The organism is Maribacter sp. MJ134, assembly GCF_003970695.1.
Taxonomy (GTDB): domain Bacteria; phylum Bacteroidota; class Bacteroidia; order Flavobacteriales; family Flavobacteriaceae; genus Maribacter.
In genome coordinates this window covers 403,700-461,370 of sequence record NZ_CP034570.1, presented here as the reverse complement: position 1 = coordinate 461,370, position 57,671 = coordinate 403,700, and the positions used below count along the sequence as shown (strand labels likewise).

The window sequence follows — 57,671 nt, the reverse complement described above, 5'->3', positions numbered from 1 at the left end:
GAAAGCACCCCTTGGTATTGGGCCTCAGCCGGAAAAACATTGACGTCCTTCACTACAGGCATAGCATTACAGGAAGGGTTTTTATCCTTGAACGATAAAACCGCCGATTATCTCGGAAAGGGTTGGACGAGCCTAACCAATGAGAAAGAAGAATTGATAACAATTTGGCATCAATTGACCATGACCTCTGGGATGGACGATACACAAGGGGATTGTAAAACGCCTGACTGTTTGACCTACGTTGCGGATGCAGGAACGCGCTGGTCCTATCACAATGCACCTTACACCCTAATTCAACAGGTAATTTCAAACGCTACGCAAATGGAATTTGAGGATTATTTTGCTTCCAAAGTCAAGGACCAAATTGGTATGGGAGGTTCATGGATTTCTACCAATGGTATTAATAATGTGTACTGGAGTACCGCTAGGAGCATGGCCCGTTTTGGTTTATTGAACCTGAATAAGGGAAACTGGAACGGAACCCCTATCCTTGAAAATACGGACTATATCACCTCCATGAGCACTACTTCTCAAGATTTAAACAAATCCTATGGGTATCTCTGGTGGTTAAATGGAAAAGAGAGTGCTATGGTGCCACAATCACAACTGGTATTCAATACAGAACTAATGCCCAATGCGCCGGATGACCTCTATGCCGGTTTGGGAAAAAATGACCAAAAGTTGTACATAGTTCCTAGTCAAAACCTGGTTGTTGTTCGTATGGGTGAGGATACGGGTTATCAAGCCCTGGGACCCTCTGGCTTTGACGATGAACTTTGGGCGCTACTGAACAAGGTGATGGATTAGGCGTAAACGGTTTGTTTATGGTGTCGTAGCTGTTCCGCAGACTAGCTATGCACTATATAACTTGTTAAGTACTTTTTTTATTTTAAGACGTGATTTAAATGGTCTTTAATATCGTAAAGGTTAATTCCAAAGTTTTCCGCGTCTTCAGGTCTAACTGTTATAATTAATTTTTCTGTGAACTTGTTGTTAATCGACTCTTTGACAAATGATTCTGCTATTAGTGCTATCGTTTTTTTTCTTGTAATCCTGATTCTTCCTCTTCCTGTCCCAATAACTGGAACCGCAAGCTCTTGAAGTTCACCATTATTTCTAACATATGTCCACAAACCGTCTAATGCTTTTTTTATATCTGTCACAGTAGAGGAAGCGTTTCCGTTTTCTCCAAGAACAGCCATAGCTGTAAAATAAAATGTCTTCCCATGAGTATGTATAGGTATTGTAGTTCCCATGGAATAAGGAGCGTCTCCATCAATTTCTTTCAGTTCTTCATTTATATCTTCCATAAGTTTGTTTTGATTACCGGTAAAATATTTTGCAGTAAATTGACCTTGGAGACTATTGACTGATATTTTCCCGCTAGCAACATCTGCCTCGAATACTGTATTTGAACTGATTACAGCCGCTCCACTTACATCAAATAAATCCGCAATACGAACTTCAAGGTTAAAGTCATGTCCCTTTAGTGGGATTAAAATTGACTTTATTGGCCTTTTGAGCAAAATTGAAATTAAAGTGGCAATGACAATAAAAATGAAGAAAGCATAATTGGCATATTGGTCTCTTGTGTATACGTTAAAAAAATCAAGTGATTCTATTATCAACCAAATAAAGCCATAAATAGCTAGTATTGATTTGATTCCATTAAGCGAAAAAATATATCGCCAATATGCCTTGCTGAGTATTGAGTTAAAGAAGTATTTCATCTGACTTTTCTAACATGGAAAAAAATAGTCGCTTGGTTTAGTCTTCGTCGAATAGCGAAAATCTGGGTCGCTTAAAGCAGCTCGGATTAATTCTTTTTTGTACGGAATATGTAAAACTGGAACTGCGTCTTTAGAGTTCTTGAACATTGGAAGCTGCCCCCACATATCGGTTATCTTTTTTTTGAGTGTTATGGACGTACAATTGATTATATCACTTTTTTCTTTGTAGTCTGTGTAGACCACAATCACAGGTAACCCATTAACATTTATAGCGTGATTAATTTCTTCTCTTACTGCTCTTGAATTTTTTGTGTCTTTACTCAAAAAGAAAATTAAGTTCTTAGACTTATTGATTCTATCTCTGAGTCTAGGTTTAAGTGTTTTTTCCCAATCACTGCTATCCCTAACATTATAATTCTTGTTGTGCGAGTCAATAAAAGGAAATGTCGAATCTTTTCCTTTCCATGCTCTGAGCATATTGTAATAAACAAAGTCCTTTACACCATGAGCTGCTAGGTTTGAGTCTGACCCAATGTGTGTCACGTAAAATGCACAATAGTTTCCTGTTTTATTTGCCATGTTTTATTCTTTTCCAATTGTACCTAACCATTCGGCTAAGCGTGGTGCGGAGACAAGGAGACATTTCGTTTCCGTCTGCCGACGTAGCTAAAGCTTATTATTTAGTTTTATTTTTTCCTTTCGAGAGCAATCCCGACGCTTCGGGGCAAAAGATTTTTGCGGACTTCATAAAAATACACAAACCTTTGGTAAAGCCCTAAGCCCGTATTGTTTATAGGTTTTGTTAGCACTAGTTTTTGTTCACGTTTTGTATTGAATCTGACTTAGGAAAGTTTAAATAGATTGATTTGTTTCCATCGAGTTTTATCAGTTTTCTTTCTTCTGAAATTATTTTTAGCACTTTTTCAAAACTTTTTATAACAGTACTCGCTAAAAAAATCCAGCTTTTAAATAATAATTTTTCGGTATCGCTTACATCATACAAAAGCAATTCCTTATCATTAATTTCTTCATCTTTTTTAAGCTTTGCAGCTTTTTCTCCACAAGCTTTTTCATCTGCTTTTTTGCTAGTATTGTATGCTTTTGTAATATAGTTCGCCTTACCTGTCAAAAATGATAAGCAGCTTTCAAATGATTTAGCTGAAGAATTATGCATAAATTGATTTCTAATTGACATGAAGGTTATTATATTTTCTCTATCATTTTTGTCAAAGAGTTTTGAGTCCAACATTAATTGAACCTTTTGATTCATTGATAGTGCCTTACTTGTATTTCCAAGAGACTCATTCTCTTCATCTAAATTTAGAATTATTCTTAAAGAACTGCTTGCAAAGTCTTCAAATGCCAAAGAATAGTGTAAAACCAATAACTTAATTCGAGCCTCATAAACCGAAAAAGGGGTATTTGTTATTATATTTTCCATTTTTTTAAGTTAGTGCTATCGGTTCGGCTAAGCGTAGTGCGGAGGCAAGGAAACTTTTCGTGTCCGTCTGCCGACGTAGCTAAAGCTTATTGTTTAGTTTTATTTTTTCTTGTCCAAAGCTAAATCCATAAGATTTAGCGACTTCATAAATATACACAGACCTTTAGATTTAGCCCCAAAGCCCGCATTACGTTTAGCCATTGTGCCTGTTGCACAAGTTAGGAAAAAAACGGGTCGTAATCATTGCCGATCGTGAGATGGATCGTAACTTTAGGTATGCAGGGAAAGAAGGACTACCAGGAAAAGCTGTTCGCGAGCTTCCAGCTCAGCGAACGTATACCAAAGGACAATTTTTATAGACGCTTAAGAGGTACAATCGATCTGGATTTCCTCTATCGGTTGACCAAGGGATATTATGGGGAGAGCGGCCAGAAGAGCATCGACCCGGTGGTTTTCTTCAAGCTGTGTTTGGTGGGCTATCTGGAGAACATCATCAGCGACCGCAAGCTTATCGACCATTGTTCTATGCGCTTGGACATCCTATTTTTCATTGGCTATGACATCGATGAGGAGCTGCCCTGGCACAGCACCATAAGCAGGACCCGTCAACTGTTCCCGGAGTCCGTTTTCGAGGAGGCGTTCACCAATATTCTGTCCATGTGCGTGGAGAGGGGTATGGTGAGCGGCCATACGCAGGCGATCGATTCGGCCCCTGTCAAGGCGAACGCAAGTATGGATACCTTGGAGCTGAAGGTGCCCGAAGAGGATTTGGAGGAGCATCTGAAAAAGATACGTGCGATCAGTTCAATGGACAGAGAAGGACCCCACCGTAAATCCAAGAACGATAAATCGGATGAAGGTCAACGGGGTATTACTGCGAGCAAGAGGGAACTTGACGCGATAAAGGGCCGTAACAAGAGATGGGCAAAAGACCAGGACCAACGTCCCGGTGCCGGGAACAAGGGGTCGAAATACACGAGCAACAAGACGCATTACAGTCCCACGGATCCCGATGCCAGGATAAGCGTAAAGCCCGGGAAGGCGCGCAAGCTGAACTACCTCTCCCAATTGAGCGTGGACACGGCGCACCACGTGATCACCGACATCAGGGCGTACCATGCCGACGGAAAGGACAATCAACAGCTACAGGATATCGTACCCCGCTTACAAAGAAGGTTATGGCAACAGGGTTTGGTGTTCGAGAACTGTGTGGCCGATACGGGTTATAGTAGCGGTGAGAACTATGCTTTTCTGGAGACCATGGGACTGAAGAGTTTCATTCCGCCCCACGGCACCTACAAGGGCGGTCCCGATGGGTTCGAGTACATCGGGGAACATGACCGTTATCTGTGTCCACAAGGAAAGGTGATCCCTTTCACCAAGGTTTTCAAGGACTACCGTACGGGAACGAAAAAGAAGGAATACAGGGCAAGGAAGCATGTCTGTACCGATTGTCCTATACGTAGCACGTGTCTGGGAAAGAGTGCACAGGAGAAGAAGTTCTCGGTGACCTATTACCGTGAAGAGTACGAACGTAATAACGAAAGGGTCAACAGTCCACAGGGGAGGTACATGAAGGGCAAGCGGCAAAGTACGGTCGAGCCCGTGTTCGGCACGCTCACACAGTTCATGGGGCTGAGGAAGGTAAATACCATCGGCCTTGCACAGGCCAACAAGGTGATGCACCTTTCGGCCATCGCCTACAATTTGAAGAAGTACCTGAAATTCGAACGAAAACGGGTAAAAAGCGGGGCGGGACGGCTTGCTTTGAAGGCATTGGCCAAAAGTGTGCTCCAAAACCTGTTTCAAGCTTCCATGACGCATCGGAATTTGGACTTCCGTTTCTGAGCCGACATGAAAAAAGCCCCTTAAAAAGGCTTAAACGGAGCTGTTTCATTTAGAATTTAAGCTTGTGCAACGGTCACCATTGTTAGCAATAGTTATTCTACGTACAGTTGAAATTTCCGCGCATCTCCATCTAGATTTTTCACAACAACCTCATATTCTCCTTTTCTTAAAGCAAGAAGGGCTAAATTAGTTTTGTTTTCAACTTCTACTATGTCCATTGGTACAGCTGTTAGAATATCTTCTCCTTTTTTGTAAACCAATACCATAATTGGAAATGAAATATCTATTTCTTTTAAACTTATTTGAGTTGGTTTATTTCCGTTATCAAATAACCAATTCGGTCTGCCATTTTCGTAAATAGTATTCGGGTGTAAAACTGCAATGTCGGAAAAGCTTTCTGCGTTTTCGTATTTCATGGGTTTATCGTTCGCATCTATTAGAACTGTCGATTCTGTTAAACCAAGTGCTTTTAATAGAGGATGATTGAATTCAGGTTTGCTTTTTTCCGAATAGTAAGCTTGATAGATGGTTAAAGGGTCAATTTCTGTGAATTCGGCTAGCCTACCTGCCATAGCCTTACCCCAAGCTGAATAGTTACCCTCAAGAGCATGACCAAATCCGCAATGTATTAGGAACTTTTCATTTGGTTTTTGTTCCATTACGTTTTGGATATTTCTTGCTTGTTCAATTTCTCTTTCTTTCCCATTTACGTCCGAAGTTTGTTCATATGAAAAGACATGATAACCAATTTCCAATGCGGTTCGTACCAAATCACCAAATTGTGGGTCTTTAATATAATATCCTGTTTTTTGGATAGGATATTTTCTGGAATTTAATGAGGAGTCTTGGTCTTCACCATTTGTTAAGGCTTCAAATCCAATGTTTTTATAACCATTGTCGTAGAGTCTTTGAAGCAATGACTTTGTAAAAACACGATGTCTAGAACTATGGTGTGCTTCATTTATTATCAGAACTTGATTTTGTTTAGCTTCTTCAATAATATAATCGTTAGCGTTTACTTTTTTGTAAATTCCATTTATTGAATCAATTTGAGATTGGGTGTAATTTTTTTCAGAAGTACCCATAGCCAAATCCCAAGTAGCCAAAGCTTTTTTGTAATTCCCTTTTGTAGCATAATCAGCCGCTCCGATTTGATACTTAAAACTGCTCCCAAATTTTGAATTTTCAATTGTATCTGATAAGATTTTGGTTTCGATTTCTGAATCAAACAGGTATTCTGTTTCAAAATCGATTTTTTCAAACTTTGCTTTGTCCTGTTTACATGAAACAACGACAGCAATCAATGTAAATGCTAAAATTCTTTTCATAATTATTGCTAACGACTAGATAGCATCATTGATGCTATCCCACTTGTAAGCTACTATTTTCTTTTAACAACTATTATTCATAGCCTTCCGGCATTTTCCTATTAGGGAATTCTTTTTCGTAGGCAGCGCCCAATCGCAATAAGGCTGCTTCCTTATAAGGCTTTCCTATAAATGTTAAGCTTATGGGCTCACCGGAGTTTTTGTATCCCATAGGAACTGTTAGCGCAGGATATTTTGCCACGGCCGCATAGCCCGCGTGATAGTTATTTATGGACAGAATAGCATCCAGATTGTGTTGTTCAAGGGCAGTATCAAAAAAAGTGCGTCCAGAATTTTCCAATCTTTTTTTTATGTCGGTTAAACCCTGTGCGGTGGTAGAATCGGTCAAAATTCCTTCGAACAAAGCCTGTCCGTAAGGTATTCTAGTCAAGGTATCTTCCTTATTAAAGGCAACGGCATCGGCAATGGATGCAATCTGTACGTGTTCGGAATTTGTGTGTTTTGCTAAATAGGCAGGCAAATCGTTCTTCATATCCAAATTCAGAATACTTAAAAAGCCATCCATGTTAACCTCCGGCGGAGTAAACGCAATGACCGTTGCTCCTAAAGTTCTTAATTTTTCAATGGTGGCACTGTACATAGAATCACTTTCCATTAGGGAAGAAAAAGCACCCAAGCGCATATTCTTAAAAGCGGTAGGATGTAGCCCTGCAGAAATAATTCCCGGATATTCCTCTTTAGTAGATTTTGGGTCGCCCTCGTCAAAACCGGTCATGGCGTCCAACAATATACCATTGTCTATGGTATTCTTAGTCATGGGACCGGGAGTATCCAAGGTGCTGGAGATAGGGACAATACCCGTTCTGCTTAACAGTCCTATAGTCGGTTTTAGCCCTACTACGGAATTCTGACTACTTGGAGATAATATCGAGCCCGAGGTCTCTGTTCCCACCGCAGCTACTGCATAATTCGCAGCTATCGCCGTACCACTTCCGGAACTGGAACCGCCTGTTTCAAAGATGCGCCTTCCATAGGGGTTTAACGTTTGACCCCCGACCGCACTATACCCTACCGGACAACCGGAACACAAAAAATAGGCCCACTCACTTAGGTTTACCTTTCCCAAAATCAACGCGCCGTTCTTTTTTAATTGCTGTACGATGAAAGCATCTTCCGTTTCATTATCCATCAAAGCAATAGCCCCAGCAGTGGTTCGCATACCTGCCGTATTTATATTGTCCTTCAACAAAATGGGCATACCGTAGATGGGGTGCCGCGCACCGGGAGCGGTACCTTTTGCCATCATTTCGTCCAATGCTCGTGCTTGCTTTATTACATCTTTGTTGAGCGCAATGACCGTATTCAAGGTCGTAGTATTATCCAACTCGTACTTGTAGATGCGATATAAATAAAATAATACCAACTTTTCGTAGGTGAGGAGATCACCTTCTATACTTTTCCGAATCGAAAAAATATTTTGCTCCAATATCAAGGGCTTCAGGAATTCATACTCCTTCTCGGTCATTTTGGAAACTTCATCATACAACGGAAGAAACACATCATTTTTATCCAAAACTTTGGACTGAATCAATTTATAACGCATTCTTCCCTTTTCGTGATCTGCATTGGACGCGACCTCAAGAGAATCGTTATAGGGTTCCCAAATACGTTGTTGCTTCTCATCAACCTTAGCGCTATCCTTACAAGAAAATAGTAGTCCAACAAGAAGTACTAGCAATGCCTTTTTCATGCTATCAGTTTTTTTGTTTTAGTTTTTCGTTCCAATCAATACTATTCTTCCGGTTCATACGAACGAACTCGTCTTTTCCTAAACTTTTAGCAATTTCGAGCGATTTTTCGGCTGATTGTATGGCCCCCTTGTAATCTCCCAATTTTGCTTGAACCAAAGATTTGACCCTATGAAAATAGTAGGTATCCCCACCAAGTTCAATTGCCTTGTTCAAATACGTTAATGCTTGTGGTAGGTTGCTATCCTGCTCTTGATAATACCTGGCAATTTCATAATAGGTCTGTGCGGTTGGACTGCCTTTCAATTTATCCTCTATCTGCGCTTCCATCAACCCTTGGGTATTGAAGGTCATTGGCAGACTTACTTCGGTGCCGGCCCAAAGTAGGTTTAGTGTAGCCGTATGGTGTGTAATGTCATCAAAGTATATCAAAAAATTCTCTTGATAATTCAAGGTTTGTTTGGGGTGTACTATGACCCTAAGGGCATCTTCCTCAGGATTGTAGGCTGTTCTACCGTCTCCCCAATGCGTTGTATTGTTATGAAAAACAAGCTGCCACTCGTTCGCCTCAGGAAATGCATAAAGGGCATACGTGCCTTTTGAAAGGGAATTCCCTAGAATATTCACATCTGAATCGAAGGTTATTTTGGTCGATTCGTTGGCGCCCACTCGCCAAATACGGCCATAAGGCACCAAAGCGGGTTGGCCATCTGCCCTATTTCCAAATATAGTTCTGCCGTGAGCAGCGGGCCTTGAATACGTTATGGTGATTTTAGAGAGTCCTACGGTCTGCTCTATTTTGGATAAGGGACTAGCCTTAGGATGGTTTATTTGGGAGAAACCGTGATAAAAACAAACAACTAGAATAAAAAAGGCTATTTTTTTCAATGCTTCATATTAAAAAAAGAATCTACGAATTCATGCTTATTGAAAACCTGAAGATCTTCAATTCCTTCTCCGACCCCTATATACCTCACGGGAATTTGGAATTGGTCGGAAATTCCAATGACTACACCTCCCTTTGCAGTACCGTCCAATTTTGTAACGGCCAGGGCAGTCACTTCCGTGGCTTTGGTAAACTGTTTGGCCTGTTCAAATGCATTTTGTCCTGTTGACCCATCTAAGACCAATAAAACTTCATGGGGCGTATTTTCCACAACTTTCTGCATTACTCGTTTCACCTTAGTGAGCTCATTCATAAGGTTCACCTTATTGTGCAATCTCCCGGCGGTATCAATGATAACCACGTCCGCATCTTGAGTAACGGCAGAGCTAAGGGTGTCAAAAGCAACGGAGGCCGGGTCGCTTCCCATTTGTTGCTTTACAATGGGTACGTCTACCCTATCTGCCCATACTTGTAGTTGGTCTATAGCTGCCGCCCTAAATGTGTCCGCAGCACCTAGAACTACTTTTAAACCTTGATTTTTAAATTGATGGGCCAATTTACCTATAGTAGTGGTTTTACCGACTCCATTAACACCGACCACCATAATCACGTAGGGTTTTTTATCCTTTGGAATATGGATTCCCGCATCTTCCACGGTATTTGTTTCGGATAATAGCCCTGCTATTTCTTCACGCAAAATATCATTGAGCTCATCCGTACCCATATATTTATCCTTAGCTACCCGCGCCTCAATGCGTTCAATAATCTTTAGCGTGGTGTCTACACCAACATCGGAGGAGACCAGGACTTCCTCTAAATTATCCAATACGTCATCATCTACTTTGGACTTGCCTGCAACCGCTTTTCCAAGCTTGGAAAAAAAACTTGTTTTCGTCTTTTCCAAACCCTTATCCAAGGTCTCTTTTTTATCTTTTGAAAATATCTTTTTAAATAAACTCATCGTATCAGCAATAGTTGGTCAAATATAAAAATTAAAAAGCCCCTTTCATCAGAAAGGGGCTCAATAACTTATAAAAGAAAGTTTCTTATTTTTTAGCAATCCACTCATTTACCATTTCTGGAGGCATGACCGATTCTACAAAAACGTAAGCACCAGTTTTTGGTGACTTTACCATTTTGATTGCTTTTGTTAGTCTTTTTGAGCTGGTCTGTAAACTTGCTACCGTCTTCTTTGCCATGGCTAAATGTATTTATATCAAATCCACCGAGTGGAATTCTTATTTAATTTCTTTATGAACTGTCATTCGCTTCAAGATAGGATTGAATTTTTTAATTTCCATCCTTTCTGGAGTATTCTTCTTATTCTTCGTAGTAATATATCTGGAAGTTCCAGGTTGTCCCGACTCTTTATGCTCGGTACATTCTAAAATTACTTGAATTCTGTTGCCTTTCTTTGCCATTGTAATCTATAATTTAAAGGTTACTTTACTAACCCTTTAGCTTTTGCTTCTTTCAACACAGCAGAGATTCCTTTCTTGTTGATACTTTTTAAAGCTCTTGCAGAGACTTTTAAAGTTATCCAACGGTCTTCCTCTGGAATGTAAAATCTCTTTTTAGAAAGATTTACGTCAAATCTTCTTCTTGTCTTATTGATAGAGAAGGATACGTTGTTACCGAACATCGCTCTTTTTCCCGTAATTTCACAAACTTTTGACATCGTGTCGAATTTTTCTTTTAAACAGGGTGCAAATTTATATCATTTTTATCTCACAGCCAACATTCTCCTTCACATTTTTAAAATTTCTTTTTGAAGCAACTCAAAGGCCTTATTTACAGACTTTTGCACGATACGCTCTCTATGGTTTCCCATGTTGAACTGCGTTGCAAAAACACCGTTCGGGGATGCGATGGCAATGAAGACCGTACCTATAGCTGCGGACGAGTCTCCCTTGGTGGGTCCGGCGTTGCCTGTTGTGGCAATGGCAAAATCTGTTTTCAACAAATCCTTAACTCCAATGGCCATAGCTTTAGCAACCTGGTCACTTACCACGGAGTATGCGGCAACATCCTCTTTTGATACCCCGAGCACATTAATTTTCGCTTCTGTGGCATAACTAACTATACTCCCTTTAAAATAGGCTGACGCACCGGGGATTGCCGTAATATGTTCGGCAATTTTACCTCCTGTAAAACTTTCTGCCGTAGCGAGTGTAAAATTCTTTGACGTTAGTAATTTGGCAACGAAGGCTTCTATACTTTCCTCATCTTCGGTACCGTAAAGAATATCGTCAATTAACGGGTACAATGTATTTGAGGCTGCGTCTATGGCATCCTGCAATTCTTTACGGACTTTTCCTTTTGCCGTTAACCTGAGGCGCACTTTACCGAGATTGGGCAAATACGCTAGTTTTACGAAATTAGGCAATGCCTCTTCCCATTCCTCTATCCTTTGGGCTATGGCACTTTCTCCCAAGCCATAGGTAATTATCGTCTTATGAATAATATGAGGTCTTTCATAAAAGCTTACCAATTTAGGGATAACAGCGTCCTTCATGATATTCTTCATCTCAAAAGGTACGCCCGGCATAGAAATAAATGCGGTGTTTTCTTCATAAAACCACATTCCGGGTGCTGTACCATAGCTGTTTTTAAGCACTTCCGACTTGCTGGGGACTAAGGCTTGTTTCCTGTTCAAATCTGAAATAGGAGTGCTGATGTGTTTTGCAAAAAGTTCTTCTACATGGGCCAATACCTCAGCGTTTTCTACCAAGGTATCATCAAAAAATTCACAAAAGGTATGTTTGGTAATATCGTCCTTAGTGGGTCCTAGACCACCAGTGACTATAACGATATCAGCGTGGGAACGGGCATCTGATAGTGATTGCAGGATATGCTCCCTATCATCTTGCACAGAGGTAATCTGATATACGGATATTCCTATTTTGTTTAGCTCCTTAGCTATGAACGCTGAATTGGTATCTACGATTTGACCAATGAGAATCTCATCCCCAATGGTGATAATTTCTGCAAGCATTACAAGTTAAAATCGGTTTTAAGCTCACCGATAACTTGATGAATATCTGCTTTGAGCGAAGGTAACAGCTTTTCAATATCCTCCATATTTGCTGCTTGTTTCCCCAAGGTCTCCATCTCCAATGCAGCAGCTCGGGTCTGCTCCATACCCAGTAAGTCTACATTTGGCTTTATCTTATGTGCCAGTTGATAAACGCTTTCATGATTTCGTTCTTTCAACGCTATTTCCAAAGCTTCCAAATCTACAGGAACCTCTTCAAGAAATACCGAAATGACCGAATTAATGAAGTCCTGGTCACCATCCGCCATTTCATTAAGCTTATCTAAATTATAAATCATTATTTTATTTTTACTGTGAAGAGTTCCTCGTTTTCCAAACTACCCGTAAGGTAATCATTTGCGTTTACTTTGCCAACACCGGCGGGTGTACCAGTGAAGATAACATCTCCCTTTTTGAGCATAAAGAACGTAGAAACATAGGCTATTATTTCATCAATCTTCCAAAGCATTAAATTGGTATTTCCGGACTGCACTACCTCCCCATTCTTTAAAAGTTTAAAATTGAGCTCGTTAAGGTCTTTGAATTTGGTTTTCGGAACCCAATTCCCTATTACGGCAGCCCCATCGAACCCTTTGGCCTTTTCCCATGGCAGTCCCTTCTCCTTTAATTTTGACTGTAAATCGCGCGCCGTAAAATCTATTCCCAGACCTATCTCATCATAGTAGGTATTCGCAAATTTCTCGTCGATATGCTTTCCTACTTTTTTAATCTTCACCAAAACCTCGACCTCGTAATGCACATCGTTCGAGAATTCCGGGATATAAAAATCCTGCTCTTTGGGCAAAACTGCAGAATCTGGCTTTATAAAGACCACTGGTTCCGATGGTCGTTCATTCTTTAACTCCTCTATATGATCAGTGTAATTACGGCCAATACATATTATCTTCATAACGGACGATTATTTTTCTTTTGAAAGTTTAAGGGTTATCGCAGGTATTAGATTTTGGTTATTGCCAGGAGCTTTAATACTAAAGTCCGACCATTCTCCCAACCCGTACACCATAGTTCTATAGTTCTGGTTTTTTTGATATACCGCAGCAAAGGTCGGTGCAAAACGGTCTTCTGTGATTTTCTTTTTTGATATGGGATGTTCAAAAGTATTGGCATACCAATTAAAAGGTAAAAAAAGCCACTCTAGCCCTATGTAAATGCCATCCTGAGGAACTTTAATGCCGATACTGGATAAATCTATTGACACGAAATCTTCAGATTCCGTTGATTCCAGAATAATACTTTTAAGCACCAAATCCCTATTAGGCTTCTTAGTCACTTCATCTACGTCATAGATACGTAGCCTAAATTTTGAAGAGGTTCTTTTAAACCTCGTTTCATTTTGCACGTGTATGGTAATCTTATCTATGTACTTCTTGGCAGCTCCAATATTCGGGAAATAGGTAGCCAAGACCCAAGGTGTAGCTGAAGAGGAAAAGCCGCTTTTGATATCATAAGAACTAACAGGGTTCAGGATGATAACGTCTCCAAGACTCTTAGAAACAACTACCTCGTCCAGTTCATAAGTATCTTCTTGCAGGAGTATTTTTTTATTGTCCAAAATAATTTTTGCAGGAAGAATAGTATCCTTATATCCCAAAGAAGATATATGTACTTTTTTCTCTACATAGGATTCGGGGACGTCAATGTAAAAATGACCTTTTTCATTGCTAGATGTTCCTTTCAGTGTATTTAGAAAACTAAGATTGGCGTACGGAATTGGGTTATTATTCTTTCCATCTAAAATATGGCCCTCTAACAGCACATCTTGAGCAAAACCAATATTAAAACATAATAATAACAGCAAGAGCACTCTCATCTAGCCCAGTTTATTATTGAATTTACTTAATTTGATTTGGGTAAGAATTTTTTTGGTGTAAAGCGGAAAATCAGCATTAAGAATCCAACCAAAATAACCAGGTTCCTTTTCCAGGACATCATGTACTTTTTTGCCTTTATGTTTACCGAACGAGAAAATCTCTTCTCCATCCTTATCCAAGGCAATAAAACCCGCAAAATCTACGGACTGTTTTCTTCTTGAGAACTCCGAGAGTTTTTTGATGTTGTTTTCCAATTCAGGATACCTATCCAATTGGGAAAGAAGCACTTCATAGGTAGCTTTGGTATCCGCTTCAGCGCTATGCGCATCCGTTAGGTCCTTATCGCAGTAGAATTTGTATGCCGCTTCCAAGGTTCGCTTTTCCATCTTGTGAAAGATTGTCTGCACATCTACCGAAACGGTATTTTTCATATCAAAATCGATATCGGCTCGGAGCATTTCCTCTGCCAACAAGGGAATATCAAAACGGTCCGAGTTAAACCCACCCAAATCGCAATCCTTTACCATGGCGTAAATATCTTTGGATAGTTCTTTAAAAGTAGGTTCATTAGCTACCTTCTCATTAGAAATACCATGTACTGCAACGACCTCCTCGGGAATGTGCATTTCAGGGTTAACCAACCAAGTCTTACTTTCTTTATTTCCGTTAGGAAAAACCTTAAGTATGGAAATCTCAACGATGCGGTCCTTTGCAACGTTTACTCCTGTGGTCTCTAAATCAAAAAAACAAATAGGTCTTGTGAGTTTCAACTCCATTTTCGGGACTTTTTACAAAGATAGGAAGAAACTTAGTGAACCGTGTTACCCTTAAATGATGAAACTAGGACTATTCTTATATTTCCCGGTTGATGTCCCAGGCTTCCAGGTAATCCGCAACCGCCTTTGCGAACATACTGCCCAAAGCACCATTTACCACTCTGTGGTCATAACTATGGGAAAGGTACATTTTACTTCGAATACCAATAAAATCGCCTTCACTGGTCTCAATGACAGCCGGAATCTTACGAATGGCCCCTAAGGCCATGATTCCTACCTGAGGCTGATTTATGATGGGAGTGCCGAATACACTGCCAAAGGTACCTACGTTGGTAACGGTGTAGGTACCGTCTTGAACTTCGTCTGGCTTAAGCTCATTATTTCTAGAACGATTAGCCAAATCATTGACCACTTTTGCCATACCCACCAAATTTAACTGGTCTGCGTTCTTAATCACTGGTACGATGAGGTTGCCGTCCGGAAGCGCCGCGGCCATTCCTATGTTTATATTTTTCTTTTTGATAACACTATCCCCGTCCACCGAGATGTTCATCATGGGGTATTTTTTTAACGCTTTGGCGATAGCTTCCATGAAGATAGGTGTGAAGGTCAGTTTCTCACCCTCTTGCTTCTCAAACGAAACTTTCATCTTGTTTCTCCAGTTGACAATATTGGTGACATCTACTTCTATAAAACTTTGCACATGGGCAGAAGTAGAAACACTATCTACCATATGTTTAGCGATGAGTTTACCCATTCTGGACATGGCTATAACCTCGTCCCCGCCTGAAACTTTGACAGGAGTCACTTTCTGTGCCGTTTCTTTGGGTGTATCCATGGCAACCGTCCGTACTTCTTGTTGAACAGGAGGTGTATCTGCCGGTACCGGCCCACTGGTGGTTACTTCCGGTTTTCCTTTCTGCTGCACGTAGGCTAGAATATCGTTCTTGGTAACCCTACCGTCCTTACCGGTACCGGATATAGACTCTAATTCCGAAAAAGATACCCCTTCTTCCTTCGCAATATTCTTTACTAAAGGCGAATAAAATCGCTCGGAACTAGCGTAATCTGGCGTGGGATTACCAACCGTGTCCTTGGCCGTGGACAAAGCTTGCTCAGCCGCGGCGACCATTTCTTCCTCCAAGGCCTCTTCCTCTTCCTCTTTTTCTGCTTCTGGAGCCTGTGGAGCCTCTGCACCATCGTTTAATTCTATTACAGCAACAGTATCACCCACCTTAATAACATCATCAACTTGAAACCGCTTTTCTACCAAAACTCCGTCTACTTCACTAGGGACTTCACTATCTACCTTATCCGTAGCAATCTCAAAAATTGCCTCATCCATTTCAATGGTATCCCCAACTTCCTTCAACCAAGATGTTAATGTCGCTTCCGCAACACTTTCTCCCATCCGTGGTAGTTTTAATTCAAATTTTGACATATCAATAATTTACTGCTGCTTTGAAGTACTTTTTTTGCAAAAATAATAAAAAATATAGCCTTTTATTACTGTTACGGCATTATAATATTTATTAATTGTTATTGAAGGAACCTTCGAAAGGCACCCTGTTGAGAATACTTCTTCCTAAGGTGACCTCATCTGCATATTCCAATTCGTCTCCCACCGCTATTCCTCTTGCAATAGTTGACGTCCTTATCTTGAATTCCTCTATTTGTCTAAAAATATAGAAATTGGTGGTGTCCCCTTCCATAGTAGAACTTAACGCAAATATCAATTCATTTATTTCACCTTTTCGTACTTTAGAAACAAGGGAAGCGATGGTCAGATCTTGAGGACCTATTCCTTCCATAGGGGAAATTTTTCCACCGAGTACGTGATACATTCCACGATATTGCCCTGTATTTTCTATGGCCATTACGTCTCTTATATCCTCAACAACACAGACCAAAGAAGCATCCCGTTTAGGGTTGGCGCAAATTTCACAGTGTTCGGTGTCCGAAATATTATGACAGTTTTTACAGAATCTTACCGTGCTTCGTAATTGAACCAATGCACTGGACAATTGTTCCGTTCGCTGCTCGGATTGTTTTAATAAATGGAGGACCAAACGAAGTGCCGTTCGCTTACCGATACCTGGTAGTTGCGACATTTCGTATACGGCATTTTCCAATAATTTTGAAGAAAATTCCATTCACTGAATTTTCTCGTAAAATTACGCACTATTTTTACTTTTTGTACTTTGCCCGTAAATTATTTCCAATGAACGCTTCCCATATATTGCTTTTAATCGGTGGTTATTTTATTCTATTACTTCTGATATCATATTTTACGGGAAAAAATGATTCCAACGAAGATTTTTTTAAAGCGGGAAAACAATCACCTTGGTATCTAGTCGCATTTGGAATGGTAGGTGCCTCCCTATCCGGTGTTACCTTTATCTCGGTTCCTGGTTGGGTAGATGCTTCACAATTTAGCTACATGCAGGTGGTCTTCGGATATTTCTTGGGCTACCTTATTACCGCATACGTGCTATTACCCATATATTACCGACAGAACGTTACCTCCATTTACGAATACTTGGACAACAGATTCGGTTTTGTGAGTTATAAAGTAGGTGCCATTTCATTCTTTATCTCCAGAGTTTTGGGAGCCGCATTTAGACTATTCCTAGTAGCAATCGTTTTACAGCAGTTCGTATTCGATTCGTGGAACGTTCCGTTTGAAATTACCGTAACACTTTCCATTCTTTTAATTTGGATATACACTTTTAAGGGTGGTATAAAAACTATAGTATGGACCGATACGTTGCAGACCTTGTTCATGCTTGTCTCGGTAGGGTTATCTATCTATTTTATCTTGAACAAATTAGAATGGAGTTTTTCAGATTTTCTGATGTCTCAAGAGTTATCTGCCTATAGTAAAACCATTTTTACGGATAATTTCTTTGCTAAAAACCATTTGATAAAATCATTTTTGGGAGGAATGTTCGTCACCATTTGTATGACAGGATTAGACCAAGATATGATGCAAAAGAACCTTACGTGTAAAAACCTAAAGGATGCACAGAAAAATATGGTTTCTTTTAGTGTAGTACTCGTTTTGGTAACCTTTGTTTTTATGTTGTTAGGTGCCCTATTGTTCATTTACGCCGAAAAATTTCAGATAGCAATTCCTTTAATGGACGGAGCCCCAAAGTCCGACTTACTCTTTCCGGAAATTGCCTTGAACAGTGGACTAGGAATAACCGTAGCCATAACATTTATGTTGGGTTTAATTGCAGCGGCATATAGCAGCGCCGATAGTGCCCTAACTTCACTGACCACTTCTTTCTGCGTAGATTTCTTAGGCACTGAAAAGAAATCTGAAAAGGAGGCTAAGGCCACGAGGAGAAAAACTCATGTTGGAATGAGCATACTGCTCATTTTGGTCGTCGTTTCCTTCAAATATATATTGGACCGAAACGTAATAGATGGTCTGCTTACAGTGGCTTCTTACACTTACGGGCCCTTATTGGGACTTTTTTCCTTTGGCATTTTTACGAATTACCAGGTTAAGGATAACTACGTCTGGTTGGTGGCCTTATTATCGGTCGTTGTTATAGTTATTCTTGGAAAAATTCCGGCAGAGAATTTGGGCGGTTATGTCTTTGGATACGAACTTTTGCCCATTAACGGTTTGCTTACATTTATTGGCCTATGGTTCATTCGGAAAAAAACAGCTGGAACAGCTTTGACTAATTCTTAGTATTGACCGGTGGCCAGCAAAACTAATGTACAGGCCACTTCTACCTCTATGTTACTTTCTTTCAATAGTTTATAAAATTCAGGGTTCTCCGTTCCAGGATTAAAAATTACGCGCTTGGGATGCAATGCCAGAATGTCCTTATAATATTGCTTTTGTCGCTGTGGATTCAAATACAACGTTATTGTATGAATATCTTGGAATTTATCTAAATTGGTATTAACTTGAACTCCCCCGATATTACCACTTCTTAAACCAAAAGCTTCGGTTTGGATTCCTTTATTTACCAATCTTTTTACAGCAATATTGCTGTAACGCTCTGATTTTAAAGAAGCTCCGAAAACGAGTGTTTGTTTCATATGTTATCAGCGTGTTAAACTTTGTGTAATTTGTAACTATTTACAAAAAATTTCGTCTCTTAGTAGACTATTAAAAGTAAGGAAAAGTAAAGTCTAAATAGTAAATAATTTAAAGATGTTGATAACGCTATATATTTATAGTTAATGGTTAGTGTTTAGTATAGCCTATCAGCGCAGAAACCCGAGCGGATGCTCGGGTTTCGTTTTTTAAAGCAGTATAAATTCTGGACGTTTCAGTTAAGTTTGCGTTAAAGCCAAACTGTAACGTAACATTTAAGCAAAATAAGAGTCTATTTAAATAAGATTGGTATTCTCTAAGCTTAGATTGGTTGGTTTTTAAGTGTAGAATTTCAATTTTAAGGAACCCGTGACAGTGTCACGGGTTTTTATTTACCATCTAATTATGGCGCTACCCCAAGTGAAACCGCTTCCAAAAGCGGCCAAGACCACAAGGTCACCAGAATTAACCTGCCCAGATTCCCAAGCCTCCGTAAGCGCTATAGGAATTGAGGCCGCTGTGGTATTACCGTACTTCATTATATTGTTGAATACTTGATCATCGGTAAGCCCAAACTTCTTTTGAATGAACTGCGAAATTCTCAAATTAGCTTGATGCGGCACCAGCAGATCAATATCCGTTGGCAATAATTCGTTTTTTCCTAATCCTTCCATAATAACTTCGCTAAAACGAACGACTGCATTCTTAAATACAAATTGGCCGTTCATATATGGAAAATAAGATTCGTCATTGGGGTCGTTTTCATCTATGATATCCGTGACCCATCTTTTACCCATTCCCGGAGCTATAAGACTAAGTTCTTCTGCATGTTGCCCCTCAGAATGTAAATGTGTGGATAAAATACCTTTGGTCGTATCTTCTTCTCTACTAAGCACGGCCGCTCCGGCACCATCACCAAAAATAACCGATACACCTCTACCTCTGGTTGACATATCTAAACCGTGGGAATGAAGTTCTGACCCAATAACCAGGATGTTCTTGTACATGCCACTTTTTATATACTGGTCCGCTACCGAGATACCATATATAAATCCGGAGCATTGATTGCGTACGTCCAAGGCGCCAACGGTATCGATGCCCAAATCTCTTTGAACCAAAACTCCAGGCCCAGGAAAATAATAATCTGGACTCAGTGTGGCAAAGACGATAAAATCAATATCGTTCTTATCTATTCCTGCCCGCTCTATAGCGATCTTTGCAGCTTTTACACCCATTGTCGTTGTGGTGTCTTCACTACCCTTTACAACGTGTCTTCTTTCTTTAATTCCCGTTCTTTCTTGAATCCATGCGTCATTGGTGTCCATTACTTTGGACAAGTCATCGTTTGTTACCACATTCTCCGGAACATAGTAGCCTAAACCTGTAATTTTAGAATTATACATAAGAAAGTTTTTTTAGTAATTGTTCTAAATCGTACTGCAATATAACCAACAATTCCCGAGCAGGGAGAATTTAACGCGTACGACGTTTCTTAAGAAAGGTACTGCTTATAGTTATTCACTTTAATGTTTGCCTTAAGGTCATGTAGTAAATTATAAAGGCCAAAAAACGTTCTGTTCATATAGAGGAAATGTTTAGAGCCTCTATTGCCATTCATTTTCCTAATCTCCTTATCGGAAGCGTAATGTTCGCTCAATGCTGCAATCTTGTTCCAGAAATCCCCATTACCAAAATCAAATGTTTCTTCGTGAAAGGGAGAAGTGAAAAGACTCAGCATTTCATGAAAAAGCTCTTTAAAAAATTTTATTTCTTCTCTGGTATCCGCAGGGATTAGAATTTCTAACTCGTATAATTTTTGCGTAAATACCGTATCATTGGAAATATTGTCCTTTTTAGCCAGTTCAAAATAGGGAACATAAAAAGAATCTGGCACCTCTTTAATACATCCGAAATCGATAGCTATTAATTCTTCCTCTTTATTTATCAAAAAATTTCCAGGATGTGGGTCCGCGTGCACTTTTCTGAGCCCATGGATTTGAAACATATAAAAATCCCAAAGTGTCTGCCCCAACTTATTACCCAGTTCCTGCGAAAAATCCGTTTTGGCAAATTCACTTAGGTGTACTCCGGTCATCCAATCCATAGTAATGATCCGCTCACTGGATAAATTTTCGTAATATTTAGGAAAACGTAGGCCCTTGATAGCGCTACAAGCTTCGGTAATTTCTTTACTTTGTTTGATTTCTAAAAGATAATTGGTTTCTTCTATTAACTTATCCTCGACTTCTCTAAAATACTTGTCGGAGTCTTTACCTTTCAGATTAAACATGCGTATGGCTATTGGTTTCACCAAAGCCAAGTCACTACTAATGCTTTTGGCAACCCCGGGATATTGAATTTTAACCGCCAACTCTTTCCCATCTTTGGTAGCTTTGTGCACTTGACCGATACTAGCAGCGTTAATAGAATTTTTTTCGAATGTGTCAAAAACCTCTTCGGGAAATTCCCCTTGGTAATTTTTAAACGTTTTCCTTACCAAAGGAGCAGATAATGGCGGTACGGAAAATTGCGAAAGCGAAAACTTCTCTACGTAGGCATTAGGTAGCAGATTCTTTTCCATACTAAGCATCTGCGCCACTTTTAGCGCACTACCCTTAAGACTCTTTAATCCGTCATAGATATCCTCCGCATTATCCTCGTTCAGTTCATCCTTGGTAGTTTCTGAATTGATAAGTTTTTTGCTGTAGTATTTGGCGTAGTTGCCGCCTATCTTAACACCCGTTTTAACAAGCTTACTGGCTCTTTCAATTTTCCCTGTAGGTATTTTATCAAGTGTCTTCAATAGTCTGTGTACTTTAAAGTTTAAGCAAAAGTTTCTTTGTAAAGAAATTTACCGAAGTCAACGATATTTTCTAACGGGGTGTTATCAAAAAGGTCAAAAATGGTATTGACGGATTTTTCAATGGCCATATCGGTTTTCTCAAATCTGGCCGAATCATCGTTCATCCAAAACTTTAATATAAATAGGAACTGCAACCACGCTCCTTCGGAGAATAATTGCGGGTTATGCTTCGTTATTTTAAAGTTTTTCTCGGCATTGCCATCTTCAATTAAATCTTTTGCAAAACCCTTTACATGCTTTCGAAGCCCTTTTAACCGTTCTAGGTTTTTCAAAGAATTTTTCTCTTGACCTAGCACAAAAAGAACATAACTTCTGTTCAGCGTCATCATTTCAAAAAAGGTATAGAAGAAAGTCAGCATTTTGTCCTTGTTACTGAATCCCTCGTATTCCTTATTCTTCTGCATAAGATTCATGGTATTGGTGAAGAACTTTTCCCATATCCCCTTTTGTAGTCTTTCCAAAGAACCAAAAAAGAGATAAAAATCTTCTTCCTTGATACCGTTGGCCTTACAGAATTTATAAATGGATTTAGGAGTCTTCTCGTGCTCCAGCACGTACTCCATATACTTGGTAATAATGATATCCTCGGTTATCTTTTTTGCTTTGGTAGCCATAGCTGTGTTTTTATTACTCAATTTACGACACCTGTCTTAAATAAAAACAGGTCTGATAAAGTTTAGGTATCATTTAACAAAAACGTGCTTTCACTGAAAGCACGTTTTCTAACAACCTAACCAATAAATAATCATAACGTGATTATACTTTTAGAATCTTTTTCATAGCAATTCTTTTCTAATCACATTACAAATATAGCATTGTTTAACTTTTATTAAAAAAAATTAAACAGAAAATTTTGTTAAACTTTTTACGCCATACTATGTCAGTTTGTCATCGTTCTGTAGTGTGGTATTTTTTTTGACAATAGGTAATGGTAAAATTTAAAATACAATTGAATTATGGCTACAGGTAAAATAAATGTTTCGGTAGACAACATATTTCCGCTTATTAAGAAATTCTTGTACAGCGATCATGAAATTTTTCTCAGGGAGTTAATATCCAATGCAACGGATGCAACCCTAAAACTTAAACACCTAACTTCTATTGGAGAGGCCAAAGTAGATTACGGCAACCCCATCATTGAGGTAAAGGTCGATAAGGAGGGCAAGAAACTTCATGTGATTGACCAAGGTCTTGGGATGACGGAAGAAGAAGTGAAGAAATACATTAACGAAGTTGCCTTTTCCGGAGCAGAGGAGTTTTTAAACAAGTATGAAGATTCTGCCAAAGATGCAGGCATTATAGGTCACTTTGGTCTAGGTTTTTACTCTGCCTTCATGGTAGCGGAGAAAGTTGAGATTATAACCAAAAGTTTTAAGGATGAACCGGCCGTTCACTGGACTTGTGACGGTTCTCCTAAATTCACGACCAAAAAATCGAAAAAAGAAACCAGGGGAACAGAAATCATCCTTCATATTGCCGAGGATTCTACCGAGTTTCTGGAGGAGCATCGCATTACGGAACTGTTGAAAAAATACAACAAGTTCATGCCAGTTCCCATTAAGTTCGGAATGAAAACCGAAACCTTGCCAAAACCAGAAGGTGCAAAAGAAGAAGACCCTGCTCCTACTAAAGAAGTGGATAATATTATCAACAATCCTAATCCGGCGTGGACCAAACAACCTGCGGATCTAAAGGAACAGGATTACAAGGATTTTTACAGGGAGATGTACCCCATGCAATTTGAGGAGCCTTTATTCAACATTCATCTAAATGTTGACTATCCATTTAACCTAACGGGGATTTTATATTTTCCAAAGCTCACCAATGACCTTAACGTTCAGAAAGATAGAATTCAACTCTATCAAAATCAGGTATTCGTTACCGACAACGTAGAAGGCATTGTACCAGAGTTTTTGACCATGCTGCGCGGTGTTATCGATTCTCCGGATATTCCTTTGAACGTATCTCGTTCTTATTTACAGGCAGACGGCGCCGTGAAAAAGATTTCATCTTACATTACACGTAAAGTTGCTGATAAGTTGAGCTCTTTGTTCAAAAACAATCGTGAGGATTTTGAGGCAAAATGGAACGATATTAAAATCGTAATCGAATACGGTATGCTATCAGAGGACAAGTTCTTTGAAAAAGCGGACAAATTTGCACTTTACCCCACCGTAGACGGTACTTTTTTCACTTTTGAAGAACTTCAGGAAAAAATTAAGGGGTCTCAGACAGATAAGGATGATAAGACCGTTATTCTTTACGCTTCGGATAAGGAAGCACAACATAGTTACATTGAAGCCGCCAAGGCTAAAGGTTACGAAGTTTTGTTGTTAGACTCCCCTATCATTGGTCACCTACTGCAAAAACTGGAAACCTCCAAAGAGAAAATTTCCTTTGCACGTGTGGATGCTGACCATATTGATAAACTCATTCAAAAAGAGGAAACACAGATCTCTAAATTATCCGACGAGGAGAAGGAGACGCTTAAAACCGAACTAGAAAAGGTTATTGGCGAGAAAAGTAGCTACACCGTGCAACTGGAAGCTATGGATAGCGACGCCTCTCCCTTTATTATCACTGAACCAGAGTTTATGCGCCGTATGAAAGAAATGCAGCAGACCGGTGGTGGTGGTATGTTCGGTATGGGCAATATGCCAGAAATGTACAACCTTATCGTTAACACCAATCATGAATTGGTGGGAGAAATACTAAGTACAAAAACCGCTAAGAAAAAAGAGCGTTTAATTAATCAGTCGCTGGATTTGGCAAGATTGTCAAAAGGACTTTTAAAGGGCGCCGAGCTTACCGAGTTTATAAAGCGCAGTTACGAGATGGTGAAGTAAAATCATTTTAAATTAGAGCATAACAGACCGCTTCAGTTACATGAAGCGGTTTTTTTATGTCTTTATATCGTATTGCATATTACACAATTTACCCATACTTTTCTTCTATCAATACATACCAACCAGATGCAGGACAAGAAAAGTGGAATTAAATACGAGGAGATATTAGATGAGCTGCAAGTACAAAGTTGGCAATTAGAACTGGTAATCTCCGGTTTTGCAATCTTTGGTCTATTCAGCGCTTTGGAACCTTTACGTGAATTTGCCGTTGCTAAAAGCTTTGAAGGAAGTAATTTTCAATCTATTTTCATTAAGACCATACACATCACCTGCATTCTTGCTATTTTCAACCTTATACTTCACGTTCTTTTGAGAGGATTGTGGATCGGTGCAGTTGGGATACGGTCTGTCTCTGGCGATATCGATTTTGACGAACTAAACATTGCCGATATATTTAAAAAACATCTGAAAAAGCGTATTGGCTCATTTGACAAATACATCATCAACTTGGAAAATTATTCCAGTATTCTTTTTGGGGTCACCTTTTTAATCGCTTTTATTACCATTGCCATATCACTTAACTTTCTCATATTTCTATTTTTCATGTTCTTTTTAGCAGAAAATGATTTTCTGCCGTTCGAGGTCAAGGCTATTCTTGGTTTTACCTTATTTCCGGCATTTATTATAGGACACCTTATTACCATAATAGATTTTATAGTTCCTGGTATCGTAAAGCGCTCTAGGGACGTGGCCAAAGTGTATATGCCCGTCTACAAGGTTTTTAGCGTACTTACCCTCTCTTTCATTTATAGGCCTATCCTATATAACTTGCTAGACAATAAATTCGGAAAGAAAATCATATATAGCTTAATACCAATCTATGGCGTTCTAGTATTGTTCTTTTCTTTAGAAATGAATCCGAGTAACTTTTTCGACGCAAATGAAAGCTCATCCACAGCATTTGCCAATAGACGCAATTACAAAGATGTGATCACGAAGAACAAAGAATTTTTGCGAAGTACAGCAATACAATCAAAGACCATTACCGATCCCTTTCTACACATTACCATTCCCTATCGTAAATTCATAGAAGATGATATTATTGTTTATGATTCCCTTTTAAAACCGGAAACGGATGAGAGAACATACAAGACAGGTATCGATTTCATAAAGTTTTCAAGGGAAAAAGACACTACCAAAATCAAAACGGAGACGTATCTAAAGACCATCAACGAAATGTTTCATTTTCAAATTGATAGCGCAACCGTAGCGAGTGATTTATTGCTGACAACCAATGACAATTCTAGATTAGACCTAGAAATGTTCATTGACCTCATAGGTTACAAAAGGGGCAAACACTTACTTTCGATTAAAACCAAAAAATTTAAGACCGATACCATTGCTTCAGAAGATTGGGTGTCAATTCCATTTTGGTATTTCCCTGAAGACAATAGAACTACCCTACCGGCCGATATACGAGTAGATTCGCTAAGTACTAAATAATCATCATAACTAATCAAATTATAATTTGAAACCCCCTTTGAAATAGAGGCTGGTTTTATATCTTCACGGTATGAAGGTCATTGCCACAAACATTGGAGAAGCGGTCACCGTTGAATGGAACGGTAAAAACGAACAGACCGGTATTTTTAAATACCCGACGGAAGCACCCCTGTATTTATCCAAGAACGATGTTAAGGGAGATACCGTAATAGACCGTGTTCATCATGCAGGAATCAATAAGGCCTGCTATCTTTTTTCGGCAGACTACTATCCTTACTGGAAAAATTTGTATCCTAAATTAAAATGGGACTGGGGCATGTTCGGAGAAAACCTTACCGTCCAAGGTCTAGATGAAGATGAGATAAGGATAGGGAATGTCTATCGTTTGGGTTCTGCTTTGGTACAAGTGTCCCAACCAAGAGAGCCCTGCTATAAATTGGGTATTCGCTTTGGCACACAAGAAATATTAAGGCAATTTATTGCGCATAACCATCCCGGCACCTACGTTAAGATTTTAGAAGAGGGAACGGTTACTGCGGGGGATTCCTTGGTCTTGGTAAAAGAATCTGAAAATACCTTAACCGTAAAGAATTTTTACGAGCTGCTGTTTACGAGACAAAAAGATAAGGAACTTTTGGCCCTGTTCATGGATAACGATGCGGTTCCCCAGTATAAAAAGGACCGATTTAAAAAATACATTTAATGCAAATATCTTTTCCATGGCATTTATATGTAATGGCCGCCCTCTATATATTTGCCGGTCTGATGCATTTTATTAAACCTAAAGTTTATTTGAGAATCATGCCCAGGTATTTACCGAATCATAGGGCCTTGGTACTATGGAGTGGAATAGCGGAAGTGTTCTTGGGTGCAGCCTTGTTGTTTAGACCCACTAAAAATTTTGCCATTTACGGTATTATAGCAATGCTCCTTATCTTTCTGCTTGTGCACGTTTATATGCTTACCGGTGAAAAACAGGCAGCAGGTATCCCTAGATGGATTTTAGTGCTCCGTATTCCCTTACAGTTCGCACTCATGTTTTGGGCTTTCTCTTATTTAAAATATTGATAAAACAAAGAGGGGACGCGCCCGTCCCCTCTTTTCCTTGAAATTTAACCTAACTTAATCAACTGTAAAATCTTCTGTATAGGTAGCTGTACTATCCGTAATTACTACTGTATAACTACCGGAAAAGGCATCTGAAAAATCAAACGCTTTTTCTACTATTAATTCTTCATTTCTAATTTCTGAAAAAACCAATCTATAATCCGCATCGTAAACCTTAATCTCTACAGGAGTTTTTTCCAAGTTTAGGAAGTTCATGTAAATCTTGTTCTTTGTCTTTCTAAAGTAAGGCTTTACACGCTCTTCCGTATCCAAAATTCTAAGAACATTATCCGCTATGACCATAGTGTACATGTAGTTCTTGAAATTATCCGACGTGTAAAAGTAATATGTTCCGTCGTTCAAGTTCCTTAAATCAAACTTTTTACTGATGGTGCTATTGGTAATAGTTTCAGCATATATAAGATTCATATCGGCATCTACTAAACGTACGGATAAATCCTCAGAACTGTTCTCTAATGTTAATAGTAAACTCTTAGCTTTAGTAAGCGCTACTAGATTTAATTTCGTTTCTTCTGCCAAGCCAACTACTGTAGAAAGCATTAAGGCAACAACTGTTGTAAGTTTTAAAATTGTTTTCATAATAATCTGTTTTTAAGATTAATAAATAGTTACAAGGCAAATTTAGGTCCGGTCCTAGCTTCTCACTACATGATATTTTCCCATTTTATGTTCTATTTTAACAACGATTACCCCTTCATTTATTTAGATGGTTAATATTGCACATATTATTGGTAATTTTGTAAATATTCTTAAAACCTTTGTTGACTAATTTTATATAAAAATTATCATTTGCTATGATTACTCAAAAACCTGCTTTTGAAGCCATAGAACCCACTTTTGGTCACTCTTTTACGTACCAGAAATTTGACCAATCTAAGTTGAACAAGAACTACGCCTGGCATTATCATCCAGAAATAGAGTTGGTGTATGTCAACGGTGGTTCCGGGAAAAGACAAATTGGAAGTCATGTATCCTATTACACTAACGGAGAACTTATTTTAATCGGTAGTAACTTACCACACTGTGGGTTAACGGATAGGCTCACAGGAAATACTAGCGAAACGGTAATTCAAATGAAGTTGGATTTTTTAGGGAACGATTTTTTCAATATCCCTGAAATGCAGAAAATACAGAAACTTTTTACCACTGCTAATGGTGGTATCACCTTCTCCGGTAAAACCAAACGTAAAATTGGAGAAAAGATGGAAGTATTGGAATACCAGACTGATTTTCAACGACTCCTGTCCATTCTCAACATTCTAAACGAATTGGCCAATTCTACCGAAATAAAACTTTTGAATGCCGAAGGCTTTTCCTTGGAGACAGATATAAAGGATAATGACCGTATTAATGTAGTATTCAATCACGTAAAGAACAACTTTAAGGAAGAAATTACTTTAGAGGAAATAGCTGGCATTACCAGCATGACCATACCCTCTTTCTGTAGGTATTTTAAAAAGATAACCAACAAGACCTTCATACAGTTCGTTAACGAATACAGACTGGTGCATGCATCCAAACTGTTAGCGGAAAAGCCCATGAGCATTACCGAGGTATGTTTTGAATGTGGATTTAATAACTTTTCTCATTTCAACAAATCCTTTAAGGCCTTTACGGGACAAAACCCTTCGGAATATAGAAATCAACTTAAAACGGTATTAAGTTAATGCAGGGCCTTTTTAATGAACCCATAGATTTAAATCTACCGGATAGCACCATACGCTATTATCCAAAATTCTTAGCACCAGAAAAGGCGACCGAATACTTTAACTCCCTTAAGGATAGGGTTGTCTGGCAACAAGATAATATAAAGGTATTTGGAAAGGTGCATGCGCAACCAAGACTTACCGCACTTTATGCCAACAATGAACTGCCCTACTCTTATTCCAATATTAAGATGACCCCGCATCAGTTTACAGAAGAACTTCTACGGCTTAAGAACAAGATTGAGGATATCGCCGATTGCGAGTTTACGACATGTCTGCTAAATTTATATAGAGACGGCAGGGATAGTAATGGATGGCATGCCGATAACGAAAAAGAATTGGGCAAAAACCCTATTATCGCCTCAATAAGTCTGGGAGCTGAACGCTTTTTTAATCTGAAGCACAATACAGACCCAGAATTAAAAACAAAAATCCTTTTAGAACACGGTAGCCTGCTACTAATGCAAGGAAAAACCCAGCATTTTTGGAAGCACCAGATACCTAAAACGGCCAAACCTATTGGAGAGCGCATTAACCTCACCTTTCGTATCATAGAATAAATAGTCTCAGGCCAAGCGCGGCAAGTGTTCGTAGGAAAACGAACTCTTTTTCTGAAGTAAGCCACGGAACATTTAACTCTCGATTATCGAGTAAAAAAACCGGCCGTGGGAACCGGTTTTTAAAGTCCGTTATTTTATGGGCAACTATCTTTAGTATAGGGACAAATTAAACCAATATTCGCGCTGCTCATAATTACATATCCTATTTCAAAGGTCGTGCCAAAGACCATTCTTTTTTGGTTCGTATATTTGTACTGCTATGAAAAAAGAATTTACAGAAATAGAATTGGACCGTATAATAGAAATGGCCTGGGAAGACCGTACACCTTTTGACGCCATAACTTTTCAGTTTGGAATATCCGAACAGGAGACGATAGAAATCATGAGAAAGGAAATGAAACCCAGTAGTTTTCGTATGTGGCGCAAGAGAGTGCAAGGTAGAGCAACCAAACATGCCAAATTAAGGACCAACGACGTGGACCGTTTTAAATGTTCACGTCAAAGGCAAATTACCGGAAATAAAATTTCTAAAAGGTAATACTAGATTTTCTATTCAAAAATGCTATTCAGTACAGCGGCCAGACGTATTCCTCCTTTTTGTAATTGTGTCTCTACCGTGTCCCACCAGGTATAGCTGTATTGGTAACCGATTTTTTCGCCTACCGTTACGGAGTTGTAGATTTCGTTCGCAATATCTTGAGATTCTTCTACCCAGTCGTACACATCGCCCTTTTGTAGTTCCTTTATCTCATTTTTGGTGAGAACCGGTAATTTATCCGAGAGTTCCGTAAAACTCATTCCATAGTCATTAATCATATTGGAATCCCAAACCCGGTGTAAGTTACTCCCGTCACCGAACCATTGTACCTGTATATCGTTTCCGCCCTTATCTTCCAAACGACCCACATGCATGGGCTGATGCAAATCACCTATCAAATGGACCAAGAACTTTAGATAAAAAGCAAGGTCTTCTTCAGCACTGCTGGGGTCCTTGATTATAGAAATACAGGAATTAATGCCCATTACCAAATCGCCATACTCGCTCGGTTCAACATCCCGATAATTCTTATCAGCCGGAAAATTCACGTAATGCCAAGCACTAAACTTTCTAAACTGCCTATCTGCCTTGATTTCATCACCAAAATTAGCGACCGCTGCCAAGCTTTGACCCTTAAGAATCTTATGTATTGCCTTTTTCGCTCTTCTTGATAAATGCGCTTGGGCTACCTCTCCTACAACCCTATGTCCCGTTTTGGACCATATAACATCGTTCCCAAAAGAAAATTGCGTCACTAAAAAAACCAGTATAACTATATTTTTCATGCCCTAAATTTGTATCAAAAATAGACCATCATATTTTAAGTTATTGTTAAAAAGCTATTAGGCTTACATTTTAATTACATCTTGCAATCATGAAAAAGTTGTTCGGTATTATAAAGCGAATAAAACCAAAGCTCCTGCGGTATTTTCTAGTTACGATAGGGTTGTCTTTTCTGGTCTTGTTCGTATTCATAGCAAGTATATATCTAGGTGCATGGGGCAAGCTTCCCAGCTCCGAGGAACTGGCCAGTTTTAAATATCAAGAGGCTTCGGAAGTTTTTTCGGCAGACAGTGTGTTGATAGGTAAATATTACCTCAACGACCGCCAACCCATTCCTTTCGATGCCATACCTGATAAGGTGCTTCACGCGCTCATCGCAATTGAAGATGAGCGCTTTTACGACCACTCCGGAATAGATTATAAAAGTCTTTTTAGAGTAGGTCTCAAAACCATACTTATGGGGGACACTTCCTCTGGAGGCGGTAGCACCATTACCCAACAATTGGCTAAAAATCTCTATCCGAGAAAAGAGCGTAATGAGACCAATATCGTCGTAGATAAGTTCAAGGAAATGTTGATAGCTAAAAGACTGGAAACTATTTTTTCAAAAGAAGAAATTCTCGCTCATTATCTGAACACGGTGTCCTTCGGCGATAACACTTTCGGGATTGAAAGTGCGGCCTTAAAGTTCTTTAATACAAGAACTAAAAATCTTTCATATCCCCAGGCGGCCACCTTGGTTGGTATGCTAAAGGCCACTTACGGCTATAATCCCCGAATTTTTCCAGATAAAAGTCTTACCCGCAGAAACGTTGTACTCGCGGCGATGCATCGCAATGGTTTTATTGACAAAAACGAATTGAAGGCATCTATGGATACCAAGCTGGCCTTGGATTATAGGGAATTTGACTACAATGCCGGCTTGGCACCCTATTTTAGGGAAGAAGTGCGCAAACAACTCATAAAATGGACCGAGCAGGAAAATGAGAAAGGAGGCAATTTAAACCTCTACACCAGTGGTTTAAAAATATATACAACGCTCAATTATAAAATGCAAAAATTAGCGGAAGAGGTTATGGCAAGGCATATGACCCAATTACAGGAAAGTTTTGAAAAAAGTTATGGAAAAAATGCGCCCTGGTTAAAGGACAAGATACTTATGAATAAAATTGTGAAGCGGAGCTCAATTTTTAGAAAATTGAAAAATCAAGGCTTTAAGGAATCTGAAATAATAGATAGCCTTAAGAACAACACCCGTAAAATAACATTTTCTAGTTGGCAGGGCGACTTTGAGAAAGATGCCAGTACCTGGGACAGCATTCAGTATTACAGTAAGATTTTGAATACGGGGACCATGTCCATGGACGCCCATACGGGAGCTGTATTCACTTGGATAGGCGGTGTGGACTTCAAACGCTTTAAATACGACCATATTTCACAAAGCAAACGTCAAGTAGGCTCTACATTTAAACCTATTGTATATACGGCTGCCCTAGAAAAAGGTATAGCCCCATGTACCTATTTTTCCGCTCAGGAAATTGCCTATAAAAATTTAGAGGGATGGTCTCCCAGTAACTCCGGCGAAAAGAATGAAACCTATCTCAAATACTCCATGGAACAAGGGCTGAGCAATTCGGTAAACACGATTGCCGTAAAAGTTTTAGAAAAAACGGGAATAGGGCATGTTTTGGAGCAGGCCAAGAAAATGGGAATCAAGGAGAAGCTTCCTAAATTACCCTCCCTGGCCTTGGGCACAGGTGAAATTAGAATGACCGAAATGGCCAAGGCCTATACCAGTTATTTAAATGAAGGTAAAACCATAGAACCGTTTATCATTAAGCGTATTACCAATCAAAATGACTCTATTTTAGCCAGTTTTGAATCAAAAATGAACGAAAAAAGCGCTTTTTCGAAGGAAAATGGCGCAATTATGATAGAAATGATGAAGGCTACTATTGACTCTGGTACTGCTTCCAGAATACGGGACACCTATAATTTAAAGAATGATATTGCAGGGAAAACAGGCACTACTCAGAATAATAAAGATGCTTGGTTCGTTGCCCTGACTCCAAAACTGATACACCTTACTTGGGTGGGCCTGGATAATCATGAAATAGGTTTCAAAAACACCAGCTTAGGCCAAGGTGCCAACGCCGCACTACCTCTTTTTGCGCTGTGGTATCAAGAATTGAATAAAGACAAGACCTTTACTGAAATTACCCAGGCCAAATTTCCCCAGCCCAGTGCTTCCGTGCTAACCGCGCTAGACTGCGAGCCTATCAAAAGAGATGGTTTTTTTAAACGTCTTTTTAAAAACCCAAATAAGAAGAAAGAAAAAAAGTTCAAAAATTAATTCAAACTAAAGCTCCGTGTCAAATAATTTGATATATTTATGATATCATTTTAATATCATATATTATGTCAACTGAAAAAAACTATAATCCCATCAACGGATACACCATGCTTTTTGTACTACTAGTATTGGTGGGTGGAGGAATACCCCTACTTCGAATCTATGTAGGTGCTTTACTATTATTTGCCGCAGTCTTTATTATACCCGGGTTCGTCCTTGTAAACCCCAACAGCTCCAGAGTTCTTTTACTTTTCGGAAAATATGTAGGTACCATCAAGAAAAATGGTTTGTTCTGGGTAAATCCGTTATACTCCAAAAAGAAAATTTCTCTCCGCGCCAGTAATTTTGATAGTGAAAGACTTAAGGTAAATGATAAACTAGGGAATCCTATTATGATCAGTACCATTTTAGTTTGGCGCGTTACCAATACCTACAAAGCAGCTTTTGAGGTAGACGATTACCAAAACTTTGTGCGTGTACAAACCGACGCGGCGGTGCGTAAACTGGCCAGTATGTATCCTTACGATAATTTTGCGGATGAGGGCTTGGATGAGGATATTACCTTACGTTCCAGTCTCAACGAAGTAAGCGAGGCATTGGAAAAAGAGGTTCAGGAACGCTTGGCCATGGCCGGTATTGAAGTATTAGAAGCTAGGATAGGTTACCTTGCCTACGCTCAAGAAATTGCCAATGCCATGCTCAAAAGACAACAAGCAACCGCCATCGTAGCTGCCAGACATAAAATTGTTGAGGGAGCCGTAAGTATGGTAGAAATGGCCCTGGATGAGTTAAGCAAAAAAGAATTGGTAGCTTTGGACGAGGAGCGTAAGGCGGCTATGGTGAGTAATCTAATGGTAGTACTATGTTCGGATAAGGATGCCGCTCCCATTGTGAATACAGGGACCTTAAATCATTAAGATTCTTTATTCTATAAGTTACAGAACAATTCAGCCCTAGATTTTCTAGTCATGATTTTAATGAAATGAGTAAAAAAAAGGCCTTTGCATTACGGGTAAATGAAGATATGCTCAAAGCTATCGAGAAGTGGGCGGCAGATGAATTTCGCAGTACTAACGGGCAAATAGAATGGATGCTGATGAAAAGTCTTAAAGAAGCAAAGCGCAGTCCAAAGGAGAAAAAAGACAACTAAGTTTTAGCATTTTTTTAACGATGTAAAAGGTTAATTTTGGCACTAGCTAATTCCAAACGAAAATGACCAAAATATTAAGTACTCTAGTGCTTTTACTTCTTTTTATTTCGGTACGTTCCCAAACCAAAGACAAATCTTTTACTGTTAAACATACTACGGACAAAATTATTACTGATGGCATTTTAGATGAACCCATTTGGGAAATTGCCGAGAGTGCCGGCGAATTTCAACAATATTTTCCATCGGACGATGTTCCTGCAAAATATCAGACCGATATAAGAATGGTCACGGACGAAACTACGCTTTACGTAGGAATAAAAGTTTATACTCCCGGGGAAGATTACGTTATACCATCATTAGAACGGGATTTTAGGGCTAGCGGTAACGATAATATAAGTATCATATTCGACACGTTCAACGACGGCACCAATGCCTTCCTATTTGGCATAAACCCCTACGGAGTTCGCAGAGAAGTACTCATATCCGGTGGTGGGCAAAGTTTAAGGGGCTTTACCACATCATGGGATGTAAAATGGCGTGGAGAAAGTAAGATATACGAAGGATATTACACTGCAGAAATGGCTATCCCCCTAACTTCTTTCAAATTCGCGGAGGGTGAAACCAAATGGAGGTTCCAGAGTTACCGTTTTGACATGCAGTCCAACGAACGGAGTAATTGGTATATTATTCCGCAGAACCAAAGCGTAATTAACCTCGCTTTTATGGGAGATATGTATTTTGAAAAACCACTAGGTCGCTCAAGGACTCCCCTTGCCCTGATACCCTATGTAAATGCAATTACGGATAAGGATTTTAGTACAGATAGCGGAGATACCTCTTTTAAAGTTGGAGGTGACGCCAAGATTGCCATAGGCAACGGAATGAACCTAGATGTTACGGTAAATCCTGATTTTTCTAATGTGGAGGTAGATGATATTTTCACCAACCTTACTAGGTTCGAGGTTTCCTTGCCGGAAAGAAGACAGTTCTTTGTAGATAACAATGACCTCTTTGGAAGTTTTGGCGGTAGTAGGGATGCAAACCCCTTCTTTTCTAGAAGGATCGGTATCGCTACCGATAGTTCCGGTAATTCTGTACAAAATGATATTCTTGGAGGTATTAGATTAAGCGGTAAATTAAATAATAACCTTAGACTTGGCTTTTTGAACATTCAAACGGCAAAGGATGAAAATCAGGAAATACCATCGAATAACAACATGATGTTCGCCCTGCAGCAAAAGGTATTTGCTAGGTCTAATATTGGAATGTTCTTTATTAATAGACAAGCGTTCGGAAACGAAGATTTCATCGAGGAAGAAGATAGCTATAACAGGGTTATAGGAGTGGATTATAACCTGGCCAGTGAAAATAATGTTTGGTTCGGAAAGTTCTACACGCACAAATCCTTTCAACCTGGAGATAAGAAAGGAAACTACTCGGCAGGTGCTTTCTTAGGTAGAAATACGAGGTTTTGGAACGTGTTTACGGATTTGGCGTATGTCGGGGATGATTTTAGGTCTGATCTCGGATTTATAAGACGAAATGACATTATAAAATCTGCGACCTCTGTACGTCGATTATTTTGGCCCGAAAAAGGTTCGATCAATAATCATGGACTAGAAATTTTTCCGATTTTAACTTGGAGACCCGGTCTTGACTATAGGAAAACAGATCATGAGGTGCAGGTGAACTATAATTTTGCAATGAAAAATTTCTCCGAATTTGGCTTCTCCTATTCCAACAACTACATTTTCTTGGCCGATTCTTTTGATCCCACCAGCACAGATGGCGCCATTGAATTACCCGGTGATAGGGGGTATACTTTTGATTCGGTCAGTTTCAATTACCAATCTAATCAAGCTAATGTCTTCGCTATTCAGACAGAAAGCTCCATTGGCAGCTTTTTTAACGGTTCAAGATTTTCTATGGGTGCAGAGGCAACGCTACGGCTACAACCCAAGGTACGATTAAGCTTAAACGTGAATTACGATAAGATAAACCTACCCGACCCATTTCCCAGTGCAGACCTTTGGTTGATCAGTCCAAGGGTTGGCGTAACCTTTAGTAAATCCGTATTTTGGTCCACACTTTTTCAGTACAGCAACCAAAGGGATAATCTCGGAATTAATTCTAGATTGCAATGGCGTTTTGCACCACTATCAGACCTATTTATTGTTTATAATGACAACTACGCCGTAAACTTATTTGAACCAAAATTCCGTTCTATAAACCTAAAGTTCACCTATTGGTTAAATATTTAGAAAACGAGCTGCTAGATACTATCTGTGTACATAAACATAATACTAAGGCAAACAAATTTTACCCGATGACAAAAATATTGAGCACGCTTGTGCTTTTGCTGCTTTTTACTACGGTACATGCACAAGGCGTAGATAAATCCTTTACTGTTAAACACAGCTCAGACAAAATTGTCCCCGATGGTATTTTGGATGAGCCCATTTGGGAAATGGCAGAAAGTGCGGGTGATTTTCAACAATATTTTCCCTCTGATGATGTCTTAGCGGAATATCAAACCGATATTAGAATGGTTACCGATGAGACCACGCTCTATGTCGGAATCAAGGTCTATAGTCCCGGAAAAGATTACGTAATACCATCATTAGAACGCGATTTTAGAGCCGGTGGAAACGATAACATCAGTATTCTTTTTGACACATTCAATGATGGAACCAACGCTTTTTTATTTGGAATAAATCCATATGGTGTGCGCCGAGAAGCCTTAATTTCTGGAGGCGGCGGCAACAATAGCGGATTTACTACTTCTTGGGACGTAAAATGGAAAGGAGACAGCAAAATATACGATGGGTATTACACCGCCGAAATGGCGATTCCTTTAACCTCTTTCAAGTTCGCAGAAGGAGAGACGAAATGGCGCTTTCAAAGTTACCGGTTCGATGTGCAAATCAATGAAAATAGCGTTTGGTATCCCGTTCCTCAAAATCAATCGATATTCAGTCTGGCCTTTATGGGCGATATGGTATTTGAAAAACCATTAGGGAAATCAAGAACACCTTTAACGATTATCCCCTACGCAAACCTCCTATCGGACAGGGACTTTTCTTCTGATCAAGGAGAAACTGCTTTAAAAGTCGGAGGGGATGCTAAAATAGCCATTGGCAACGGAATGAACCTTGACATTACGGTAAATCCCGATTTTTCTAATGTTGAAGTAGATAATATTTTTACCAACCTTACACGTTTTGAGGTTTCCCTACCGGAAAGACGACAGTTCTTCGTAGATAATAATGACCTTTTTGGTGATTTTGGAGGCGGTAGAGATGCAAATCCCTTCTTTTCTCGCCGAATAGGTATTGCGACCGATAGCGCAGGGAACTCCGTAGAAAACGATATTATTGGAGGCATACGTCTAAGCGGTAAGATAAATGATGGTCTTAGATTGGGTTTATTGAACATCCAAACCGGTGAAGATCTTGATAGGGAAATTGTTTCCAACAATAATATGATGTTAGCACTGCAGCAAAAAGTGTTTTCCCGTTCCAACATTGGTTTTTTCTTTATCAATAGAGAAACTTTTGGATCCAATGATTTCTCATTACCAGAGGACCGTTACAACAGAGTTGTTGGGATAGATTATAATTTATCCAGTAAGGACGATGTTTGGCAGGGTAAATTCTATGGCCATAAATCCTTTCAACCTGGAGATAAAGTGGGGAACTATTCACTGGGAGCGAACCTTGGCCGCAACACCCGCTTTTGGAGCGTTTTTGGCGATGTTGTACTCGTGGACGAGGACTTTACCTCCGACCTTGGATTTATAAGAAGAAAGGATATATTTAAGTCGGCATTATCCGTGAACCGTTTATTTTGGCCAGCATCTGGCCCTATCAATAATCACGGCATTCAACTCTTTTCCATGGTAACGTGGCGACCAACTTTGGATTTCCAAAGAACGGACCACGACATTAACCTGAGTTATGATTTTGAAATGAAAAACTTATCCCAGTTTGGCTTAGGGTATTCCAATAGTTTTGTTTTTTTGAACAATCCTTTTGACCCTACGAGTACAGAAGGTGCTATAGAATTGCCGGGGAATCAAAATTATAATTTCAATACTGTAAATTTTTCCTACCGATCCAACAGAGCCAACGTTTTTGCTTATGAAGGTAATAGTTCTATAGGAAGCTTCTTTAATGGATCCCGATTTTCTGCCGAAGGAGAATTTACCTTAAGGATACAGCCAAAAGTGCGTTTGAGCTTAAATGTAAACTACGATAAAATAAGCCTACCGGACCCTTTCCCTAGCGCAGACCTTTGGTTGCTTAGTCCTCGTGTGGGTATCACCTTCAGTAAATCTATATTCTGGTCCACGCTCATTCAATATAGTAATCAACGAGATAATCTAGGGATTAATTCTAGGCTGCAATGGCGTTTTGCACCACTGTCGGACCTTTTTATTGTATATAATGACAACTACGCCGTTAACTTATTTGAACCTAAGTTTCGGTCCATAAACTTGAAGCTTACTTACTGGCTCAATATTTAGGCGATGTAGCATAATGTAATGCTTAAAATTAATTTGTAAACACTTAAATTTGAGAGTGAACCAAAACTAAGTGAATGGCTAGATTTTTTTGTGTCTTCGTATGTCTGTTATGCCATTCTTTTGTGCAAAGCCAACAAGAAACCAAATCAGTAACCGTAAAGTTTATTTCCGAAAAAATTGTCCCGGATGGTATTATAGACGAGCCTATATGGGAATTAGCACAAAGTGCGGATGAATTTTGGGAGTATTTTCCGCTGGATTCTATTTTGGCAAGAAAACAGTCTCAAATAAAAGTACTTTATGATCACAAGAACCTTTATATAGGTATTAAGGCCTATTCTAGCGGTAAAAATTATGCTACGCAATCCTTAAGAAGAGATTTTAGAGGCAGTGGAAGTGATAGCTTTTCGCTAGTTTTTGACACCTTTAACGATGGCACTAATGCTTTTCTGTTCGGTATAAATCCTTTTGGTGTGCGCCGAGAAGGGCTCATCGCAAACGGTGGTACAAGCCAAGATGATTTTAATTTGGCTTGGGATATGAAATGGAAAGGAAATGCAAAAATTTACGATGATTATTTTACGGCGGAAATGGTCATTCCACTCACCTCTTTTAAATTTGAAGAAGGCACAACCAAATGGCGGTTTAACAGTTACAGAATTGAAACTCAATCCAATGAACGCAGCACGTGGACAAGGATTCCGCAGAACCAACAAATTTACAATCTTGCCTTTATGGGCGATATGGTATTTGAAAAACCTTTGGGAAAATCGCGAACTCCATTGGCCCTTATTCCCTATGTTAACGGTATTGCGGAAAGGGAGTTTGATAGTAACCGTAATTTCAATAACGTAAAGGTGGGTGCAGATGCCAAAATATCTGTAGGAAACAGCTTAAACCTAGACCTTACCTTGAATCCTGATTTCTCCACAGTGGAGGTCGATAATTTTATAACCAACCTCACGCGCTTTGAAATTGCGTTACCAGAACGACGTCAATTTTTTATAGACAATAACGATCTTTTCGCAAGTTTCGGAAACGGTTTTGATTTTAGTCCGTTTTTCTCAAGACGTATCGGAATCGCACAGGACACCTTGGGTGAAACGATAGAAAATAATATTATAGGCGGTGTAAGGCTAAGCGGCAAATTGACTAATGATCTTCGTGTAGGGGTTTTGAACATTCAAACTGCAGAAGATTTAGAAAATAGAATTCCGTCTAACAATAATACCATGTTGGCATTACAACAACGCATTTTCTCAAGGTCTAACATCGGTGTTTTCTTCATCAATAAGCAGTCTTTTCAAGACTATGACTTTGTAGAACGCAAGGATGAATATAATCGTGTTTTGGGTATTGACTATAATCTGGCTTCAAAAGATAACACCTGGAACGGGTCATTTATTACCCATAAATCTTTTCAACCGGACGATAGCAAAGGAAACTATGCTACAAGTGCACTAATTCGGTACAATAAAAGAAAGTTCAATGTCTTTGCCAAAGCTTCTTTTATAGATGAAGATTTTCGTTCAGATTTGGGCTTTGTTCGTAGAACCGACCTTTTTAAAACCCTTTTGAGCCTTGAACGTGTGTTTTGGCCTAAGAAGGGTATAGTGCAAAACCATTCCTTTCAGTATTTCACGAACGTACGTTGGAGCCCAAGTAGAAGTTTTCTAAATACTGATTATGATCTTCGGTCACGCTATGAAGTTAATTTCAATAATCAATCACGAGCAAGCATAGCGTACACGAATAGTTTTACTTTCCTGTTCAACCCCTTTGACCCTACTCGCACGGAAGGTGCTATACCGCTTCCCGCTAACGAAAATTACTTTTATAATAGCGTAAGAGCAGGGTATCAATCCGACCAAAGAAAAATCTTTTCTTACGCCATAGAGTCCAGCATTGGCCGCTTTTTCAACGGAGACCGATTTTCCGTGGAAGGTGGTATGACCATGCGATTTCAACCTAAAGCCTCTGTCTCCCTTATGTTCAACTATGATCAAATAGACCTCCCCCAACCCTTTTCAAGCGCAAATATTTGGTTAATTAGTCCTAATATCGATATTACGTTCAGCAAATCTATTTTCTGGTCTACCCTGATTCAGTACAGCAACCAACGGGATAATTTAGGTTTCAACTCCCGATTGCAGTGGCGCTTTGCTCCATTATCAGACCTTTTTCTCGTGTACAATGACAATTATTTTGTTAACGTGTTTGCCCCAAGGTTTAGATCTATAAACCTTAAACTATCTTATTGGTTAAATATTTAGAATGAATTTTAAAATACTATGTTCAGATTTGGACGGAACCCTACTCACCACTAAAAGTGATGTATCTAACACTACCATTAGTGAAATTGCACGTATTCGCAAGAAAATTAAAGTAATTCTAGTCTCCGCCAGAATGCCCAGTGGCATGCACTACCTTCAAAAAAGACTGGGAATTGAAGACCAACCTATTATCTGTTATAACGGGGCCCTTGTTCTGGATGGAAAAAAAGAACTACTGTCCGTTTATATACCTCTGCATACCGTAAGACAGATTTACGAAATATGTAAAGAATTTAAGACCGATATAGGTCTGTATGAAAATGACCATTGGCAGGTGACCCGATCATCCGAAAGGGTAGAAAAAGAAATAAAATATACGAGAACTTACCCTTCATTTGTTCCGGCCGAGATGACATTGGCCTATCTAGAAAAAAATAAGATTGGCGCACACAAGTTGATGCTTATGGGGACTAAGGAGAGTTCAGATGAATTAATGCCGGTGTTACGGCAGCAATTTGGTACAGCGTTGCATGTATACCGATCTAACGATACGCTTATAGAAGTCGCACCGAAGTCAGTATCAAAGTTAACGGCCATTCAACAATTGCTAACAAAGGAGGAAACATTACGGGACATTATCGCATTTGGTGATAATTATAACGACATGGACATGCTGACCCATGTGGCTTGTGGTGTAGCGGTCGGAAATGCTAGGGAGGAAGTTAAGCATATTGCCGACCACGTAACTTTAAAAAATACGCAAGACGGGGTGGCGCACTTTATCCGTGAACACCTACTTATTTGAGTATATTTGAGAAAATCAACTTCAACCGATATATGGACAATTCTATTACCGAACCACTAATATCAAATGACACCGTAGTTTTTGGGCTCCTCGCTTTTGCGCTGGGCTTCATATTTTACACCTCTAGTATAAAAACAGGGTTTTGGAGAAAATTTTACTCTATAGTTCCCGCTGTTCTTATGTGTTATTTACTACCCGCCATATTAGCTAGTAGTGGACTTATCTCGGATGAAACTTCTAAGCTCTATTTTATGGCTAGCAGATACCTTTTACCTGCGGCCTTGGTTTTAATGACCCTGAGTATTGATTTAAAAGCGATAGCCAACCTTGGTTCAAAAGCGATCATTATGTTCCTTACCGGTAGCGTGGGTATCATTATAGGGGGACCTCTTGCTATTCTGCTCGTATCTATTTTCTCACCGGAGACCGTGGGTGGAAACGATTTTGATGCTATTTGGAGAGGATTATCCACTATTGCCGGTAGTTGGATCGGTGGTGGAGCCAACCAAGCCGCCATGCTAGAAATTTTTCAATATAATCCTGAGAAGTACGGCGGAATGGTGCTTATAGATATCGTTGTCGCCAATGTATGGATGGCAATTATCCTCCTTGGGGTAGGCAAGACCAAAAAGATAGATAAATGGCTAAAGGCAGATACCTCAGCAATTGAAACCTTGAAAATTAAAGTGACCGAATTCACGGAAAAAATTACTAGAGTCCCCACGCTAAACGATTATATGATAATGTTATGTTTGGCCTTCTCAGCAGTAGGGATAGCACACTTTTTCGGGGACGCCATAAGCGCTTATCTCAGCAGTAATATTGAAGCTATCAGTGATAAAAAGAGCTTTCTTTCTTTCTTAGGTTCTGCTTTCTTTTGGATGGTGGTCATAGCCACAACGATAGGGATAGCACTTTCCTTTACCAAGGCAAAAAACTATGAAGGAGCCGGCGCCAGTAAAATAGGTGGCATGTTCATTTATATTCTCGTTGCTACTATTGGCATGAAGATGGATTTGGGTAAAGTACTGGAAAACCCGGGGCTGATCGCCATAGGTTTTATTTGGATCACTATTCATGCCGCTTTACTTATACTCGTGGCAAAACTTATAAAAGCGCCCTATTTTTTCCTTGCGGTAGGTAGTCAGGCTAATGTTGGTGGTGCAGCTTCAGCCCCTGTTGTAGCAGCGGAGTTTCATCCCTCACTTACCTCGGTAGGTGTTTTATTGGCTGTACTTGGATATGTCGTAGGTACAGGAGGTGCTTTACTTTGCGCCTACCTTATGGAAATAGCTTCTAGTGTCCACTAAACTTTGCAAATAAAGTTCGAAGTCATAGAAATACTAAAAAAATTAGTGATATTTGCCCTCTAAAATTCAACCATGAAAAAAATACTTACTTCATTCTTAGTTCTTGCTTTTTTAAGCTCTTGTGGTGGAGACACAGAAAATACTATGACTGTAATAGGTAAAATTAAAGGGTTAAAAAAAGGAACCCTATATTTTCAACATGTAAAAGATACCGCTCTTGTGTCTATTGACTCCTTACTTATTGAGGGTGATGGAAATTTTGAATTTAAAACAGAGCTAGAAAGTCCAGAACTATTTTACCTGTATTTGAACAAAAAGGATAATAACGACGTCAACGATAGGCTTACCTTTTTTGGAGAACCAGGTGTTATCAATATTACTACCAGTTGGAACACGTTTGATTTAAATGCAAAAATAGTAGGTTCTGATAGTAATGATAAGTTAGATGAGTTCCGAAAGAACATGTCCGAGGTAAATAAAAGAAGTCTGGAAATTATGCAAACAGCTTCAAATACCGAAAACCCCTTGACTGCCCAAGAAATAGACTCTTTAGAGTTTATGAACACTAGAAATATTCAGCGAGGTTACATGTATGCCATTAATTTTGCCATCAACAACAAAGACTCCTATGTGGCTCCCTATATTGCCCTGAAGGAGATTCCAGACGCTAATATTAAATATTTGGATACTATTGCTCAAGTATTAACTCCAGAAGTTGCGACGTCTAAGTATGGCAAACAACTTATAGCTCTTATAAAGGATAAAAAATAAAAAAGCACCTATATAAGGTGCTTTCTAAATTCTTAAATAGTGAGTTTTAATTCAGCTTATTAAGCTCATCTACCAAACCTTTCGCTTTAGTTTCTAGTTCTGCACGAACCGATTTTAAATGGGCTTTTCTATTTTCAACATCACGTTGATTTACTTTTGCGATTAACGAATCAAAAGTTTCAATAGCCCCATCTATTATCTTAGAGCCTTCTTTAGAATCTTGTTTTCCGTTAGCAGCCTCAACAATATAGACCGCCTCAATAATATCTCCTAAAACGTAATTAATATCTTTTTTTAAATCTCTTACACTTGCCATGTTACTTCTATTTTTTACAAAAATACAATTTTAGAATATTAAACTATATAATCTGATTAAATAGTAACTTCTAGAAATTTAGCTCCTGAAGTTTTTATTGCAATACTATCAGAGGAAGCAGGAACTAAGACCGTTTCTCCTTTCGATATAATAGCTTCACCAGATTCGGTTTGTATTTTGCCCGTACCATCTACGCACATGAATATGGTAAAAGAATCCCTATAAACAGTATCTTGTGTAAAATAGCTTTCAAGGTGTAGAAAATTGGTCTTGAAATAGGGGCAATCTACCATGGTATTCGCAGTATCTTTCTTATCGTCGTAAGAAACTTTAAAATCATCCTTTTTCTGATAATCAATTGCGTCTAACGCTAAATCTGTATGAAGTTCCCTTAAATTCCCCTCTTTGTCCTTCCTATTAAAATCAAAAACACGATAGGTTACATCTGAGGTTTGTTGAATTTCTGCTAAAAGTACACCAGCGCCAATAGCATGAATCTTTCCAGTATTTATAAAAAAAGTATCCCCTTCCTTCACAGGTTCATAATTCAACAAATCCAATAAGGTATTATCCTCTAAGCTCTTAGCATATTCGGACCTAGTAACATCTTTATTGAACCCTACAATGAGCTCTGCGCCAGGGTTGGCATCCATTACATACCACATTTCAGTCTTTCCAAAAGAATCATGTCTTTGCTTTGCCAATTTATCATTAGGATGTAACTGTATGGAGAGGTCCTGTTTAGCGTCTATGAATTTTATGAGGATAGGAAATTCTTTACCAAAACGCTCTACTACACTTTTTCCTAAAAGCTTTTCCGGGTGTTTGTCAATGAGTGTCTTTAAGGAAGTATTGGCCAATTCTCCGTTAGAAACTTCACTTATATCTCCTGAAACCGTGGAAAGTTCCCAGCTTTCCCCTGTAATGTCACTCGTAATCGGTTTTCCTAAGACCGTATGCAACTTTTCTCCGCCCCAAAGTCGCTCTTTGAGAATCGGCTTAAATTTTAGTGGATGTATATTCATACTAATTTTTTTAAGTAAGATATATCTTACTTTTTAGATAACGCTAATAATGCTCTTTTCATATGTTCAGAAGCATTTAAACTATTGAAGACCATAACAACTTTTCCTTTTTCATCAATAACATAGGTTTCCCTACCAGGCACCAAAAGAAAGTTGTTCTTAATCTTAAACTTTCTACGGACTTCGTTGTTCTTGTCCGATAGTAAAATGAAGGGTAATTGATGTTTATTCTGAAAATTAGCGTGACTTTTAGGGGTGTCCGCACTTATACCCACAACTTCGGCGCCGCAATTTTTAAAATCCTCATATTTATCTCTAAAATCACAGGCCTCTTTTGTACAGCCAGGGGTGTTATTTTTTGGATAGAAGTAAATCACAAAAGGCTTTTCCCCTATTAATTGCTTGATAGAAAATTGATTTCCCTGTGCATCCGGAAGCGTGAATAGCGGAATAGCATCGCCTATTTTAAGTCCCATTTATCCAGAAAAGGTTACAAAATTTCTTGGTGTTTCATAAAGTACCACTTCCAGTTCTTTATCACTGCTAATGTGCTTTCTTAACTTATTCCAGATTACTACCACGATATTCTCCGCAGTTGGATTAAGTTTTTGAAATTCTTCAACCTCAATATTCAAATTTTTATGGTCAAAGGCGTCCTCTATGTGCAACTTAATAAGATCTTTTAATACCTTAACATCCATTACAAAACCGGTCTCAGAATCAATTTCTCCGATAACACTAACGATCAATTCGTAATTGTGACCATGAAAGTTAGGATTACTGCATTTCCCGAATACTGCTTTGTTTTTAGTATCGTCCCAATCTGCTCTAAATAATCTATGTGCGGCGTTAAAATGTGCCTTCCTACTTACCTTTACCTTCATTTTCTTCAATATTCGTTAGCAAATGTTCATAAAATTTTTCAAAAATAATCTTGAACCAGGCGGTGTACTCCTGTGGATTACTTTCCATATCCTTTTTAACGGCGTCAGGTTTCATCCATTTCCAGTTTTCAACTTCATCTTTATTAATTACTGGAGGTGCACTAAAAGACCCTATCATCACATGGTCCAATTCATGTTCTGTAAGCCCATTATCAAATGGAGCTTTGTAGATAAAAGAGAACAATTCCCTAAGTTCTGTGGTAAAACCCATTTCTTCTTGAAGACGCCTTCTACCGGCTTCTATATTGGTCTCCCCTACTCTTTGGTGACTACAACACGTATTGGTCCATAGTAATGGGGAGTGGTATTTATGCGCAGCCCTTTGCTGCAACATTATTTCACCTTTATCATTGAGAATAAATACAGAAAATGCTCTGTGAAGTTGTGCCTTTTCGTGCGCTTCCATTTTCGGCATCGTGCCGATTTGCTCATCGTTGGCATTGACCAAAATTACTTCTTCTTCCTTCATTACGTAAAAATAAGACCTTTAAGTAACTTGGGGTAATACCAATTAATAAAAAACCTTGAAGTGAAGAAAGGAACTACAGTGATTCTAGAAGAATCTAGGGGATTTAAGATTATTCTTGCTAGTGATAAAGTCGTATCTGAATATTACTTCAAAAGACCCATCATTAAAGGCAGCGTTACCTAGTTCCGTCGTTTCGCGGTCATAGGCAATACCTATTAAGAATTTGTTAGATACATTAAAACCTGCCATACCACTAAACGCGGCATCCCACCTATAGGCCGCTCCCACAATGAACTTTTCGCTGAACATGAAATTAGCGGAGACATCTACCTGTAAGGGCGCACCTTGAGTCAATTTGGTAAGTAGCGTAGGTTTGAATTTTAGGAATTGATTTACATCCCAAACATATCCCGTGATAAAATAAAAGTTCATCTGCTCTTTTGCCGTAGACAAAGAGGACTCCTGAAAATGTGAAGTTTCTAAAAATCTTGGAACGGATAGGCCCGCATAAAATTTATTGGTATGATAATAAACTCCAGCTCCAATATTTGGCGATAGTCTGTTGTCTATATCCTGTTGCAAGGTTTGATCCGGCCCAAATTGGTTCAGTTCGGAAAAGCGAACGTCCAATAAATTAGCACTCGCTTTTAATCCAAAACTCAAACGACCTTCTAAAGAGGTGTAAATTGTATAAGAGAAATCTACATCAAAGTTGGTTTCAGAAGTCGGACCAATTTTATCATTAACAATCGAAAATCCTAAGCCTAATCCTCTATACCCTATCGGTGAATGTATGTTTAAAGTTTGAGTTACGGGTGCACCATCTAAACCCACCCATTGGGAACGATGTAGTGCCGCAATACTAATCTGACCTCTAGAACCCGCATAGGCAGGGTTAACACTTACCGTATTATACATGTACTGGGTATATTGGGCATCTTGCTGCCCATAAACACCTATACTCATAAAACAGACCAATACTACAAAGGAGGATAGACCAGAAAACCGGATATGAACATTTTTCACCAAAGATTTAATTCTTACCATTCCTCTATCTGTTAATATATAAGTAACCCGAAAGCTGTTTTGTTTCGCCATTAGGCTCTTCGTAATTCAAAATATAAAAATATGTTCCAACAGGCAGTTGGTTATCTTGATTTACGGTTACTCTTCCCTGAGACGTGCCGTCAAAAACATTACCCTCCGTATCGTAAGCTCTTGTTGTAAAGACAGATACACCCCATCTATTGTAAATGCTGATATCATTATTAGGATAATTTTCCAGACCATCTATTCGTAGTACGTCATGAACACCATCTCCATTAGGCGTTAACACATTGAAAACTTCAATGACATCTCCCTGTACCCCCAAATCCGGATCTAAATAGTTCGGAATACCGTCCTCATCAGTATCGTCGTTGGCATAATTACCATCCAAATCTAAATCTTCGTCTATGGTTTCAATACCATCATCATCATCATCCGTGTCACGATAGTCGGACTCTTCGTCACTATCCGTATTAGGTAGCTGTCCGAAGGGGTCGTCCAATTCATCATTGACGTCAACATCGACTGTTATGGCGCCTTCATAGCCATCATCAAGCCCATCATCATCTTTATCGGAACCAATGAAGACAACATCCGGAATACCGTCGTGATTATAATCGTGTGCTTCGATATTATCGGGAACATTATCATTATCACTGTCTTCATCCAAGTAATCTGGCAAACTGTCACCATCAGTATCTATTGGGAACAATCCTAAATCCCCATCAGTTTCATAGGCATCATCAAGTCCATTATTATTTACATCGACACCACTTGGTGGAATATAATCCGCAGTAGTTTGTGCCTCTAAATTGTCCGGTATACCGTCATTGTCTGAATCGATATCTAGATAATCCGGGAAACCATCTCCATCCGAATCGGTCGGATTTGTAGCGGGGTCATTATCTCCGTCCAAGTTTAAATCCTCAAAACTATCTATGATACCGTCGTTGTCCGAATCAATATCCGTAACCATTGGAGGTGAAACTAAAATCGTTACTATAGCGGTATCACAATTACCAAGATTGTCGCACACAGTATAGGTATAGGAGTCCGTTCCAAAGAAACCGGAATTTGGAGTGTAGGTAACCACATCATCAGAAGGATCATTTGGAGTTCCGTTATCATCTACGGTTACCAAACCATTAGAAGGTTGTGTTACACTAAAAGTACCTATACTAGGTAAATCATTATCATTATCCTGCCAAAAATCTATAACTGCATTGGTATCTTGATCTAACGCAACACTATCGTCCACGGTATCCAATATGGGCAGGACATCTATCGTTACTGTTGCCGTGCTGCAATCTCCCATAGCATTACAAATTGTATAGTCAAAACTATCTGGCCCATTGTAATCAGCATTAGGTGTATAGGTAACGATATCATCGGTTGGGTCGTTAGGTGTACCGTTATCATCTATAGCAACCGTTCCATTTGCGGGATTGGTTGTCGTAAGCGTACCTGTGGTAGGTAAATCCGAATCGTTCGCGAAAATATCTACAATTACACTATCGTCTTCATCTACTGTTACAACATCGTTTACTAAGGTAGCTGCCTGCTGTAAGCAGACCACGGTAAAATTTGGCAGACTAGAATCATTGCCAACTTTGGTAACCGTAGCGGTATATCGTACCACTGTCTCTGTAGCCGTTATAGTGGGTCTCAGTTGATCTCCAGGAACTACCGGATTCCAACTCACGGAAGCTCCCGACGTAACATTTGAAGAGATATCCATTGTTACCTGATTATCCGGTGAAGAACAATCCGTTACTATGAAGTAACCTGTAGCGTTGGAGCCGCATAAGGTTCCATCGTAGGTAGCAAAATAGATACCTGGATTAGTGACTTCTAAGAAAAAATCCGTTCCCAGGACGGTACTCGTATCCGAAGCTTCATACCATTGATAATTATTTTCATCGGTACTATTCGGTGCTTGCAACAAGAACTGAGCGTTAGAAACTACTATTCCTAGTAATGTTAGCACAATACTGAGAAATATACTTCTATATGTTTTGATAGCTTTCAAATTGATTTGGGCTCCTATTTTAATTAGTTACTTTACAACAAACACTACATTAATCAAGGAGTTGTAATCCGCTGGAGGTGCATCTACAGTATAGGTTAAAACACCCGCTGGAGAAATAGCCATAGTACCCGTATTAAATACTGCAGGATCTGCATACGTTACATGGTAATCTAACTCTCCTGATCCATAAGTTGGTATAGTACCACCACTACTTACTACTGGAGAACCAAATTGTGCTATATACTGTGCATATAAATCTACTGTAAATGTTCCTGTAACAGAAGCATCAATTGCTATAGATGGTGGGTAGAAAACTTTAGATGCTTTTAAAGAATTTACCTTTCTAATATTACCATCCACATCCGCAGTTACCAAGGCATCTGTAGACAATCCTGCTGGTAGATCCCTTACGATAAGGTTCCCTTGGACGTCCACAACACCGTTGGCACCTTCCCCGTCCAAAGTAAGTACGCGCTTAGTCCCTAGGTCACCATCGGCATCGTTACCTTGGTCCCATACATAAAAATCAAAGGCGTTACCACTTTCCAAACCGGCATTGTGCCTGGTCCTTATATTGTGCTTAAAGGTGTCCGTTCCCTGAAATCCGAACTGCAGTTGCGTGGCGGTGGCAGTGAAATCGGCCAATCCTGCGCCTCCCCTGAACAGGCCCTGGCCGTTTACGTCCAAGGCAACCGTAGGGGCGGGTACGTTGTTCACACCTACAAAATTCTGGTTGTTCACGTCTCCGAACGTGGTTATCTTCCTTCCGTTGCCGGCCACCGTCTGCACACCTACGATATTAAGGCCCTCGGTAAAGAGACTGGCCCCTATTTTACCGTCATTGAAATCAACTTCCGTGGAAAAAGGGAACCTTAGGAAATCACCGTCGGCGGTAAAGGTCTGGCTACCGTTCACCTGTAGACGCTGAGTAGCCGTTTCCGTACCGATACCAACGTTACCTCCCATAGGGTTCAACAAAAGACTGTAGGCCGGAGCATTGGCGAATAACCCCCTAGTCTGGAAATACGTGTTGAATCCTCCGAAGGTGGAGCTGAAACCGGAAACCATACCGATGGTAGCGTTGTCCGAGTTGGACAGTACAAGGTTGTAATTACCAGCAGTGGTGGCATCGACCGCCTCTGAAAGTGGTCTTGCCGCTACACCTTGTGTAGGGGCCTTGGAAAGCTCCAATGCTCCCCTGGGTGTTGTGGTGCCCACTCCTACATTACCGCTGCGGCCTATGTCGCTAGCTACGTCCTCACCAGTGACGGCCCATGCATCGCCGTCTGGTGTCAGGGCGGTAATATCCACACTGTTACCATCGGAGATGGACAAGGTGTTACCGGCCAAGGTCAAGGTTTGGTTATCCGTGCCTGCCGCCGCCAACACCGTGGTAAAGTCGACTGTCTGTGTTCCGCCATTTTCCAATGTAAGGGTCAGGACATCTGTAGTGTTGTCCAAACTGAACGCCGTGATCTGTTGGTCGTCCGTATTGTCCAGGTACGGGGTCAAATCGACCGTACCACCGTCTTCCAATGTTAAGATGTTTCCTGCTGCCAAACTCAAGGCCTGGTCGTCAGTGCTGCCAGTGGCCAGCTCCGCCAAAGCGCCCTCCACGTCCGTTGCCGTGAAGTTGCCCGCAGCATCCGTTACCGATACCTCCGTCGCCGTTTGGTCGTCCGTATTGTCCAGGTACGGGGTCAAATCGACCGTACCACCATCTTCCAAGGTCAAGATGTTTCCTGCTGCCAAACTCAAGGCCTGGTCGTCCGTTCCCGCCGCTGCCAGTACCGTGCTGAAGTCGACCGTCTGTGTACCGCCGTTCTCCAGGGTAAGCGTCAATATGTTCGTGGTGTTGTCCAAACTGAAGGCCGTGATCTGTTGGTCGTCCGTGTTGTCCAGGTACGGGGTCAAATCGACCGTACCACCATCTTCCAAGGTCAAGATGTTCCCCGCCGCCAGGCTCAACGCCTGGTCGTCAGTGCTGCCCGTGGCCAGTTCCGCCAAAGCGCCCTCCACGTCCGTTGCCGTGAAGTTGCCCGCAGCATCCGTTACCGATACCTCCGTCGCCGTTTGGTCGTCCGTGCTCACACCGCTCAAATCCACGGTCTGTGTACCGCCGTTCTCCAGGGTGAGCGTCAATATGTTCGTGGTGTTGTCCAAACTGAACGCCGTTATCTGTTGGTCGTCCGTATTATCCAAATACGGGGTCAAATCGACCGTTCCGCCGTCTTCCAATGTCAATAGGTTTCCCGCCGCCAAACTTAATGCTTGGTCGTCAGTACCTGCCGCCGCCAACACCGTGGTAAAGTCGACCGTCTGTGTTCCGCCATTTTCCAATGTAAGGGTCAGGACATCTGTAGTGTTGTCCAAACTGAACGCCGTGATCTGTTGGTCGTCCGTGTTGTCCAGGTACGGGGTCAAATCGACCGTTCCGCCGTCTTCCAATGTTAAGATGTTTCCTGCTGCCAAACTCAAGGCCTGGTCGTCCGTTCCCGCCGCTGCCAGTACCGTGCTGAAGTCGACCGTCTGTGTACCGCCGTTCTCCAGGGTAAGCGTCAATATGTTCGTGGTGTTGTCCAAACTGAACGCCGTGATCTGTTGGTCGTCCGTATTGTCCAGGTACGGGGTCAAATCGACCGTACCACCGTCTTCCAATGTTAAGATGTTTCCTGCTGCCAAACTCAAGGCCTGGTCGTCAGTGCTGCCAGTGGCCAGCTCCGCCAAAGCGCCCTCCACGTCCGTTGCCGTGAAGTTGCCCGCAGCATCCGTTACCGATACCTCCGTCGCCGTTTGGTCGTCCGTATTGTCCAGGTACGGGGTCAAATCGACCGTACCACCATCTTCCAAGGTCAAGATGTTTCCTGCTGCCAAACTCAAGGCCTGGTCGTCCGTTCCCGCCGCTGCCAGTACCGTGCTGAAGTCGACCGTCTGTGTACCGCCGTTCTCCAGGGTAAGCGTCAATATGTTCGTGGTGTTGTCCAAACTGAAGGCCGTGATCTGTTGGTCGTCCGTGTTGTCCAGGTACGGGGTCAAATCGACCGTACCACCATCTTCCAAGGTCAAGATGTTCCCCGCCGCCAGGCTCAACGCCTGGTCGTCAGTGCTGCCCGTGGCCAGTTCCGCCAAAGCGCCCTCCACGTCCGTTGCCGTGAAGTTGCCCGCAGCATCCGTTACCGATACCTCCGTCGCCGTTTGGTCGTCCGTATTGTCCAGGTACGGGGTCAAATCGACCGTACCACCATCTTCCAAGGTCAAGATGTTTCCTGCTGCCAAACTCAAGGCCTGGTCGTCCGTTCCCGCCGCTGCCAGTACCGTGCTGAAGTCGACCGTCTGTGTACCGCCGTTCTCCAGGGTAAGCGTCAATATGTTCGTGGTGTTGTCCAAACTGAAGGCCGTGATCTGTTGGTCGTCCGTGTTGTCCAGGTACGGGGTCAAATCGACCGTACCACCATCTTCCAAGGTCAAGATGTTCCCCGCCGCCAGGCTCAACGCCTGGTCGTCAGTGCTGCCCGTGGCCAGTTCCGCCAAAGCGCCCTCCACGTCCGTTGCCGTGAAGTTGCCCGCAGCATCCGTTACCGATACCTCCGTCGCCGTTTGGTCGTCCGTGCTCACACCGCTCAAATCCACGGTCTGTGTACCGCCGTTCTCCAGGGTGAGCGTCAATATGTTCGTGGTGTTGTCCAAACTGAAGGCCGTGATCTGTTGGTCGTCCGTATTGTCCAGGTACGGGGTCAAATCGACCGTACCACCATCTTCCAAGGTCAAGATGTTCCCTGCTGCCAGGCTCAACGCCTGGTCGTCAGTGCTGCCAGTGGCCAGCTCCGCCAAAGCGCCCTCCACGTCCGTTGCCGTGAAGTTGCCCGCAGCATCCGTTACCGATACCTCCGTCGCCGTTTGGTCGTCCGTGCTCACACCGCTCAAATCCACGGTCTGTGTACCGCCGTTCTCCAGGGTGAGCGTCAATATGTTCGTGGTGTTGTCCAAACTGAACGCCGTGATCTGTTGGTCGTCCGTGTTGTCCAGGTACGGGGTCAAATCGACCGTACCACCGTCTTCCAAGGTCAAGATGTTCCCCGCCGCCAAACTCAAGGCCTGGTCGTCCGTTCCCGCCGATGCCAGTACCGTGCTGAAGTCGACCGTCTGCGTACCGCCGTTCTCCAGGGTAAGCGTCAATATGTTCGTGGTGTTGTCCAAACTGAAGGCCGTGATCTGTTGGTCGTCCGTATTGTCCAGGTACGGGGTCAAATCGACCGTACCACCATCTTCCAAGGTCAAGATGTTTCCTGCTGCCAAACTCAAGGCCTGGTCGTCAGTGCTGCCAGTGGCCAGTTCCGCCAAAGCGCCCTCCACGTCCGTTGCCGTGAAGTTGCCCGCAGCATCCGTTACCGATACCTCCGTAGCCGTTTGGTCGTCCGTGCTCACACCGCTCAAATCCACGGTCTGTGTACCGCCGTTCTCCAGGGTAAGCGTCAATATGTTCGTGGTGTTGTCCAAACTGAACGCCGTGATCTGTTGGTCGTCCGTATTGTCCAGGTACGGGGTCAAATCGACCGTACCGCCGTCTTCCAAGGTCAAGATGTTCCCTGCTGCCAAACTCAAGGCCTGGTCGTCCGTACCTGCCGCTGCCAGTACCGTGCTGAAGTCGACCGTCTGTGTTCCGCCATTTTCCAATGTAAGGGTCAGGACATCTGTAGTGTTGTCCAAACTGAACGCCGTGATCTGTTGGTCGTCCGTATTGTCCAGGTACGGGGTCAAATCGACCGTACCGCCGTCTTCCAATGTTAAGATGTTTCCTGCTGCCAAACTCAAGGCCTGGTCGTCCGTTCCCGCCGATGCCAGTACCGTGCTGAAGTCGACCGTCTGCGTACCGCCGTTCTCCAGGGTAAGCGTCAATATGTTCGTGGTGTTGTCCAAACTGAAGGCCGTGATCTGTTGGTCGTCCGTATTGTCCAGGTACGGGGTCAAATCGACCGTACCACCATCTTCCAAGGTCAAGATGTTCCCTGCTGCCAGGCTCAACGCCTGGTCGTCAGTGCTGCCAGTGGCCAGCTCCGCCAAAGCGCCCTCCACGTCCGTTGCCGTGAAGTTGCCCGCAGCATCCGTTACCGATACCTCCGTCGCCGTTTGGTCGTCCGTGCTCACACCGCTCAAATCCACGGTCTGTGTACCGCCGTTCTCCAGGGTGAGCGTCAATATGTTCGTGGTGTTGTCCAAACTGAACGCCGTGATCTGTTGGTCGTCCGTGTTGTCCAGGTACGGGGTCAAATCGACCGTACCACCGTCTTCCAAGGTCAAGATGTTCCCCGCCGCCAAACTCAAGGCCTGGTCGTCCGTTCCCGCCGATGCCAGTACCGTGCTGAAGTCGACCGTCTGCGTACCGCCGTTCTCCAGGGTAAGCGTCAATATGTTCGTGGTGTTGTCCAAACTGAAGGCCGTGATCTGTTGGTCGTCCGTATTGTCCAGGTACGGGGTCAAATCGACCGTACCACCATCTTCCAATGTTAAGATGTTTCCTGCTGCCAAACTCAAGGCCTGGTCGTCAGTGCTGCCAGTGGCCAGTTCCGCCAAAGCGCCCTCCACGTCCGTTGCCGTGAAGTTGCCCGCAGCATCCGTTACCGATACCTCCGTAGCCGTTTGGTCGTCCGTGCTCACACCGCTCAAATCCACGGTCTGTGTACCGCCGTTCTCCAGGGTGAGCGTCAATATGTTCGTGGTGTTGTCCAAACTGAACGCCGTGATCTGTTGGTCGTCCGTATTGTCCAGGTACGGGGTCAAATCGACCGTACCGCCGTCTTCCAATGTTAAGATGTTTCCTGCTGCCAAACTCAAGGCCTGGTCGTCCGTTCCCGCCGATGCCAGTACCGTGCTGAAGTCGACCGTCTGCGTACCGCCGTTCTCCAGGGTAAGCGTCAATATGTTCGTGGTGTTGTCCAAACTGAAGGCCGTGATCTGTTGGTCGTCCGTATTGTCCAGGTACGGGGTCAAATCGACCGTACCACCATCTTCCAAGGTCAAGATGTTTCCTGCTGCCAAACTCAAGGCCTGGTCGTCCGTACCTGCCGCTGCCAGTACCGTGCTGAAGTCGACCGTCTGTGTACCGCCGTTCTCCAGGGTGAGCGTCAATATGTTCGTGGTGTTGTCCAAACTGAAGGCCGTGATCTGTTGGTCGTCCGTGTTGTCCAGGTACGGGGTCAAATCGACCGTACCGCCGTCTTCCAAGGTCAAGATGTTTCCTGCTGCCAAACTCAAGGCCTGGTCGTCCGTACCTGCCGATGCCAGTACCGTGCTGAAGTCGACCGTCTGCGTACCGCCGTTCTCCAGGGTAAGCGTCAATATGTTCGTGGTGTTGTCCAAACTGAAGGCCGTGATCTGTTGGTCGTCCGTGTTGTCCAGGTACGGGGTCAAATCGACCGTACCACCATCTTCCAAGGTCAAGATGTTTCCTGCTGCCAAACTCAAGGCCTGGTCGTCAGTGCTGCCAGTGGCCAGCTCCGCCAAAGCGCCCTCCACGTCCGTTGCCGTGAAGTTGCCCGCAGCATCCGTTACCGATACCTCCGTCGCCGTTTGGTCGTCCGTGCTCACACCGCTCAAATCCACGGTCTGTGTACCGCCGTTCTCCAGGGTAAGCGTCAATATGTTCGTGGTGTTGTCCAAACTGAACGCCGTGATCTGTTGGTCGTCCGTGTTGTCCAGGTACGGGGTCAAATCGACCGTACCGCCGTCTTCCAAGGTCAAGATGTTTCCTGCTGCCAAACTCAAGGCCTGGTCGTCAGTGCTGCCAGTGGCCAGTTCCGCCAAAGCGCCCTCCACGTCCGTTGCCGTGAAGTTGTCCGCAGCATCCGTTACCGATACCTCCGTCGCCGTTTGGTCGTCCGTGCTCACACCGCTCAAATCCACGGTCTGTGTACCGCCGTTCTCCAGGGTGAGCGTCAATATGTTCGTGGTGTTGTCCAAACTGAACGCCGTGATCTGTTGGTCGTCCGTATTGTCCAGGTACGGGGTCAAATCGACCGTACCACCATCTTCCAATGTTAAGATGTTTCCTGCTGCCAAACTCAAGGCCTGGTCGTCAGTGCTGCCAGTGGCCAGTTCCGCCAAAGCGCCCTCCACGTCCGTTGCCGTGAAGTTGCCCGCAGCATCCGTTACCGATACCTCCGTCGCCGTTTGGTCGTCCGTGTTGATAGCTGATAAATCTAAAACCGGATTATTACCTAGTTCATTTGTATAAGTCAATTCATTGGTAGCTCCATTAAAACCTAATGTTGTATTAGTTTCCGATATGGTTACCGAAGCAACGTTCAAGTATAAGGCACCATCCGTTCCCGATGAAATATCGTTATTTGCGTCAGTACTTATCAAATTGACCGATTCTGTTCCTCCTCCATCTGTAATTTGGACACTTCCAGCTGTAATACCACTACCGGTATTGTATTCGTTTCCGATTACTGAATCAGCATCATTTACATTCAGGGTAATAGTATTACCATTCTCAACTGACAAATTTCCGGAAGTACCGTCCGTCGAAATAGTTTGGTCGTCCGTTCCCGCCGCTGCCAGTACCGTGCTGAAGTCGACCGTCTGTGTTCCGCCGTTCTCCAGGGTGAGCGTCAATATGTTCGTGGTGTTGTCCAAACTGAAGGCCGTGATCTGTTGGTCGTCCGTATTGTCCAGGTACGGGGTCAAATCGACCGTACCACCATCTTCCAATGTTAAGATGTTTCCTGCTGCCAAACTCAAGGCCTGGTCGTCAGTGCTGCCAGTGGCCAGCTCCGCCAAAGCGCCCTCCACGTCCGTTGCCGTGAAGTTGCCCGCAGCATCCGTTACCGATACCTCCGTCGCCGTTTGGTCGTCCGTGCTCACACCGCTCAAATCCACGGTCTGTGTACCGCCGTTCTCCAGGGTAAGCGTCAATATGTTCGTGGTGTTGTCCAAACTGAACGCCGTGATCTGTTGGTCGTCCGTGTTGTCCAGGTACGGGGTCAAATCGACCGTACCGCCGTCTTCCAAGGTCAAGATGTTTCCTGCTGCCAAACTCAAGGCC

Annotated in this window: 50 protein-coding genes (2 of these 50 running past the window's edge); 19 read left to right on the top strand and 31 right to left on the bottom strand. The window is 41.4% G+C overall.

The annotated features are described in order from the left end of the window. Positions 1 to 807, top strand: partial view of a serine hydrolase domain-containing protein gene (locus EJ994_RS01935; protein ID WP_126590960.1) — the 3' portion only. Its footprint begins 288 nt before the window's first position; only the last 807 of its 1,095 coding nucleotides appear in the window; its start codon lies beyond the left edge, outside the window; the stop codon is at positions 805 to 807. A gap of 77 nt (positions 808 to 884) precedes the next feature. Here the strand turns inward: EJ994_RS01935 and EJ994_RS01930 are convergent, their stop codons facing one another. The 3 genes from EJ994_RS01930 to EJ994_RS01920 form a co-directional block, all read right to left on the bottom strand. Further along, complete coding sequence (locus EJ994_RS01930) at positions 885 to 1,730, bottom strand: macro domain-containing protein (RefSeq protein WP_126590959.1); 846 nt, start codon at positions 1,728 to 1,730, stop codon at positions 885 to 887. Positions 1,731 to 1,739: 9 nt separating this feature from the next. After that, a complete protein-coding gene (locus EJ994_RS01925; RefSeq protein WP_126590958.1) occupies positions 1,740 to 2,309 on the bottom strand; it encodes a TIR domain-containing protein in 570 nt (189 codons plus the stop codon). Between the two features lie 229 nt (positions 2,310 to 2,538). Beyond that, a complete protein-coding gene (locus EJ994_RS01920; protein WP_126590957.1) occupies positions 2,539 to 3,171 on the bottom strand; it encodes a hypothetical protein in 633 nt (210 codons plus the stop codon). A gap of 276 nt (positions 3,172 to 3,447) precedes the next feature. On the opposite strand from EJ994_RS01920, the gene EJ994_RS01915 reads away from it, so the two are divergent. Next, positions 3,448 to 5,019 carry an IS1182 family transposase gene (locus tag EJ994_RS01915; protein ID WP_126590956.1) on the top strand — a complete coding sequence of 524 codons (1,572 nt, stop codon included), beginning with the start codon at positions 3,448 to 3,450 and terminating at the stop codon, positions 5,017 to 5,019. 92 nt (positions 5,020 to 5,111) lie between these two features. Here EJ994_RS01915 and EJ994_RS01910 read toward each other — a convergent pair whose 3' ends face one another. The 14 genes from EJ994_RS01910 to recR all read right to left on the bottom strand — a co-directional run bounded on the left by EJ994_RS01910 (position 5,112) and on the right by recR (position 16,776). Next, positions 5,112 to 6,347 (bottom strand): hypothetical protein, encoded by a 1,236-nt coding sequence (locus EJ994_RS01910; RefSeq protein WP_126590955.1) that lies wholly within the window; start codon positions 6,345 to 6,347, stop codon positions 5,112 to 5,114. A gap of 73 nt (positions 6,348 to 6,420) precedes the next feature. Beyond that, on the bottom strand, positions 6,421 to 8,097 hold the full coding sequence (locus tag EJ994_RS01905) for an amidase family protein (protein ID WP_126590954.1): 1,677 nt from the start codon (positions 8,095 to 8,097) through the stop codon (positions 6,421 to 6,423). Between the two features lie 4 nt (positions 8,098 to 8,101). Continuing rightward, the gene (locus EJ994_RS01900) at positions 8,102 to 8,983 is read right to left on the bottom strand and encodes a DUF2911 domain-containing protein (RefSeq protein ID WP_126590953.1); all 882 of its coding nucleotides are present in this window, start codon (positions 8,981 to 8,983) and stop codon (positions 8,102 to 8,104) included. Then, positions 8,980 to 9,942, bottom strand: a complete 963-nt coding sequence (ftsY, locus tag EJ994_RS01895) for a signal recognition particle-docking protein FtsY (protein WP_126590952.1) — start codon at positions 9,940 to 9,942, stop codon at positions 8,980 to 8,982. Before ftsY ends, EJ994_RS01900 begins: the two co-directional genes overlap by 4 nt. 85 nt (positions 9,943 to 10,027) lie before the next feature. Continuing rightward, positions 10,028 to 10,180, bottom strand: coding sequence for a DUF4295 domain-containing protein (locus EJ994_RS01890; protein WP_099574373.1), 153 nt, complete (start codon positions 10,178 to 10,180; stop codon positions 10,028 to 10,030). A gap of 39 nt (positions 10,181 to 10,219) precedes the next feature. Then, entirely contained in the window at positions 10,220 to 10,402 is a 183-nt protein-coding gene (gene rpmG, locus EJ994_RS01885) for a 50S ribosomal protein L33 (protein WP_099574372.1), read from the bottom strand. Between the two features lie 20 nt (positions 10,403 to 10,422). Beyond that, positions 10,423 to 10,659 (bottom strand): 50S ribosomal protein L28, encoded by a 237-nt coding sequence (gene rpmB / locus EJ994_RS01880; RefSeq protein ID WP_099574371.1) that lies wholly within the window; start codon positions 10,657 to 10,659, stop codon positions 10,423 to 10,425. Between the two features lie 69 nt (positions 10,660 to 10,728). Next, positions 10,729 to 11,976, bottom strand: coding sequence for a competence/damage-inducible protein A (locus EJ994_RS01875; RefSeq protein ID WP_126590951.1), 1,248 nt, complete (start codon positions 11,974 to 11,976; stop codon positions 10,729 to 10,731). Then, on the bottom strand, positions 11,976 to 12,314 hold the full coding sequence (locus EJ994_RS01870; protein WP_126590950.1) for an Hpt domain-containing protein: 339 nt from the start codon (positions 12,312 to 12,314) through the stop codon (positions 11,976 to 11,978). The genes EJ994_RS01875 and EJ994_RS01870 overlap by 1 nt, the downstream gene beginning before the upstream one ends. After that, complete coding sequence (locus EJ994_RS01865; RefSeq protein ID WP_126590949.1) at positions 12,314 to 12,925, bottom strand: fumarylacetoacetate hydrolase family protein; 612 nt, start codon at positions 12,923 to 12,925, stop codon at positions 12,314 to 12,316. Before EJ994_RS01865 ends, EJ994_RS01870 begins: the two co-directional genes overlap by 1 nt. 9 nt (positions 12,926 to 12,934) lie before the next feature. Beyond that, positions 12,935 to 13,846, bottom strand: a complete 912-nt coding sequence (locus EJ994_RS01860; protein ID WP_126590948.1) for a carboxypeptidase-like regulatory domain-containing protein — start codon at positions 13,844 to 13,846, stop codon at positions 12,935 to 12,937. Then, on the bottom strand, positions 13,847 to 14,623 hold the full coding sequence (locus tag EJ994_RS01855) for a 3'-5' exonuclease (RefSeq protein WP_126590947.1): 777 nt from the start codon (positions 14,621 to 14,623) through the stop codon (positions 13,847 to 13,849). A 76-nt stretch (positions 14,624 to 14,699) separates the two neighbouring features. Continuing rightward, a complete protein-coding gene (locus EJ994_RS01850) occupies positions 14,700 to 16,064 on the bottom strand; it encodes a dihydrolipoamide acetyltransferase family protein (protein WP_126590946.1) in 1,365 nt (454 codons plus the stop codon). Between the two features lie 91 nt (positions 16,065 to 16,155). Further along, positions 16,156 to 16,776 carry a recombination mediator RecR gene (gene recR, locus EJ994_RS01845; RefSeq protein ID WP_126590945.1) on the bottom strand — a complete coding sequence of 207 codons (621 nt, stop codon included), beginning with the start codon at positions 16,774 to 16,776 and terminating at the stop codon, positions 16,156 to 16,158. Positions 16,777 to 16,844: 68 nt separating this feature from the next. Here recR and EJ994_RS01840 point away from each other — a divergent pair, with 68 nt between their 5' ends. Then, on the top strand, positions 16,845 to 18,329 hold the full coding sequence (locus tag EJ994_RS01840; RefSeq protein ID WP_126590944.1) for a sodium:solute symporter: 1,485 nt from the start codon (positions 16,845 to 16,847) through the stop codon (positions 18,327 to 18,329). Here the strand turns inward: EJ994_RS01840 and EJ994_RS01835 are convergent. The 4 genes from EJ994_RS01835 to EJ994_RS01820 form a co-directional block, all read right to left on the bottom strand. After that, a complete protein-coding gene (locus EJ994_RS01835; RefSeq protein WP_126590943.1) occupies positions 18,326 to 18,685 on the bottom strand; it encodes a CoA-binding protein in 360 nt (119 codons plus the stop codon). The two genes, EJ994_RS01840 and EJ994_RS01835, sit on opposite strands and share 4 nt — an antisense overlap. Positions 18,686 to 19,075: 390 nt before the next feature. Beyond that, a complete protein-coding gene (locus tag EJ994_RS01830; RefSeq protein ID WP_126590942.1) occupies positions 19,076 to 20,086 on the bottom strand; it encodes a 3-oxoacyl-ACP synthase III family protein in 1,011 nt (336 codons plus the stop codon). Between the two features lie 89 nt (positions 20,087 to 20,175). After that, complete coding sequence (locus tag EJ994_RS01825; protein WP_126590941.1) at positions 20,176 to 21,486, bottom strand: ABC1 kinase family protein; 1,311 nt, start codon at positions 21,484 to 21,486, stop codon at positions 20,176 to 20,178. A 20-nt stretch (positions 21,487 to 21,506) separates the two neighbouring features. After that, positions 21,507 to 22,160 (bottom strand): TetR family transcriptional regulator C-terminal domain-containing protein, encoded by a 654-nt coding sequence (locus tag EJ994_RS01820; protein WP_126590940.1) that lies wholly within the window; start codon positions 22,158 to 22,160, stop codon positions 21,507 to 21,509. A gap of 342 nt (positions 22,161 to 22,502) precedes the next feature. Between EJ994_RS01820 and htpG the strand changes: the two genes are divergently transcribed. The 4 genes from htpG to EJ994_RS01800 all read left to right on the top strand — a co-directional run bounded on the left by htpG (position 22,503) and on the right by EJ994_RS01800 (position 26,963). Further along, positions 22,503 to 24,392, top strand: a complete 1,890-nt coding sequence (gene htpG / locus EJ994_RS01815; RefSeq protein ID WP_126590939.1) for a molecular chaperone HtpG — start codon at positions 22,503 to 22,505, stop codon at positions 24,390 to 24,392. 126 nt (positions 24,393 to 24,518) lie between these two features. Next, positions 24,519 to 25,895, top strand: a complete 1,377-nt coding sequence (locus EJ994_RS01810) for a hypothetical protein (protein ID WP_126590938.1) — start codon at positions 24,519 to 24,521, stop codon at positions 25,893 to 25,895. Positions 25,896 to 25,965: 70 nt separating this feature from the next. Next, entirely contained in the window at positions 25,966 to 26,598 is a 633-nt protein-coding gene (locus tag EJ994_RS01805) for an MOSC domain-containing protein (protein ID WP_126590937.1), read from the top strand. 5 nt (positions 26,599 to 26,603) lie between these two features. Beyond that, on the top strand, positions 26,604 to 26,963 hold the full coding sequence (locus tag EJ994_RS01800) for a MauE/DoxX family redox-associated membrane protein (RefSeq protein ID WP_126593629.1): 360 nt from the start codon (positions 26,604 to 26,606) through the stop codon (positions 26,961 to 26,963). 54 nt (positions 26,964 to 27,017) lie between these two features. Here EJ994_RS01800 and EJ994_RS01795 read toward each other — a convergent pair whose 3' ends face one another. Further along, a complete protein-coding gene (locus tag EJ994_RS01795) occupies positions 27,018 to 27,602 on the bottom strand; it encodes a hypothetical protein (RefSeq protein ID WP_126590936.1) in 585 nt (194 codons plus the stop codon). Positions 27,603 to 27,817: 215 nt separating this feature from the next. Here EJ994_RS01795 and EJ994_RS01790 point away from each other — a divergent pair, with 215 nt between their 5' ends. The 3 genes from EJ994_RS01790 to EJ994_RS01780 all read left to right on the top strand — a co-directional run bounded on the left by EJ994_RS01790 (position 27,818) and on the right by EJ994_RS01780 (position 29,827). Continuing rightward, positions 27,818 to 28,690: an AraC family transcriptional regulator gene (locus tag EJ994_RS01790; protein ID WP_099574355.1), complete on the top strand. Its 873-nt coding sequence runs from the start codon at positions 27,818 to 27,820 to the stop codon at positions 28,688 to 28,690. Continuing rightward, the gene (locus tag EJ994_RS01785; RefSeq protein WP_126590935.1) at positions 28,690 to 29,289 is read left to right on the top strand and encodes an alpha-ketoglutarate-dependent dioxygenase AlkB family protein; all 600 of its coding nucleotides are present in this window, start codon (positions 28,690 to 28,692) and stop codon (positions 29,287 to 29,289) included. Before EJ994_RS01790 ends, EJ994_RS01785 begins: the two co-directional genes overlap by 1 nt. 259 nt (positions 29,290 to 29,548) lie before the next feature. Then, on the top strand, positions 29,549 to 29,827 hold the full coding sequence (locus EJ994_RS01780; protein ID WP_126590934.1) for a TIGR03643 family protein: 279 nt from the start codon (positions 29,549 to 29,551) through the stop codon (positions 29,825 to 29,827). Positions 29,828 to 29,838: 11 nt separating this feature from the next. On the opposite strand, the gene EJ994_RS01775 is transcribed toward EJ994_RS01780, so the two are convergent. Further along, entirely contained in the window at positions 29,839 to 30,612 is a 774-nt protein-coding gene (locus EJ994_RS01775) for a S1/P1 nuclease (RefSeq protein ID WP_126590933.1), read from the bottom strand. 89 nt (positions 30,613 to 30,701) lie between these two features. Between EJ994_RS01775 and EJ994_RS01770 the strand changes: the two genes are divergently transcribed. The 9 genes from EJ994_RS01770 (at position 30,702) to EJ994_RS01730 (ending at position 43,797) form a co-directional block, all read left to right on the top strand. Further along, the gene (locus tag EJ994_RS01770) at positions 30,702 to 32,963 is read left to right on the top strand and encodes a transglycosylase domain-containing protein (protein ID WP_126590932.1); all 2,262 of its coding nucleotides are present in this window, start codon (positions 30,702 to 30,704) and stop codon (positions 32,961 to 32,963) included. Positions 32,964 to 33,028: 65 nt separating this feature from the next. Then, on the top strand, positions 33,029 to 33,880 hold the full coding sequence (locus EJ994_RS01765; RefSeq protein WP_126590931.1) for an SPFH domain-containing protein: 852 nt from the start codon (positions 33,029 to 33,031) through the stop codon (positions 33,878 to 33,880). A gap of 65 nt (positions 33,881 to 33,945) precedes the next feature. After that, the gene (locus tag EJ994_RS01760; RefSeq protein ID WP_126590930.1) at positions 33,946 to 34,113 is read left to right on the top strand and encodes an Arc family DNA-binding protein; all 168 of its coding nucleotides are present in this window, start codon (positions 33,946 to 33,948) and stop codon (positions 34,111 to 34,113) included. A gap of 62 nt (positions 34,114 to 34,175) precedes the next feature. Beyond that, positions 34,176 to 36,374 carry a DUF5916 domain-containing protein gene (locus tag EJ994_RS01755; RefSeq protein WP_126590929.1) on the top strand — a complete coding sequence of 733 codons (2,199 nt, stop codon included), beginning with the start codon at positions 34,176 to 34,178 and terminating at the stop codon, positions 36,372 to 36,374. 65 nt (positions 36,375 to 36,439) lie between these two features. After that, positions 36,440 to 38,638 (top strand): DUF5916 domain-containing protein, encoded by a 2,199-nt coding sequence (locus EJ994_RS01750; protein WP_126590928.1) that lies wholly within the window; start codon positions 36,440 to 36,442, stop codon positions 38,636 to 38,638. A 74-nt stretch (positions 38,639 to 38,712) separates the two neighbouring features. Then, the gene (locus EJ994_RS01745; RefSeq protein ID WP_126590927.1) at positions 38,713 to 40,911 is read left to right on the top strand and encodes a DUF5916 domain-containing protein; all 2,199 of its coding nucleotides are present in this window, start codon (positions 38,713 to 38,715) and stop codon (positions 40,909 to 40,911) included. A gap of 1 nt (position 40,912) precedes the next feature. Next, entirely contained in the window at positions 40,913 to 41,716 is an 804-nt protein-coding gene (locus EJ994_RS01740; protein ID WP_099574345.1) for a Cof-type HAD-IIB family hydrolase, read from the top strand. A gap of 32 nt (positions 41,717 to 41,748) precedes the next feature. Beyond that, complete coding sequence (locus EJ994_RS01735; protein WP_126590926.1) at positions 41,749 to 43,026, top strand: DUF819 domain-containing protein; 1,278 nt, start codon at positions 41,749 to 41,751, stop codon at positions 43,024 to 43,026. A gap of 72 nt (positions 43,027 to 43,098) precedes the next feature. Next, positions 43,099 to 43,797 carry a DUF4369 domain-containing protein gene (locus EJ994_RS01730; protein ID WP_126590925.1) on the top strand — a complete coding sequence of 233 codons (699 nt, stop codon included), beginning with the start codon at positions 43,099 to 43,101 and terminating at the stop codon, positions 43,795 to 43,797. A 46-nt stretch (positions 43,798 to 43,843) separates the two neighbouring features. On the opposite strand, the gene EJ994_RS01725 is transcribed toward EJ994_RS01730, so the two are convergent. The 8 genes from EJ994_RS01725 to EJ994_RS01690 form a co-directional block, all read right to left on the bottom strand. Then, positions 43,844 to 44,113, bottom strand: a complete 270-nt coding sequence (locus EJ994_RS01725) for a hypothetical protein (protein ID WP_099574342.1) — start codon at positions 44,111 to 44,113, stop codon at positions 43,844 to 43,846. 56 nt (positions 44,114 to 44,169) lie between these two features. Further along, a complete protein-coding gene (locus EJ994_RS01720) occupies positions 44,170 to 45,132 on the bottom strand; it encodes a type I phosphomannose isomerase catalytic subunit (RefSeq protein ID WP_126593628.1) in 963 nt (320 codons plus the stop codon). A 32-nt stretch (positions 45,133 to 45,164) separates the two neighbouring features. Next, positions 45,165 to 45,614, bottom strand: a complete 450-nt coding sequence (locus tag EJ994_RS01715; RefSeq protein WP_126590924.1) for a peroxiredoxin — start codon at positions 45,612 to 45,614, stop codon at positions 45,165 to 45,167. Continuing rightward, positions 45,615 to 46,022 carry a 6-pyruvoyl trahydropterin synthase family protein gene (locus EJ994_RS01710; RefSeq protein ID WP_126590923.1) on the bottom strand — a complete coding sequence of 136 codons (408 nt, stop codon included), beginning with the start codon at positions 46,020 to 46,022 and terminating at the stop codon, positions 45,615 to 45,617. After that, complete coding sequence (idi, locus tag EJ994_RS01705) at positions 46,003 to 46,551, bottom strand: isopentenyl-diphosphate Delta-isomerase (RefSeq protein ID WP_126590922.1); 549 nt, start codon at positions 46,549 to 46,551, stop codon at positions 46,003 to 46,005. The genes EJ994_RS01710 and idi overlap by 20 nt, the downstream gene beginning before the upstream one ends. Before the next feature lie 84 nt (positions 46,552 to 46,635). Continuing rightward, positions 46,636 to 47,598: a type IX secretion system membrane protein PorP/SprF gene (locus EJ994_RS01700; RefSeq protein WP_126590921.1), complete on the bottom strand. Its 963-nt coding sequence runs from the start codon at positions 47,596 to 47,598 to the stop codon at positions 46,636 to 46,638. Between the two features lie 4 nt (positions 47,599 to 47,602). Further along, positions 47,603 to 49,585 carry an Ig-like domain-containing protein gene (locus EJ994_RS01695; protein WP_241240828.1) on the bottom strand — a complete coding sequence of 661 codons (1,983 nt, stop codon included), beginning with the start codon at positions 49,583 to 49,585 and terminating at the stop codon, positions 47,603 to 47,605. Positions 49,586 to 49,654: 69 nt separating this feature from the next. Beyond that, positions 49,655 to 57,671: the 3' portion of a hypothetical protein gene (locus tag EJ994_RS01690; protein ID WP_126590919.1), read on the bottom strand. The gene runs 3,308 nt beyond the window's last position; the window shows 8,017 of its 11,325 coding nt (coding positions 3,309-11,325); its start codon lies beyond the right edge, outside the window — the gene reads right to left on this strand; its stop codon occupies positions 49,655 to 49,657.

Coding starts and splice junctions, on each gene's coding strand:
- EJ994_RS01905 (WP_126590954.1), bottom strand. CDS start 8,097: ATGAAAAAGGCATTGCTAGTACTTCTTGTTGGACTACTATTTTCTTGT.
- EJ994_RS01830 (WP_126590942.1), bottom strand. CDS start 20,086: ATGTATAATTCTAAAATTACAGGTTTAGGCTACTATGTTCCGGAGAAT.
- EJ994_RS01855 (WP_126590947.1), bottom strand. CDS start 14,623: ATGGAGTTGAAACTCACAAGACCTATTTGTTTTTTTGATTTAGAGACC.
- EJ994_RS01925 (WP_126590958.1), bottom strand. CDS start 2,309: ATGGCAAATAAAACAGGAAACTATTGTGCATTTTACGTGACACACATT.
- EJ994_RS01700 (WP_126590921.1), bottom strand. CDS start 47,598: ATGGTAAGAATTAAATCTTTGGTGAAAAATGTTCATATCCGGTTTTCT.
- EJ994_RS01765 (WP_126590931.1), top strand. CDS start 33,029: ATGTCAACTGAAAAAAACTATAATCCCATCAACGGATACACCATGCTT.
- EJ994_RS01730 (WP_126590925.1), top strand. CDS start 43,099: ATGAAAAAAATACTTACTTCATTCTTAGTTCTTGCTTTTTTAAGCTCT.
- EJ994_RS01840 (WP_126590944.1), top strand. CDS start 16,845: ATGAACGCTTCCCATATATTGCTTTTAATCGGTGGTTATTTTATTCTA.
- idi (WP_126590922.1), bottom strand. CDS start 46,551: ATGAAGGAAGAAGAAGTAATTTTGGTCAATGCCAACGATGAGCAAATC.
- EJ994_RS01890 (WP_099574373.1), bottom strand. CDS start 10,180: ATGGCAAAGAAGACGGTAGCAAGTTTACAGACCAGCTCAAAAAGACTA.
- EJ994_RS01770 (WP_126590932.1), top strand. CDS start 30,702: ATGAAAAAGTTGTTCGGTATTATAAAGCGAATAAAACCAAAGCTCCTG.
- EJ994_RS01785 (WP_126590935.1), top strand. CDS start 28,690: ATGCAGGGCCTTTTTAATGAACCCATAGATTTAAATCTACCGGATAGC.
- EJ994_RS01750 (WP_126590928.1), top strand. CDS start 36,440: ATGACAAAAATATTGAGCACGCTTGTGCTTTTGCTGCTTTTTACTACG.
- EJ994_RS01850 (WP_126590946.1), bottom strand. CDS start 16,064: ATGTCAAAATTTGAATTAAAACTACCACGGATGGGAGAAAGTGTTGCG.
- EJ994_RS01735 (WP_126590926.1), top strand. CDS start 41,749: ATGGACAATTCTATTACCGAACCACTAATATCAAATGACACCGTAGTT.
- EJ994_RS01780 (WP_126590934.1), top strand. CDS start 29,549: ATGAAAAAAGAATTTACAGAAATAGAATTGGACCGTATAATAGAAATG.
- recR (WP_126590945.1), bottom strand. CDS start 16,776: ATGGAATTTTCTTCAAAATTATTGGAAAATGCCGTATACGAAATGTCG.
- EJ994_RS01835 (WP_126590943.1), bottom strand. CDS start 18,685: ATGAAACAAACACTCGTTTTCGGAGCTTCTTTAAAATCAGAGCGTTAC.
- EJ994_RS01795 (WP_126590936.1), bottom strand. CDS start 27,602: ATGAAAACAATTTTAAAACTTACAACAGTTGTTGCCTTAATGCTTTCT.
- EJ994_RS01725 (WP_099574342.1), bottom strand. CDS start 44,113: ATGGCAAGTGTAAGAGATTTAAAAAAAGATATTAATTACGTTTTAGGA.
- EJ994_RS01860 (WP_126590948.1), bottom strand. CDS start 13,846: ATGAGAGTGCTCTTGCTGTTATTATTATGTTTTAATATTGGTTTTGCT.
- EJ994_RS01740 (WP_099574345.1), top strand. CDS start 40,913: ATGAATTTTAAAATACTATGTTCAGATTTGGACGGAACCCTACTCACC.
- rpmB (WP_099574371.1), bottom strand. CDS start 10,659: ATGTCAAAAGTTTGTGAAATTACGGGAAAAAGAGCGATGTTCGGTAAC.
- EJ994_RS01915 (WP_126590956.1), top strand. CDS start 3,448: ATGCAGGGAAAGAAGGACTACCAGGAAAAGCTGTTCGCGAGCTTCCAG.
- EJ994_RS01810 (WP_126590938.1), top strand. CDS start 24,519: ATGCAGGACAAGAAAAGTGGAATTAAATACGAGGAGATATTAGATGAG.
- EJ994_RS01775 (WP_126590933.1), bottom strand. CDS start 30,612: ATGAAAAATATAGTTATACTGGTTTTTTTAGTGACGCAATTTTCTTTT.
- EJ994_RS01790 (WP_099574355.1), top strand. CDS start 27,818: ATGATTACTCAAAAACCTGCTTTTGAAGCCATAGAACCCACTTTTGGT.
- EJ994_RS01875 (WP_126590951.1), bottom strand. CDS start 11,976: ATGCTTGCAGAAATTATCACCATTGGGGATGAGATTCTCATTGGTCAA.
- EJ994_RS01760 (WP_126590930.1), top strand. CDS start 33,946: ATGAGTAAAAAAAAGGCCTTTGCATTACGGGTAAATGAAGATATGCTC.
- EJ994_RS01715 (WP_126590924.1), bottom strand. CDS start 45,614: ATGGGACTTAAAATAGGCGATGCTATTCCGCTATTCACGCTTCCGGAT.
- ftsY (WP_126590952.1), bottom strand. CDS start 9,942: ATGAGTTTATTTAAAAAGATATTTTCAAAAGATAAAAAAGAGACCTTG.
- EJ994_RS01865 (WP_126590949.1), bottom strand. CDS start 12,925: ATGAAGATAATATGTATTGGCCGTAATTACACTGATCATATAGAGGAG.
- EJ994_RS01710 (WP_126590923.1), bottom strand. CDS start 46,022: ATGAAGGTAAAGGTAAGTAGGAAGGCACATTTTAACGCCGCACATAGA.
- EJ994_RS01930 (WP_126590959.1), bottom strand. CDS start 1,730: ATGAAATACTTCTTTAACTCAATACTCAGCAAGGCATATTGGCGATAT.
- EJ994_RS01755 (WP_126590929.1), top strand. CDS start 34,176: ATGACCAAAATATTAAGTACTCTAGTGCTTTTACTTCTTTTTATTTCG.
- rpmG (WP_099574372.1), bottom strand. CDS start 10,402: ATGGCAAAGAAAGGCAACAGAATTCAAGTAATTTTAGAATGTACCGAG.
- EJ994_RS01910 (WP_126590955.1), bottom strand. CDS start 6,347: ATGAAAAGAATTTTAGCATTTACATTGATTGCTGTCGTTGTTTCATGT.
- EJ994_RS01820 (WP_126590940.1), bottom strand. CDS start 22,160: ATGGCTACCAAAGCAAAAAAGATAACCGAGGATATCATTATTACCAAG.
- htpG (WP_126590939.1), top strand. CDS start 22,503: ATGGCTACAGGTAAAATAAATGTTTCGGTAGACAACATATTTCCGCTT.
- EJ994_RS01920 (WP_126590957.1), bottom strand. CDS start 3,171: ATGGAAAATATAATAACAAATACCCCTTTTTCGGTTTATGAGGCTCGA.
- EJ994_RS01805 (WP_126590937.1), top strand. CDS start 25,966: ATGAAGGTCATTGCCACAAACATTGGAGAAGCGGTCACCGTTGAATGG.
- EJ994_RS01870 (WP_126590950.1), bottom strand. CDS start 12,314: ATGATTTATAATTTAGATAAGCTTAATGAAATGGCGGATGGTGACCAG.
- EJ994_RS01745 (WP_126590927.1), top strand. CDS start 38,713: ATGGCTAGATTTTTTTGTGTCTTCGTATGTCTGTTATGCCATTCTTTT.